Here is a 55,761-nt window from a genome sequence, read left to right as displayed (position 1 = left end):
GGCCCGAGATGATGATGATCGTCGCGCCCTGTTCCAGCGCCAGCCGGTGCACCACCGACAGCCCGTCGCGGTCCGGCAGGCCAAGGTCCACAAGGCAGACATCCGGCGTGGTCCGGCGCAGCGCGGCCTCGAACTCTGTCGCCCGGGCGAAGGCCTGGCAGCGAAAGCCCGCCTCGGTCAGCGTTTCTGACAGAAGCGCGCGAATGGCGGGCTCGTCGTCGAGGATGGTCACAAGGGCTGTCATGGGTACTGGATACTGCGGGCAGGGCGGCGTGGGAACCGGCTTCGGGGCAGGGGGCGCCGCGATGGGGCGGAACGCGGCGTCAAGGCCCGGCAGGACCGGGGGCGGGGACCTGCGGCGCGCGGGCCGCTGCGCCAGGTTCGGAGGTCTTCGCCCGTGGCGCTGCGGGCGGGATCGCGGGGCGCGGTGCGGCGGGAAAGAGGGGGTGCCCCGTCAAGGAACCGCCTTGCAGGGCGGGCGGAGCCGTCGGCGGCTGCGACAGGGCGGCCGGTCCGGGGCGTTCCGCGACGGCCGGGGCCGGACCGGGAGGGCCGCCGGGTCATGGCAGCGCCATCCGGGGGGCGGCGGCCTGCAGCGCGTGGGACAGGGCCGCCGGTCCGAAGGGTTTCGCCAGCACCGGGGCCGGGGCGGCGGCGCGGCGGTGCAGCGGGTGCCCGGCGGGCAGCGAGGTCATCAGCACCACCGGCAACCCGGGCAGCAGCCCGACAAGATCGGTGCCGGGCTGCTCGCCCTCCAGATCGACGTCCGACAGCACCAGCGCCACATCCGGCAGGCCCTCGGCCAACGCCCGCGCCTCGGCGACAGAGGCCGCCTCGACCACCGCATGGCCCATGGCGGTCAGCATCTCGCGCACCGGTTCGCGCAGGTCGGGGCTGTCCTCGACCAGCAGCACGAGGCCGGAGGCGGGCAGGGCGCCACCCCGCCGCAAGGGCAGGCGCAGGGTGACGCGGGCCCCGGTGCCGGGGTTTTCCAGCCGCACCGACCCGCCCGCGAGTTTCGTCATGTCGTAGACCATGGCCAGCCCCAGCCCGGTGCCCGCATCGCCCTTGGTGGTGAAGAAGGGCGCCAGCCCCTCGGTCAGGGCGCGGGGCGAAAAGCCCGGCCCGGTGTCCGAGACGGTCAGTTCCAGCCATGTCTCCTGTACCTCGCGGGCGGCGATGCGGATGGTCCCGGCGGGGGACACGGCGTCGCGCGCGTTCAGGACGAGGTTCAGCAGCGCGTCCTGCATCTGCCCGGGGTCGAGCATGAGCAGGCCGGTGGTGTGGTCCTCGATCTCCAGCGCGATGCCGGTGGGCAGCACCGGGGCGGCCAGCGTGTGCAGGTCGTCCAGCAGGCCGCTCAGCCGCAGCGGGCGCGGCTGCCAGCGGCGCTGGTCGGTGATATCGGCGATCCGGCCCAGCAGGTCGCCGCCCCGGCGCGCGGCCTGAAGCGTGGCGGCGATCAGGCGCTGCGCCTCGGGGTCGTCGGTCAGCCGCGCCAGCTTGGACTGCATCCCGAGGATGATCGTCAGCAGGTTGGAAAAGTCATGCGCCATGCCGGAGGTCAGCTGCGCCGCCATCTCGCGCCGCCGCGTCTGTTGCAGGGCGGCGCGGGTCTGGGTTTCCTCGGTGACGTCCTGGCTGAGGATATAGGCCCCCGGTTCCAGCGGATCGGGGGTAAAGCTGGCGCGGATGCGCCGGGACGAGGTCTCGTCGGTGAACTCGAAGGTGCTGGCGCGGCTCGTCCAGCGCCGCCTCCAGATGCGGGCGCACCCGGTCGTAGGCCTGCGCGCCCAGCGTATCGGCGATGTGCATCCCGAGGACCGAGGACGGCCGCCCCGGCATGACGTCGGGCAGGCGGTTGTTCGAGAAGGTATAGCGCCGGTCGGCCCCGACGCGGGCGATATGGGCGGGCACCATTTCTGCGGTGGTGCGCGTGCGGGCCTCGATCTCGACCAGTTCGCGGCGCGCCTCTTCAAGCGCGGCATTGGCCGAGGCGAGACGGCGGTTGGTGGCGGCCAGTTCCTCGGAGCGGGTCAGAACCTCTTCGGAGAGCAGCTCTGACCGGGTGCGCAAGAGCTGTTCCTGCGCGCGGACATCGGTGATGTCGGTATAGACCGTGACCCAGCCGCCCTGCGCCAGCGGCGCGCCCTCGACGCTGATCGTCCGGCCATTGGCGCGGGTGCGCTCCATGTAATGCGGCTCGAAGGCGCGGGCGGTGGTGACGCGGTCGCGGATGGCGGCCTCTATGTCGCTGATCGGGCCGTATTCGCCACGGGTGACGAGATGGCGGATGGTCTCTTCGAAGGTGGCGCCGGGGCGGGTGAGATGCTCGGGCAGGTCGAACAACTCGGCAAAGCGGGCGTTGCAGACGGCGAGTTTCAGGTCGCTGTCGTAGATCGTCAGCGCCTGCTGGATCAGGTTCAGCCCGGCCTGCGTGAGGGATGCGCGCGATGACATGGGGGCAGGCTATCGTCGGCAGCGGTGCCGCGCCAGAGGCTTGCCGGGGCGGGCAGCGCTTTGCGGTTCCGGGTCCGGGCGGGCGGTCCGGGGGGCGGCAGGCCATGACCGTGCCGGGGCCGTCTTGCGACATCCGCATGGGGCGCGGCGGGTGCAGGCCCGGCCCGGGGCCGGCTCTGCGCCGATGACAGCGGTGACATGGCGCAATTTCGGTTCACCGGTGACGGTTGCGCCGAAGTGTATTAATCTCGGCAAACCTGCTTGTCCCGGGCGGTCGCGCCGAGGGTCCCGTCGGGCCCGGTGGCCCGCGCCGGACGGTGGGTTGGCTTATCGCGAATCCCGATCAATGCATGCGCACTCTTCGCTTCCAATTTCATGCGATGCTGGCAAGTGTCCGCCAGTTCAGCGGCGCCGCATCGGGCGCCGCCTATCCAGATGAGGAGAGGACCCGACGTGGACGTTCATGAAACGAAGCTGACACATGCCGATCGGCAGGGGCGGCGGGTGCGGCTGGGCTTGCTGTCACCGGCCTCCGATATCCTGATCGAGCGCGACTTCTGGCGGCTGGGATTGGCCGCGAATGTCGATATCTACACCACCCGGATCGCGCTGGAGATGCCGCTGACGCCGGTGACGCTGGCCCGGCTGGCCGATGGCATCGGCGATGCCACGGAACTGCTGTTGCCCGAGGCGGAAATCGACGCGCTGGTCTTCGGCTGCACCTCGGGGTCGGCGGTCATCGGTCCCGACAATGTCGCGGCGCGGGTGCATGCGGTCAAACCCGGTCTTGCGGTCACCAACCCGGCAACGGCGGCGGTCGCGGCACTGGACCATCTGGGCTGCAAGCGTATCGCCTTCATCGCGCCCTATACGCCGGACGTGGCAGAGATCACCGCCGATGTCTTCCGCAACGGCGGCATCGCCATCAGCAGCGCGCGCTGCCTTGGCCTGCTGACGGACGAAGAGATCGCGCTGCCCGGACCGGATCACTATCTGAAGGTGCTTGAGGCGATGGACCTGACGGATGCCGAGGCGATCTTCATTTCCTGCACGACCTCGCGCGGGCTGGACGCGATTGCGCCGGTCGAAGCAGCGACGGGCCTGCCGGTTGTCACCAGCAATCAGGCGTCCTTCTGGCACGCGCTTCAGCTGATCGACCGGCCCGCCCGGATCGAGGGCTTTGGCCGCCTTCTGCAATAGCGAAGGCCATGTCGGCCCTGCCTTGCAGGGTCAGCGCGCGCCACCCTTCGCGGATGGCGCGCACAAGGGTCAGCCCAACAGGGCGGTCAGCGTCGAGATCAGGCTTTTCCCGCCAAGGAAGAGCGTCACGATGGCCGCGAGAGCCCCGAGGGTCAGCGAGAGTTTCGAGTTCACGTACTCACGCATGAAGCGGGCCTGACTGGTGATCACGACAAGGAAGATCACCGCGACGGGCAGGATGATCCCGTTGAGAACCTGGGCCGAGATGATCACGGCGATGGGGTTCAGGCCGGTCGCGGAGATCAGGATGCCGAAGATCAGGATCGCCATGTTGGTGGCAAAGAAGCGGCGGTCCGATTTGTCGTAGCGCCACCCGAAGATGCCCGCCAGAACATAGGAGGCCCCAAGCGGGGTCACGATGGCCGAGGACAGGCCCGCCGCGATCAGGCCGATGCTGAGGAAGTAGTTGGAGAAATCCCCCATGATCGGGCGCAGCGCCTCGGACATGACGGCGACGCTCTCGACGGGCACCCCGCGAATGACGGCCCCGGCGGTGATCAGGACCGCGGCGGTGATCACGCCGCCGACGGTGATCGCGACGAAGATGTCCAGCTTGGTCAGCGCCAGCTCGTCGGTGCTGGCAAAGGACTTGCGTGCGTTCACTGCGTGAATGAACAGGTTGTAGGGAACGATGGTGGTGCCGATCAGGCCCAGAACGAGGAACAGGCCGCCGGGCGGAATGCTGGGGATCAGGCCCGTCGCGACCTCGGACCAGTCGGGTCCGACGGCGAACATCGCGAAGACGAAGACGACCGCCATGATCGCGACCAGCACCATCAGGATCTTCTCGACCAGCTCGTAGGGGCCGTAGTTGATCAGGATCAGGATGGCGATCCCGATCAGCGGCCCGAGGATCTGCGTGGAGACGCCGGTGATGCTGGACAGGCCGGCGGCAGAGCCGGTCAGGTCGCCGCCCATGTAGGCGACGCAGCCCAGCGGAATGGCAAGCCCGACAAGCCCGAGGCTGAGATACTTCAGGATGCGGTTCTGGAAGGTCTTGCCGATGGCTTCCGCCAGTCCTTCACGGGTGACAACGCCAAGGCGGGCGGCCATTTCCTGCAGGACGATGGTGGCGATGATGGCGAAAGCGACGGTCCAGAGCAGGCTGTAGCCGTAGTCCGCGCCGGTGCGGGTTGCCGTCGTGATCGTGCCGGGACCGATGAAAGAACCGGTGATGACGACGGCGGGCCCTATGGCCCGAAGCTTGTCGCGAAACGAATGCTGCGGCGGTGCCGCGGTTTCAGTCTTGTCGTTCATTCTCTTCTCCCTTTGAGTGTCTGGTGGCCAGGGCTCTGCCTGGCGCCGGTGTGTCGGTTAAATTCCGTGGTCGCGCATGACCTCCTGCAGTCTCGCGGTACGAGCCGAGGCACAGAGTCCAGCCCAGTGTGCCGTGGCCGTAGTTCAGGAACACGCCCCTGGATTTGCCCGGGGCGATGATCGGGCGCGAGGAGGGCGTGCAGGGCCGGGCGTCGGACCAGGATTGCGCATCCTGTTCCTCGGCAGAGGCAAAGCCCCGGGCAAAGGCGGCCTGCGCGCCTTCCTTGAGCGCGGCAAAGCGATCCTGCTCGAAGGCAAAGCGGCGGCGGCCGATATCGGCCATGCCCGCGATCCGGACCTGATCGCCCAGCCGGGCGAAGACCATCTTGCGCTTGAGATCGGTGATGGAGGTCTGCATCGCCCCTTCCGTGGCGGGCAGCGTCACGGAATAGCCCTGCACCGGCCAGACGCTGCTGAAGGCAGGGCTGAAGGGCGCCGAGAGCTTGGTGCCATAGCCGGTGGCGATGACCACGGCGTCGCAGTCCAGCGTCTCGTAGTTGCGGAACATCACGCCATGGACCCGGCCCTTGCGGGTCAGAAGCCGCTCGGCCTCGCACTGATACCGCGTCCGCAGCCCGTAGGAGGCCGTCAGGTGCCCGATCAGCTGCGCACAGAACTCGCTTGGTCGCCCGGCGGCGTCGTCGGGGCTGTAGACGACACCCGCGATCTCGTCCCGGTAATGGGCGAGGGCGGGCTCGATGGCCGTCGCCTCGTCGCGGCTCAGCATCTGCTGCCGGATGCCCATCGAGGTCTTGAGCGCGTAGCCGCTTTGCGCCGCCGCAAAGGAGGCGGCGGTCGGGAAGAGGATCATCTTGCCCGAAACCGTGTAATCGAAGTCCATCTGGAACTCGTCCAGGACCTCTTGCAGAAGACTGCGTGTGCCAGCGGCCATCTGCAGAAGATAGCGGGTATTGGACAGATAGCGCGCGCTGCTTGTGTTCGCCAGAAAGCGCAGGCCCCAGATCAGGAACTCGGGATCGGCGTGAAGACGGACCCGATAGGCCGGGTCGCGCCCCAGCAGGATGCCCGGCAAGTGCTTCAGCAGCGAGGGCGATGCCAGCGCGTCGCCATAGGCATAGCTCAACTGGGCACCGTTGCGGACGCTTGCGCCCGCGCAGGGGCCGGCATTGCGGTCGACCAGAGTGACCTGATGCCCGGCCTTGCACAGCATGTAGGCCGAGGCGACGCCAACGACGCCCGCCCCGATCACGGCGACGCGCGCCATGTCAGCCGTTGTCCCGGAGGATGACGGTCAGTTCGATCTCGACCGGCACACCGCGGGGCAGGGAGGCCATGCCCATCGCCACGCGGGCATGGGCGGCCCGGTCGCCGAAGATGTCGCGCAGCAGCTCGGACGCGCCGTCGATCACCTTGCCGTGCTGGGTGAAATCGGGCGTTGCCGCCACGTATCCGCCAAGCCGGACGAAGCCTTCGACAAGGTCCAGCGACCCGCAGATCGCCTCGACCTGCGCAAGCGCGTTCAGCAGGGCGCAGCGGGCGCAGTCGCGGCCCTGTTCGATCGTCACATCGGCGCCCGAGGCTGCCGACCATCATCACCTTGCCGTCCTGCAGGGGCACCTGCCCGGAGACGGTGACGGTATTGCCATGGCGCACCGCGCCGCGAAACGCGCCCGGTGGGGTCGAGGCAGCCGGAAGCACGAGGCCAAGCGCGGCCAGTTTCTCAGAAACGTTCATGTCGGATCCAATCCGTTGAGGGTGTCGGCTAGTCGTCGGCGCCGCAGCAGGCGCGCACGAAATCGTTGACGATGGCGCGGTCGAGCCGCGACAGTCGGTACTCGGGATGCCATTGCAGGCCGACGCAATAGCTTTCGGTCAGCCCCTCGATGGCCTCGGCCACGCCGTCGGGCGCAACCGCGGAAACAACGAAGCTGCCGCTGCCGCCGATGCCCTGCCGGTGCAGGCTGTTCACCTCTGCGGTTGCGGCCTGCGCCAGCCCGGCAAGCCCGGTGCCGGGCGCGATGGCGATCCGGTGTCCGAAACGGTCGGGCACCGCGAAGGGCAGGTGCTCTGCCGCGGCTTCGATCTCGTCCGGAATGCTGTCGATCAGCGTGCCGCCAAGGGTCAGGCCGATCATCTGCATGCCGTTGCAGATCCCCAGCAGCGGGCGGCCCGCATCCAGCGCGGCGCCGATCAGCGCCATCTCGAAATCGGTCCGAAGGGGTTTGACCGTGACGTTCGGGGTGCCGCCGGTGATCAGGAAGCCGCTGAAGCATTCCAGATAGCGCGGGATCTCCGCGATATCGTAGGAGAGGATCACCGGGATGCCGCCCGCCTCGCGGATGGCCTCGGCATAGTTCCGGCGCACGATGTACTGCGTTTCCGTCGAGCCGTCCCGCCCCGTCGTCGCAATCGGGCGTGATGGCGATCAGCGGCGCCCGCGCGGTCACGACAGCCACCGCGTGGCGATATCGACGTAGATGTCGACCACCTGGCGAGATCCGCTCTACGCTGGCGGTTTCGTTCGCCTGGCCGCTCATGCCCAGATCGCCGGGGCCGACGATGGCGAAGGGCACATCCAGACCTTCCAGAAGGATCGCACCGTCGCTGTAATAGGACACGCCCTTGATCTGCGGCGCATGGCCCGTTCGGCTGGCGATGGCCGCGGTGCAGGCGGCCACGAAATCGCTGTCCGAGGGTTCTTCCACCGCATGTTTGAAATCGGTGATTTCTAGCGAGACGCCCGCGGGCAGCACCGCTTCCAGCTGCGCCATCACCGTTTCGACCGCGATGCCGGGGCCGAACCGGACGTCGATCTCGGCAGAGCACCGGTCGGGCGTCACATTGACCGCGCTGCCGCCTTCGATCCTGCCCACGTTCACCGAGGGCGGCGTCAGCAGGGGATGCTCGGGCAGGTCCAGCGTCAGGCCGCGAAGGTCCGTCAGGAAATCGACCATCAGGTCGATGGCATTGATGCCCGCCGCGCCAGAGACATGCCCCAGCTCACCCTTGGCCGTGGCCTGCAGCCACAGGATCGCCTTTTCTACGACGATGATATCCAGCGTGCTGGGCTCGCCGCAGAGGAAGGCGCCGATTTCCGACTGGAAGCCGGATTTCACCAGATGGTGCGCGCCAAGGCAGTTGGCGCTTTCCCCAGCCGTGAAGGCCAGGATCACGTCGCCCGCAAGCGGCTCGGCGCGCCGGTTGATCCGGTCGGCGGCGGCGATGAAGGTCGCGACCGCCGATTTCATGTCCGAGGCGCCGCGCCCGCGCAGGCGATCATCGACAACATCGCCGGCGAAGGGCGGGAACTGCCAGTCCTGCTCGCCCACGGGGGTGGTGTCGAGATGGGCGGACAGCACCAGGGGCGGCTTGGCCCCGGTTCCGCGCACCCGACCGATCACATTGGCACGGCCCGGCAGGAACTCGTCAAGCTCGTGCTCGATCCCGAGGGCCGCAAGCTGGCGTGCCACCGCCTGCGCCACCGCAAGCTCGCCACCCGGCGGGTCGCAGCTGGGGATGCGGACCAGCTCTGCGGTGAAAGCGACGGCGTCGAACAAATCGGAATGAACCATGTCTCCCCTTTCCTCTCCACTTCGGGCTTCGGGGTAGCTACGGCATCCGTTCCGCAAACATAATCGGTAAAGCTTGCTTCATTTATCGGAATATGTGATAAATGGCGATGGACACCACCGCGCTGAAAAGTTTCCTGGCCGTTGCCGAGATGGGCAGCTTCACCGTGGCTGCGGCGCATCTGAACCTCAGCCAGTCGACGGTCAGCGGGCATATCCGGAAGCTGGAAGAAAGGCTTCAGGCGCAGCTTTTCAACCGCACGACACGGCGCTGTGAGCTGACCACGGCAGGCGAGGCCCTGTGCGTCCGCGCGCAGGAGGTGGTCGGCGCCGCCGACCGCCTGATCGAGGCTTTTGTGCCCAGCTACCTGGGCGGTGCGATCCGGCTGGGCATCCCCGAGGATTACCACCTGTTCCCGGCCATCATGGCCGCTATTCAGGAGTTTCTGGCCTCCGTGCCGAAGGTCTCCGTCAGCATCGACGCCAGCCTGTCCGAGCGCCACCGCAAGGGGCTGCGCGACGGCTATCTGGACCTTGCGGTGATGCGGCGCCCGGTCGGCCCGGATACCGACCCGACGCTTGCGCGCAGCCCGCTGGTCTGGATCGCGGATCCGGGCCTTGATCTGGACGGCGATGCGGCGATCCCTCTGGCCCATGTCAGCGGCCCCTGCCAGTACTTCCGCGCGGCCAGCGCGGTGATCGAGGCGGCGGGGGACCAGTGGCGGTCGGCCTGTTCCTGCAGCACGCTGGAAGGCGTGCGGGCCGGGGTCAGGTCCGGCCTTGGTGTCGGCGCGATGCCGATCGAGGATTGCACCGATCCATCGCTGATCCGGTCCCATCCGCGCCTGCCTCCGCTGCCGCAATTCAGCCTGATCGTCGAGGTTTCAAGCGTCGATCCCCCGGTGATCGTGCGCGCCCTTGCCGACAGGCTGCGGCGATTCGTCGGGCAGGTTGCCTGACGCGCCAGGCCGCCGTCCGGATGCCTCTCGCGGCCCGGGGCAGGGCCGGATGCCCGGTCTTGCTGCGGCGCGGCCCGGGCCCATTCCGGGCCGGGGAAAAGGACGGGCCGCCATTCACCGCCGACCCGGGCGGCCCCTGTTACAATTCGTAAGAATTGGGAAAACATCAGGAAAAAGTTGACCGCAAGCCTGAGCGGGTCCCACACTGGGTACAGAATCGTCCGCCATGGAGAAGGGCCCGGCCAACGGGTTCGGCGGAGGCCGGAAAGACCGGCGCAGGGAGGAAACGGATTGGCTCACATGGTTGAGGGCGCGGCTGGTCTGCGCTCCATTCCCGACTTGCTCAAGCGCAATGTCGCCGAGTTCGGCGGTGCCCCGGCGTACCGCGAGAAGGAATACGGGATCTGGCAAAGCTGGACCTGGTCCGAGACCGCGGAAGAGATCGAGGCGCTGGCGCTGGGTCTGCTGAACCTCGGCGTGAACGAGGGCGACTTCATCGCCATCATCGGGCGCAACCGGCCCACGCTCTACTGGTCCATGGTCGCCGCGCAGATGGTCGGGGCGGTGCCGGTGCCGCTCTATCAGGATGCCGTCGCCGAAGAGATGGAATATGTCCTGGGTCATTGCGGCGCGCGTTTCGTCATCGCCGCCGATCAGGAGCAGGTCGACAAGGTCATCGAGATCCAGGACGACCTGCACCAGTTCGAACACATGATCTACGTCGACCCGCGCGGTCTGCGGAAATACGACCACAGCGCCCTGCACCAGTTCGACCATGTGCAGACGCAGGGCCGCGCCGCGCGCGACGAATTCCTGCCGGAACTGGACCGGCGGCGGACGGGCCTTGGCTACGACGACACCTGCGTGATGCTTTACACCTCGGGCACCACCGGCAAGCCCAAGGGCGTGGTGCTGTCCAACCGCAATATCGTCGAGGCGGCCAAGTCCTCTGCCGAGTTCGACCACCTGAAACGCAGCGACGAGGTGCTGGCCTATCTGCCCATGGCCTGGGTCGGGGATTTCATCTTTTCCATCGGGCAGGCCTACTGGAAGGGCTTCTGCGTCAACTGCCCCGAAAGCGCCGACACGCTGATGACCGACCTGCGCGAGATCGCGCCCAGCTATTACTTTGCCCCGCCCCGGATCTTCGAGACGCAGTTGACGCAGATCATGATTAGGATGGAGGATGCCTCGCCGCTGAAGCAGCGGATGTTCAAGCACTTCATGGCCCATGCCCGCAAGGTCGGGCCGCGCATCCTGGACGGCAAGCCGGTGGGGGCGCTGGACCGGATGAAGTACCGGCTGGGCGAGTTCCTCGTCTACGGGCCGCTGAAGAATGCCATGGGCTTCAGCCGGGTGCGCGTGGGCTATACGGCGGGCGAGGCCATCGGGCCGGAGATCTTCGATTTCTACCGCTCGCTGGGGATCAACCTGAAGCAGCTTTACGGGCAGACCGAGGCCAGCGTCTTCATCACCGTGCAGCCGGACGGCGAGGTGCGCTCGGACACCGTGGGCGTGCCCGCGCCGGGGGTCGAGATCCGCATCGGCGACAGCGGAGAGGTCTACTACCGTTCACCCGGGACCTTCGTGGAATACTACAAGAACCCCGAGTCGACGGCGGACACCAAGGACCCGGAGGGCTGGGTGGCCACGGGGGACGCGGGCTTCATCGAGGAAGACAGCGGCCACCTGCGGATCATCGACCGCGCCAAGGACGTGGGCAAGATGGCGGACGGGGCGCTGTTTGCGCCGAAATACGTCGAGAACAAGCTGAAATTCTACCCCAACATCCTCGAGGCCGTGGTCTTCGGCGCCGGGCGCGACCGCTGCTGCGCCTTTTTGAACATCGACCTTTCGGCGGTGGGCAACTGGGCCGAGCGCAACAATATCGCTTATGCGTCCTACCAGGAGCTGGCGCAGCACCCGCAGGTGCTGGAGACGCTTCAGGCCCACGTCGAAGAGGTCAACGAAAGCATCGCGCAGGACGAGATGCTGTCCGGCTGCCAGGTGCACCGCTTCCTCGTGCTGCACAAGGAGTTGGACGCCGACGACGGAGAGCTGACGCGCACCCGCAAGGTCCGCCGCAAGGTGATCGGCGAGAAGTTCGAGGACCTGGTGACGGCTTTGTACGACGGATCGGAGTCCGTCTACACCGAGACCGAAGTGACCTACGAGGACGACCGCAAGGGCAAGATCAAGGCGACGCTGGCGGTGCGGGACGCAAAGACCTGGCCCGTCGCGCAGGCGAAGGTGGCGGCGGAATGACGAGCCGGACGCTCCCGTTGCGCGGATCGCAGGGCTTCGCCCGTTCGCGCCTCACACCGTCCCCCGGACGGTGTGTCGCCTGCGGCGAACCGGGGCTTACCCCACCATCCCGCAGGAGGTGGGGTCCGGGGGGCGCTACTGCCCGCGAGCCCACCGCCGGTTGCAGCTGTGGAGAGGGGTATTTGGGCCAAGAAGAAGCAGGGAGCCTGCGCATGAAGGACACCGAGGGCTACGTCACCGCCGACGGGCGGCAGATCGGCGGCACGCTGATGGAGATGCGCAATATCACGCTGAAGTTCGGCGGGCTGGTGGCGATCCAGTGATATCTCTTTCGACATCCGCGAGGGCGAGATCCGGGCGATCATCGGGCCGAACGGGGCGGGCAAGTCCTCGATGCTGAACATCATCAGCGGCTTCTACACGCCGACCGAGGGCGAGGTCTGGTACAAGGGCGAAAAGCGCCCGCCGATGAAGCCCTACGAGGTGGCCCGCATGGGTGTCGCGCGGACCTTCCAGAACATCGCGCTGTTCGAGGGGATGACGGTTCTGGACAACGTCATGACCGGGCGGCTCACGCATATGAAGGCGGGGATCGCGGCGCAGGCGCTGTGGTGGGGCAAGGCCCGCGACGAGGAAATGGAGAACCGCGCGCATGTCGAGCGGGTCATCGACTTTCTGGAAATCCAGCGCATCCGCAAGACCCCGGTGGGGCGGCTGCCCTACGGGTTGAAGAAGCGGGTGGAACTGGCGCGCGCGCTGGCCGCCGAGCCCTCGATCCTGCTGCTGGACGAGCCCATGGCGGGGATGAACGTCGAGGAGAAGGAGGACATGAGCCGCTTCATCCTGGACGTGAACGACGAGTTCGGCACCACCATCGCGCTGATCGAGCACGACATGGGCGTGGTCATGGACCTGTCCGACCGGGTGGTGGTCATGGATTACGGCAAGAAGATCGGCGACGGCACGCCCGACGAGGTGCGCGGCAACCAGGACGTCATCGACGCCTACCTGGGGGTGCCGCATGATTAAGGCGCGTCTTTTCGAACGCCATGCGGGCGGCTGCGTCGTTAGGGGCTCTGCCCCTCGGCCTCGATCCGTCCCCCGGACGGCTCGCCGCTGCGCGGACCGGCCTTCACCCCCGGGATATTTTTGGACAGAAGAATATGAAGGCCGGACGCCTTCGGGGAGAGGATCATGCTGAGAGACATCTTCATCACGCCCTTCGCGGACATGATCGAGGCACCGGATTTCTTCCTTCAGGTGCTATGGGAGGGGCTGGTCTCGGGCGTGCTTTACGCGCTGATCGCGCTGGGCTTCGTGCTGATCTTCCGGTCGAGCCGGATCTTCAACTTCGCGCAGGGCATCATGGTGGTCTTTGCCGCCCTGACGCTGGTGGGGCTGCATGCCTATGGCATCCCGGCCTGGATCGCCGTGGCGCTGACGCTGGGGGTGATGTTCGTGCTTGCGGTCAGCATCGAGCGGATCGTGCTCAGGCCGCTGGTCGGGCAGCCGGACATCATTCTCTTCATGGCGACCATCGGCATCACCCTGTTCCTGATCGGCGGCGGCGAGATCATCTTCGGCGGCGAGAACAAGGTGATGATCACCGGGGAACTGGGCATTCCCACCGGCGACACGGTGCTGGAGCCGCAGGGCGGGCTGCTGATCCTGCAGCACCTCGATATCACCGTGGTCGTGGTGGCGGTTCTGCTGGTGGCGGCGCTGCTGGCCTTCCTGAACTACACCCAGATGGGGCGCGCAATCCGGGCCCTGGGCGACGACCATCAGGCGGCGCTGTCGGTGGGCATCTCGTTGCAGACGGTCTGGGTGCTGGTCTGGTTCATCGCGGGCATCATCGCGCTGGTCACTGGCATCGCCTGGGGCGCGCGGGCCGGGGTGTCCTTCGCGCTGGAGGTGATCGCCTTCAAGGCGCTGCCGGTGCTGATGCTGGGCGGGCTCGAGTCGATCACCGGTGCGATCATCGGCGGGCTGATGATCGGCGTGCTGGAAAAGCTGTTCGAGATCTACTGGGGGCAGCCGCTGCTGGGCGGCAATACCGAGACATGGTTTGCCTTCGTGCTGGCGCTGATCGTGCTGCTGTTCCGCCCGCAGGGGCTGTTCGGCGAGCGGATCATCGAGCGTGTCTAGGATGGCTGTCCGACCGATCTTCGGACTGGAGGCGGTGAAGCCCGCCCGAGGGAGTGACAAGACGTGGCAAAGCTGATCGCAATCCTCAACGTGGTGGCCTGGGCAGGGTTCTGGGCCTTTGGATACCTCGCCTTGACGACGCCGCCGGAAGAGGGCTCGCGGATGGTTGCCGCGCTGCTTCTGGCCTCGGTGGGCGCGGCCGCGGGACTGTGGGCCTATTTCTGGATTGTGCGGCATTCGGAGCGGTCGGGCTATGCCCGGCCCTCGGGCAGCCGGGCGCGGTTCGAGGTCGATGCCGGGCTGGAGCAGGCGCAATGACCAGGGCGATGCGCGAGAGCCGGGCGCGACCGAGGCGGCAGACCGACCCGGGCGTGGCGGATATCGCGCGGGGCGCCAACGGGCTGGGCGAGGATGGCGCTAGCGCGGTGCATCCCGTGGCGGGGCTGGTCTCGGCCAGTGTCAACGGCGCCATGGCGGTCGGGCTGACCGGGGCGGCGCTGACGCTGGGCATGATGGCGCGGGTCATGAGCCTTGGCGCCATGGTGCGGCGCGGCCCCCGGGACGGGGGTGTGGAATGACGGCGGCGCCCGCTGCCTTGCGGGTCCGGGCCTGACCGCCGCGAAACCGGCGCGCCGCGCGCATCTGGGCGGGCAGCGGGCCGCAAACCGGGCCGGAGGATGACGGCGGGGCCGGGCAGAGGCCCGGCCTGCGGAAGAACAGGCTGGCCGGGAGGGCCGGCAAAGGGAGGAAGACGCGATGCTCTATCGCACGGCGGGACAGTTCAAGACGACGTATCAGGCGGACCAGGCGCTGTTCCCGGTGCGGCAGGATGCCTTTCTGCTGGGGGTGATCCTGCTCTTTGCCTGGGTGATCTTTCCGCTGACGGCCAGCGAGTTCGCCTTTCAGACGCTGCTGATCCCGATCCTGATCTACTCGCTGGCCGCGCTGGGGCTGAACGTGCTGACGGGCTATGCCGGGCAGCTGTCGCTGGGCACGGCGGCCTTCATGGGGGTCGGCGCCTATGCCTGCTACAAGCTGATCACCATCATGCCGTGGATGAACCCGATCGTGGCGATCCTGCTGTCGGGTGTCTTCTCGGCGGGGATCGGGGTGGCCTTCGGCATCCCCAGCCTGCGCATCAAGGGGTTCTATCTGGCCATCGCCACGCTGGCGGCGCAGTTCTTCCTTGTCTGGCTGTTCGAGAAATGGGCCTGGCTTTACAACTACAACGCCTCGGGGGCGATCCAGGTGCCGAACCTCGATATCTTCGGGCTCTATGTCTCGGGGCCGCAGGCCAGTTCCATCGTGCAGTATTACGTGGTGCTCTTCATCGTCTGCCTGCTGACCATGCTCTGCATCAACCTGACGCGGGGCACGCTGGGCCGGACGTGGAAGGCGACGCGGGACATGGACATCGCCGCCGAGCTGATCGGCATCAACCTGATGAAGTCCAAGCTGACCGCCTTTGCCGTGTCCTCCTACATCGTCGGAGTTGCCGGGGCGCTCTTCGTCTTCATGTGGCGCGGCGCGGCAGAGCCGAACCTCTTCGACATCCCGCTGTCCTTCCGCATCCTCTTCATCGCGATCATCGGGGGGCTTGGGTCGATCATGGGCAACTACCTTGGCGCCATCCTGATCGTCGGCCTGCCGGTGGTGCTGAACCCGGTGCCGAACGCGCTGGGGATCCCCATCGACAGCGCCACGGTGGAGCATCTGAACATCATGATCGTGGGAAGCCTGATCGTCTTCTTCCTGATCGTGGAACCGCACGGGCTGGCACAGCTGTGGCGGCTGATCCGGGAGAAGCTGATCATCTGGCCCTTCCCGCATTGATGGCGGGCCTGTCCGGCCGGGACCGGGACCGCCAGGGGACCGCCCGGGGCCGGAGGCGCCGCAGGCCATGGCGGGTTGCAAACCCACCCGACGGTGCGCCGCAGCCGGCGCGCCCAAGACCAAAGACGATACGCAAGCATTCTCAGGGAGGAGAAAGACTATGACACGTTTCACGAAACTGGCCGTCGCCGCCGTGGTGGCGGGACTGACGGCGGGGTCCGCCCTTGCGGAAGAGCTTTACCTGCCGAACCTCGCCTACCGGACCGGCCCCTTTGCCGCCACCGGCATTCCGCTGATGAACGGGCAGGCGGACTACATGGCGATGCTGAACGCCCGCGACGGCGGCATCGGCGGCGTCATGGTCAATGCCGAGGAATGCGAGACCGGCTATTCCACCGAGAAGGGCGTGGAATGCTACGAGAAGACCAAGGGGCAGGCCATCGTGACCCAGCCCTGGTCCACCGGCATCACGCTGCAGGTGCTGCCGAAGTCCAATGTCGACGAGATCCCGATCCTTGCCTCGGGCTACGGCTTCAGCCCGATGATGCAGGGCGAGACCTTCCAGTGGGCCTTCAACACGCCGGGCGGCTACTGGGATGCCGCCGACATGATCATCCAGTACCTCGAGGGGCAGGGCTCGCTGGAGGGCAAGAAGATCGTGCACCTGCATCTCGACCACCCCTTCGGGAAAGAGCCGCTGCCGGTGCTGGAGCAGCTGGCCGAGGAGAAGGGCTTCGAGCTGGTGCCGATCCCGGTCGGCCTGAAGGAGATGCAGAACCAGTCGGCGCAGTGGTTGCAGATCCGCCGCGAGCGGCCCGACTACGTGGTCATGTGGGGCTGGGGCGCGATGAACGCCGGAGCCGTGACCGAGGCGGTGAAGACCAAGTTCCCCATGGAGAACTTCATCGGCGTCTGGTGGGCCGGGCATGACGCCGACCTGCGGCTCGTCGGAGAAGAGGGCAAGGGCTACAAGTCGATCTCGTGGTCGATCCCGAACCTGGATGCACCGGTCTATGCGGATGTGCAGAAGCATGTCATCGACGCGGGCCTGTCGAAGACCGACGCGGAAGAGATGAAGGGCGTGTTCTACGGACGCGGCATGCTGATCTCGGCGATCCTCGCCGAGGGTGTGATCTCGGCGCAGAAGCACTTCGAGACCGATGTGATCGATGCCAAGCAGCTGCGCTGGGGCACTGGAGAACATCGACATGACCGAGGCCCGGATCGAGGAGCTGGGGCTGACCGGCATGATCGCGCCCTTCAAGACCTCCTGCAACAACCACACCGGGCATTCGGGTGGCTGGATCATGGAGTGGGACGGCGAGAAGTTCGTGCAGGCCTCTGACCACCTGACGCCGGATATCGAGAGCTACCGCGCCCTGGCGGTGGAGAAGGCCGCCGAATACGCCGAGGCCAACGCGCCCTGGCCGGTGAACGACGACTGCGCGGCAGCGAACTGACACGGGCGGCCCGGCGGCGGGAGACCTCGCCGCCGGGTGCCAAAGGGCCTTGGGAAGGCCCTTCGGCCCCGTCGCGCCCTGCTTCGGCGCTGCGTTTTGCGGCGCTCGGGCGCAGGGGTATTTGGACCAAGAAGAAGCACGAAGGTCGCGTTCCCGCGGCGAGGAGGGGTGCCATGCCGGACAGCACGAAGTCAGACGAGGTCCTGCTGGACGTCAACAATATCGAGGTGATCTACAATCACGTCATCCTCGTGCTGAAGGGTGTGTCGCTGTCGGTGAAGACCGGCGGGATCACCGCGCTGCTGGGCGGCAACGGGGCGGGCAAGACGACCACGCTGAAGGCGATTTCGAACCTGCTGCATTCCGAGCGGGGCGAGGTGACCAAGGGCTCCATCCTCTACAAGGGCGAGCGGGTGCAGGATCTGGACCCGGCGGCGCTGGTCAAGCGCGGGGTGATCCAGGTGATGGAGGGGCGGCATTGCTTCGGCCATCTGACGGTGGAGGAGAACCTTCTGACCGGCGCCTATACGCGGCGCGACGGCAGGGGCGCGGTCGAGGCCGACCTGCAGATGGTCTACGATTACTTTCCCCGGCTGAAGGAGCGGCGGAAGTCCCAGGCCGGCTATACCTCGGGCGGGGAACAGCAGATGTGCGCCATCGGGCGGGCCCTGATGTCGCGGCCCCAGATGGTGCTGCTGGACGAGCCGTCCATGGGGTTGGCGCCGCAGCTGGTGGAGCAGATCTTCGAGATCGTGAAATCGGTGAACGAGAACGAGGGCGTGTCCTTCCTGCTGGCCGAACAGAACACCAATGTGGCGCTGAAATACGCGCATTCGGGCTATATCCTGGAGAACGGGCGCGTGGTGATGGAGGGGCCTGCCAAGGAGCTGCGCGAGAACCCGGATGTGAAGGAATTCTACCTCGGCATGTCGGACGAGGGGCGCAAGTCCTTCCGCGACGTGCGATCCTATCGCCGCCGCAAGCGTTGGCTTGCCTGAAGCGAAAGGAGCAGGTGGCATGGCATTGACGCGGGCGGCGCGGGGCGTCGAGGGATTGATCGAACGGGCGTTCCGGCGCGAGGGGCGGCCCATGCTGAAGGCCTATCGCGGCTATGCCGAGCCGGGCGGGCTGGTCCTGCAGGGCCGTGTGGTCAGCGCCGTCCGGCGGGCGGCGCCCGAGGCGGACCAGACGCGCTGGACGAATTTCAGGCAGATGCTGTCGCTGTTCCTGACCTCGGAGGTGCGCGACGTGCGCGTGCGCGCCGAGGGGGTCGAGGCGCTCTCCGATGCCGAGGGCTACGTGCGCCTGCACGTGCCGCGCGCGCCCGACCACGCGGGCTGGGTGCATGTGGCGGCGGAGCTGGCGGAGGGCGGCGACGACCCGGTGCCGATGCCGGTTCTGGTGCCGCAGGCCGAGGCGCGCTTCGGCGTGATTTCCGACATCGACGACACGGTCCTGCGCACCGGGGCACATTCGCTGCTGCGCAATCTGTGGACCACCTTCACCGGCAATGCCCTGACGCGAGAGGTCTTTGACGATGCCATCGCTCTGATGCGCCGGTTGCACGAGGGTGGGCGCAATCCGGTCTACTACGTCAGTTCGTCGCCCTGGAACCTGTTTGCCTTCCTCGAGAAGATCTTCGACCGCGCCGGGCTGGTGCCGGGGCCGATGTTCCTGCGCGATCTGGGGGTGTCGGACCGGGGGCTGATCGGGGCCGGGCATGGCGATCACAAGGGCGCCTCGATCGACGCGATCCTCGGCGCCACGCCGGGGCTGCGGTTCTGGCTGATCGGCGACACCGGGCAGAAGGATGCCCTTGTCTACCGCGACGCGGTGGCGCGGCACCCGGGGCGGATCGGCGGGGTGATCCTGCGGCAGGCGTCGGGGCGGGTCTCTGCCCGGACCCGCGCCGCGATGGACGAGATCGGCGCGGGCGGAGTGCCCGTGGCCGTTGTGGCTTCATTCGACGACCTCGGCGCGGCGGTGCTGCCGGGGGATCAGGAAGGGGAAGGCGATATGAGCAGCTATTTCGACGCTCTGGAGACGCGCAGCCGGGACCAGCGCGCGGCGGCGCAGCTGGAGGCGCTGAATGCGCAGCTGGCGCGGAACGGTCAGCAGGCGGTCGCGGATCTTGCAGAGCTGGCGGCCCTGCCGGTGCTGCGCAAGTCGGATCTTGTGGCGCGGCAGGCCGGGCAGCCGCCCTTCGGGGGGCTGCCGGTGTCGAACCTCGCCCATGTCTTCCAGTCGCCGGGGCCGATCTACGAACCGGGCGGCACCAGCCACGACTGGTGGCGCATGGGCCGCTTCCTGCACGCCTGCGGGATCGGCGCGGGGGACATCGTGCAGAACTGTTTCGGCTACCACCTGACGCCCGCCGGGATGATCTTCGAGAACGGCGCGCGGGCGGTCGGCGCCGCCGTGCTGCCCGCCGGCACCGGCCAGACCGAGTTGCAGGCCCGCGCCGCGCGCGACGTCGGCGTGACGGCCTATGCGGGCACGCCGGATTACCTGAAGGTGATCCTGGAAAAGGCCGACGCACTGGGCTACGCGCTGGGGATCACCCGGGCGGCGGTGGGGGGCGGTGCGCTGTTCCCCTCGCTTCGGCAGTGGTACGCGGATCGCGGCATCGCCTGCCTGCAGTGCTACGCGACCGCCGATCTTGGCAATGTCGCCTATGAGAGCGCGGCGATGGAGGGGATGATCCTCGACGAGGGGGTGATCGTCGAGATCGTGACCCCCGGCACCGGCGACCCGGTGCCCGAGGGCGAGGTGGGCGAGGTCGTGGTGACCACGCTGAACCCCGACTACCCGCTGATCCGCTTCGCCACCGGCGACCTGAGCGCCGTGATGCCCGGCGAGTCGCCCTGCGGACGGACCAACACCCGCATCAAGGGCTGGATGGGTCGCGCCGACCAGACCACCAAGATCAAGGGCATGTTCGTGCGGCCCGAGCAGGTGGCGGAGCTGGTCGCGCGCCATGCCGAGGTGGCGCGGGCGCGGGTCGTGGCCTCTCGGGATGGCGAGACGGACGTGATGACGGTGCGAATCGAGACCGAGGCGGCCGATGCGGCGGCCTATGAAAAGAGCATCGCCGAGATCCTGAAGCTGCGGGGCGCGGTAGAGCTTGTGCCGCTCGGCGGATTGCCGCGCGACGGTCTGGTGATCGAGGACGCGCGCAGCTACGACTGAGGGGCCTGTCAAGCCTCTGCCCGCGCTGTGAAATTTCCCGTTGACGCGGTGGGTGGTCGCGGAATGGCGGGGCAGGGGGCGGCCCCTGGGCTCGCTTGCGGCGCTTGTCCTGCGGGACATGCCGGGTAGGCTATCGGAAACGCCCCGATTCATGAGGTATTTGTCATGCGTATTCCGACACTTGCGGCCATGGCCCTGATTGCGGCCTCGCCCGCGCTCGCCGAGGGCGACGCGCTGGTGATCGGCAACAGCCGTTACAGCGCCATGCAGACCCTGTTCGGCGCGGCGCGGGTGGCGGCCTCGGCGCAGGCCATGCGCGACAAGGGCTTCGACGTGGCCGAGGTGCAGGACGCCGACGCCCCGGCCATGCGCGAGGCCTTCGGGGCCTTCGCCGAGATGCTGGCAGAGGACGCGGGCGGGCCGGTGGTGATCGTGCTGGCCGGTGCCTTCCTGCATGGGACCGGCGGCGCCTACCTGCTGCCGGTCGAGGACGACGGCGCGATCGATGAGGCCCGCGTGCTGACAGAGGCCTTCCCGCTGGACGCGGCGCTGAGCGTTCTGGAGCAGTACCCCGGGCGCGCTTTCCTGATCCTTGGCGAATCGGCGGCAGAGCCCGAGGTCGGCCCCTGGCTGCGTCTGGGTGCCGGGGATCTGGACATTCCGCAGGGCGTCACCGTCCTGCGCGGTCCGGCGGCGGATGTGGCGCGCTACGCGGCGCGCGACCTTGCGCGGGCCGGGCGTCTTCTGTCGCGCGCCGCGGCGGACTATGCGCTGACGCTGGAAGGCTATGCGCCACAGGATCTTGTGATCGTGCAGCCCGAAGAGGCAGGCGCCCCGCAGGGCGCGACCGAACCGCCGCTGCCCGACCCCGAGGCGCCGGAAGCCGAAGCGCCCGAACCCGCTCCGGAACCGGAGGCCCCCGCCGTCGACCCCGAGGACGAGCTTGCCCGGAACCTTGCCCAGGGCGCCGATACGGCAGAGGGCTACGACGCCTATCTTTCGCGCTTCCCCGAGGGCGCCTTTGCCGGTGCCGCGCGGCAGCGGCTGAAGGCCATCGAAGACGAACCCTTCTACCAGCAGCGCCGGGCGGAAGAGCAGCTGGAACTGGACCGCGAGGCGCGGCGCGCGGTGCAGCGCGACCTGACCATGCTGGGCTTCGACACGCGCGGCATCGACGGCATCTTCGGCTCTGGCACGCGCGGTGCCATCAAGGCGTGGCAAAAGGATGAGGGGGTCGAGACCTCGGGCTACCTGACCGCCGGGCAGATCGCCACCATCGACACCCGGGCCGCGGCCCGCGCCGCCGAACTGGAACGCGAGGCGGAACAGCGGCAGGCCGAACTGGAGCGGCAGGACCGGCTGTTCTGGGGCGACATGCAGGGCCGGGGTGACGAGGCCTCTATCCGCGCCTATCTCGAACGCTTCCCGGACGGCGCCTTTGTCGAGGACGCCCGCGCGCTCTTGCGGGAGATCGAGCGGCAGCGCGAAGAGCGCGCCGCCGCCTCTGACCGCCGGGCACGGGAGCGCGCCGAGGCGGGCGGCACGGTCGAGGCCTACCGCGATTACCTGGAAACCTTCCCGGGCGGTGCCTTCGCCGCCGAGGCGGAAAGCCGTGTCCGGCGGCTGGAGCAGGAAAGCGGGCGCGTGCAGGACGTGGCCGTGGCGCGTCAGGAAGAGGCAGAGCTGAACCTCAACGCCGTGGCGAAGCGGCTGGCCGAGGCCCGGCTGTCGCAGCTTGGCCTGCCGGTGGGCGAGGTCGACGGTCGCTTCGACGAAGACACCCGCCGCGCCCTGCGCCGCTATCAGGAAACGCGGGGCCTGCGGGTGTCAGGGTATTTTGACGAACAGACCGTGGTCCGGCTGCTGGCGGATGGGGTTCTGGGCAACGACTGAGGGCAAAGGCGTCGGGTCGCGATTCGCCTGCGGCCCGCCCGGGACCGGGTGCGGCGGGTCACTGGCCCACCCCGCCGCTTGCCGCCCGGGGCCCCGGGGCCATCGGGCGCCGGGGCGATCGGGCCGGAGCGTTCGGGTATGGCATACAGGCAAAACAAAACCCGCTTGCCGGAGGCAGGCGGGTTCTGGAGATGTTCGCTCTGGGCGGTCGTTCAGCCCTGACGGGCCTTGAACTTACGCTGCGTCTTGTTGATCACGTAGACGCGGCCCTTGCGGCGCACAACGCGGCAGTCGCGATGGCGGTTCTTGAGCGAGCGGAGCGAGTTGGCGACTTTCATGTCGTCTCTCCCGATATCGCGGCGCGCGAGCGCCTGGTTAAGGCCCGTGCCCCGCCCCGTGCGCCTGACAGGCGCGCCCCGGGCGGGGCGGTGAATTCCATGGTGGGCGATACTGGGATCGAACCAGTGACCCCTTCGATGTCAACGAAGTGCTCTACCGCTGAGCTAATCGCCCTATGGCCGGTGTGGTCTGCGCGCCCCTGAAAGACAGAGGCGCGGAGTTTTCCGCGCCGGTGCAGCGCTCTATAAATAGGTTCCGGGGTGGGATCAAGGGCTTTTGGCAAACAAAGAAATCAGTCTATGATCGCCCATCACAAGGAGCCGGGATGCCACAGACCGCTTACCATCTGCATCTGCCCGAAGCCCACACGTCGCGCGTGGTTTTCGCCTCTCCGCACTCGGGCCGCGACTATCCCTGGACCTTCCTGCGCACTACCGTTCTGGACGAACACAGCATCCGCACCTCTGAAGATGCCTATGTGGACAGGCTGTTCGACTGTGCCCCGCACTTCGGGGCGCCCTTGCTGCGGGCCGGCGCGCCGCGTGCCTACGTCGACCTGAACCGCGCCGCGGACGAGCTGGACCCGGCGCTGATCGACGGGCTGAAGCGTGGCGGTCACAACCCCCGGGTCGCCAGCGGGCTGGGCGTGGTGCCGCGCGTCGTGGCGAACGGGCGGGCGATTTATCGCGGCAAGCTGTCCCGGGTCGAGGCGGACAAGCGAGATCGCCCGGATTTGGGCGCCTTACCACGAGCGGCTGCACTTGCTGCTGCGACAGGCGCACGAGCGATTCGGCGAGGCGGTGCTGATCGACTGTCACTCGATGCCGCATGAGGCGCTGGACGGCGCCACCCGGGGCGGCGGTGCCCGGCCCGAGATCGTGATCGGCGACCGCTTCGGGGCCTCGGCCTCGCCCGGGATCGTCGCACGGGTCGAGGCGGCCTTTGTCGAGGCGGGTTTCGTGGTGGCGCGCAACGTGCCCTTCGCGGGCGCCTATACGACCCAGCACTACGGGCGCCCCTCGCGCGGGCAGCATGCGGTGCAGGTGGAAATCGACCGTTCGCTTTACATGGACGAACAGCGCATCCGGTAGAACAAGGATTTCCACACCATCCGGCGCGTGTTGCGCGGTGTCGTCTCGGACATCGCGGCGCTTGGCGCCGGAGAGCAGCGGATGGCGGCAGAGTAACCGCCTCCACGACGGCGGTACGGACCGCCGGGGCCTTGGCCTTTCCCGGGTACAGGCAGACAGGCGGTTGTCGGTTTGGGCTGCTGTGGGCCGTGACAGGGCGTAGTGCGATCAGCCCCGGCGCGCGCCCGGTGGCAAAGCGAGGCGCCAGCACCGTCCCGGGGCCAAAGCAGACCAGCGGGCCCGGAAATTCCGCTTGCTGTCTTACGGCGCGCTGGGGAACAGCCGGTCCAGAGCGGCATCGAGCGGCGCGGCGTCGTGCAGGCTCAGCCGGACCGGCAGGGCCAGCACCTTGCCCCGGAACTCTGGCGGCAGGCGGACCGCGTCCTTCTCGGTGGTGACAAGCTGCGCGCCCATGCGGGCGGCGTCGTGCTCCAGCCGGGCCAGAAGCGCGGGCGCCAGCCGCTGGTGGTCGTCCAGCGAAACCGTCTGGCGCAGCTCGGCGCCCAGCCCGCGCAGGGTGGCGAAGAACTTCTCGGGGTGGCCGATCCCGGCGAAGGCCAGCGTCGGCAGGCCCTCCCAGTCCATGCCGGTCTGAAGCGGCTCAAGGCGGCCTGTCAGATGCGGCACCGGGATGCGCGCCCCCCATGTGGCGGCAAAGCGGTCCTGTGCGGCGGGAGCGCCGATGGACAGCAGCAGGTCGGCGCGCCTCAGGCCCCGGTCCACCGGCTCGCGCAGCGGCCCGGCGGGCAGGCAGCGCCCGTTGCCGAACCCCGCCGCCGCATCGACCGTGACCACCGTCAGGTCGCGGGGCAGGGCGGGGTTCTGCAGGCCGTCGTCCAGCAGGATGCAGTCGGCGCCCGCCGCCTCGGCCTCTGCCGCGCCTTTCGCGCGGTCCTTGGCCACCCATGTCGGCGTGAAGGCGGCCAGCAGCAGCGGCTCGTCCCCGGTCTCGTCGGCGCTGTGATCGGCCACGCGGACCGGGCCTTCCAGCCGACCGCCGTAGCCGCGCGAGACGACGTGCGCCGTCACCCCGCGCGCCGCCAGCCGCTGCGCGAGGGCGATCACCGTGGGCGTCTTGCCGGTGCCGCCCGCATTGACGTTGCCGACGCAGATCACCGGCACGCCGGGGCGGTGGCTGGGCAGCCGCGCCACCCGCCGCGCAGTGGCGGCGGCGGTCAGGGCCCCTAGCGGGGCCAGCAGGCGGGCCTGCCGGGCGGGGTGCTCGGGGTCGGTGTTCCAGAAGGCGGGCGGGCGCATGTCAGGCAGACCTCCGGGCGTCCAGCGCCTCTCCGACCAGGGCCAGCACCTCGTCCACCAGCGCCGCCCGAGACGAGATCACGTCCCAGCCCGCGTGGGCCATGCTGGCCGCCTGATCCGGTGCCACGAGATGCGAGACCGCCGTACCCAGAGAGTCGGCGTCGCGCACGATGCGCGCCGCGCCCGCCTCGACCAGCAGCGAATAGGCATCGAGATATTTGCCCACGTTGGGGCCGTAGAGAATCGCGGCGCCCAGCGAGGCGGCCTCGAAGGGTCCTGACCACCGGCCCTCGGCACCAGAGAGCCGCCAAGGAAGGCCAGAGGCGCCAACCGGTACCAGAGCCCAAGCTCGTCCGGCGAGGCGGCCAGAAGGATCTGCGTGTACTCGTCGGGCATGTCGCCGTTTTCCCAGTCGCAGACCCGCATCTGCGAGGCCCGCACGGCGCGGGAAATCAGCGCCTCGTCCCGCGGGCTGGCGGGTACGGCGATCAGCAGCAGCCGGTGCGCAAGGCGCACGGCGTGGCGGTGGGCAGCGAGAACGTCGCCGATCTCTTCGGCGCGCAGATGCGCGGCCAGCCAGACCGGGCGCCCGGTCAGGGTTGCGGCCAGTTCCGCGTGCAGGCGGTCCGGGCAGTCCAGCGGCGGCGGGGTGTCCAGCAGCGGCGCGGCGTCGTGCAGGATGGGGCCGGTGACCCCCATGCGGCGCAGCCGCCGCGAGGCCGCGTTGCCCTGCGTGAAGACATGCGAAAACAGCGACAGCGCGCCGCTTGCCGGATCGGGCAGCCAGCGCGGGGCCGCGGTGGGCCAGGCCGCGTCGGCAGCGTCCAGCCCGATGATCGTGCAGCCCTGCGTCGCGGTGGCGTGCAGCAGGGCGGGCCGCAGCGACTGGCTGGCCCAGAGCAGCACGTCGGGCTTCAGCTGCGACACGAAGGCCTCGCAATCGGTCAGCTGTTCGCGGGGCAGCGCGACCTGTGTCGCCTCGGGCTGCGGGGGGATCTCGCCGCTCTGGACGACGGTGACCTCGGGCCGCTGCAGGCGCAGGCGGGCGCAGAGGCTGGCAAGGGCGCGGCCCCGGCGGGCGCTGTCCGCATGGGCCCAGACCAGCGGGCCGGGCGGGCGGCGCAGCGGTTCGGGAGAGGCGGCGCTTGCGGCGCCGCCCCGGGCATAGGTCAGGTAGGCCGTCAGGCTGAGCGCGCGGCGCGAGGGAGAGGCGGCAGGGGGCTTCAACGCGGGTCCTTGTCTGCCCGAAGGGTTCGGTCGGGCACAATGCCATGCCCGCGCGCCGGTGAAAAGGCCCGCCCCGGGGCGGGCGCGGCGCCTGTGCGGGGCTAGGGTCCGGCCTGCTGGACCGGCGGGCAGGCTGGGCCCAAGCCCCGTGCAGGGCGGCCTGTCAGCCCAGCTCCTCGGTCGAGGAGGTCTCTTGCTCTTCTTCCCGCAGGCGGTGCAGGTGGGCGATGAAATAACGCATGTGGGCATTGTCCACGGTGCGCTGCGCCTCTGCCTTCCAGGCGTTGTAGGCGCTGTCGTAATCCGGGAAGATGCCGACGATATGGATGTCGTCCACGTCGCGAAAGACCGATTTGGTCGGGTCGACGAGTTCGCCGCCAAAGACGAGGTGAAGACGTTGCATGGCAGACCGGCCCCCTTGCGCGTTGCTGCTGAGGGCGACCCTAGCCTTCCCGGCCCGCCGGTCAAGGCTGGCGTCCTGCCAGGCCTGACAAGGCCTTTCCGGGTGCCGCGATATCGGGCAGGCGCCTCAGATCAGCCGGTCGAGAAGGTCGCCGTGCAGCGTCGCGTTCGCGGCCAGCACCCCGTCGGTCTGCGGGTGCGCATTGTTGAACCGCAGCGGCGCGCCGCGCCGGTCGGTGACCTGCGCCCCGGCCTCTGACAGGATCAGCGCCCCGGCGGCGATGTCCCACTCCCGGGTCGGGCGCAGGGTCAGCATGGCGTCATAGCGTCCCTCGGCCACGAGGCTGAGCCGATAGGCCAGCGAGGGCCGGTGCGCGCGGGTCATGCCGGGCACCCCGCCGGGCCAGTTCCCGGTCTCGAAGGTGGGTTTCTTGGCAAGGATCGTGCCGCCCTCGGCGCTGGCACGGCGGGTGACCGCGATGGGCGCGCCGTTCAGCCGGGCACCCGCGCCTTCGGCGGCGGCGTAAAGCCGGTCGAGCAGCGGCAGGTAGACCACGGCGGCGCGGATTCGGCCCTGCTCGGCCACGGCGATGGAATGCGCCCATGTCTTCTCGCCGTCGATGAAGCTGCGGGTGCCGTCGATGGGATCGACGATGAAGACCCGCTTGGCGCCCAGCCGGGCGGCTGTGTCGGGGCTTTCCTCGCTGAGCCAGCCATAGTCGGGCCGGGCACTGCCCAGAACCCGGTGCAGCAGGGTGTTCACCGCCAGGTCGGCGCGGGTGACGGGGCCTGCGCCCGCGTCCTTGTAGCGGACGTCCAGCGGTTCCGACAGGTAGGCGCGGGCGGTGTCCCCGGCCCGCCGCGCGGCATCGATCAGGAGGCTGAGATCACTCTCCGGCAAGCGTCAGCCCCTCGACGAGCAGCGAGGGCACGACACGGGTCAGCCAGGGCCGGGCGTCATTGGCGGGCACGATCGAGGCCAGCATCTGCCGCAGGTTGCCCGCGATGGTCACGCCGGACACCGGGTAGGCGGGCTGGCCGTTCTCGATCCAGACCCCCGCCGCCCCGCGCGAATAGTCGCCGGTGTTGGGGTTGATGGTCGAGCCGATCATCGAGGTCACCAGCAAGCCGGTGCCCATCTGCGCCATCAGCGCCTCGCGGCTTTGCTCGCCCTGGGTCAGCGACAGGTTCCGGGTCGAGGGCGAGACCCCGCCCGCCACCGAGCGCACCGCGTTGGCGGTGCTGTCCAGCCCCAGCTTGCGGGCATTGGCAAGGTCGAGGGTCCAGCCCGTCAGCACGCCGTTCTCGACCAGCGCGCGGGGCCGCGTCGCCAGCCCCTCGGCGTCGAAATGGCGCGAGGCGCTGCTGCGCGGCTTCCACGGATCCTCGTGCAGGCTGAGGCCCGCGGGCAGAACCGGCTGCCCCAGCGCGTCGCGCAGCCAGGACGCGCCCCGGGCGATCTGCGCGCCGTTGATGGCGGCGACAAGGTGGCCGATCAGCGAGGAAGAGATGCGCTCGTCGAAAAGCACCGGGTAGGCGCCGGTCTTCGGCTTGCGCGGGCTCAGGCGTTCGACCGCGCGGCTGGCGGCGGTGGTGCCGATCTCTTCGGGGCTGCGCAGATCGGACTGGAAGACCCGTGCGTCGCCGTCATAGTCGCGCTCCATCCCCGTGCCCTCACCGGCGATGGCCACGCAGGAGGTATAGCGCGAGGACCGCCGGTAGTGCCCGGCAAAGCCGTTGGTGGCGGCCAGCGCGATCTCTTGCGCGCTGTAGCCGGCGGTGGCGGATTGCACCTGCGTCACGCCCGCGTTGGCCAGCGCGGCGGCCTCGGCCCGGCGGGCGTCGTCCTGAAGCGCGGCGGGATCGGGTTCGGGGGCCGGGTCGTGCAGCTCCAGCCCGCTTGCGTCGCGGGTCCGGGCCAGCTGCGCCGGATCGGCGAGGCCCAGATAGGGGTCTTCGGGCGCCTCGCGGGCCATGGCGACGGCGCGTTCGGCCATGGCGGCCAGCGTCTCGGGGCGCGCGTCAGAAGACGAGACCACGGCGGCACGCTTGCCCAGAAGCACGCGCAGGCCGATGTCGGTGCCCTCGGCGCGCTCTGCCTGCTCCAGCCTGCCGCCGCGCACGTCGATGGACAGCGCGGTGCCCGACAGCGCGATGGCATCGGCAGCGTCTGCCCCGGCCCGGCGGGCGGCGTCGATCAGCTGTTCGGCAAGCGAAAGGGGCGTCTGCGGCATGGGGAACCTCGGGCTTGGGACTGCTTCCGAGGTAGGCCGGTCGCGACCGGGACGCAAGGGCAGCGGCGGGGAGACGGTTTCTTGCAAAGAAACCGGCCCGAATTCTTTGCAAGAATTCGGCTGCCTCAGTCGGCGGGGGTGGTGACGGCGACGATCGGGCCCATGCGGCGCCCGATGTCGGAGCGGTTCAGCTGCGGCGCGTGCAGCCGCGAGACATTGCCGTCCAGAAACAGCGCGTTCGGCAGCTTCAACCCGTCGCGGAACAGCCGGGCGAATTCGTGGAAGGTGACGGTGTTGCGCGAGATGGCGAAGACCACGCGGCGCCCGTCGTACCGAGGTCCCGACGCCGTTGCGGATATAGCGCGAGGTGCTGTCGGGCAGGAAGCGCGGGTGCAATTCGTTGTCGATCACCAGCATCGGGCCGGATTGCGTGGCGTGGCGGCAGCGCGGGCGGCTGGCGAGGAAATCCCGTGTCTCGATCACGTCGGTGCGGGTGTCGCGGATGCACAGGATGCCGTTCGGCAAGAGGCCGAAGTTGCCCGGCCCGGGGTCCGGCACAACGCGCATCGCCTCTGCGCCGTCCTCGACGTAATGGCCCACCGGCGCGCGGTCGTCGTGGTACATGCCCGCGTTCATCGCGAAGACGAGGTCTCGGCCCTCGGCCTCCAGCGCCGCCTCGAGGCGGTTGAACTGGCCCTGGGCGCGCCCTCGGGGTCGTCGAGGAAGAGCCTCAGGCGCTCCTGTGCCGCGTCGACCTCGCAAACCGTGTAGCGGCTGTCCTCGAAGGCCACGTTCCGGCAGTCCACGGCTTCGGCCCGGACGGGCAGAAGCGCCCACACAAGCGAGGCGAGCAGGGCGCCCGTTCGAACGGCGGCGGCGGCCATGCGCTCAGTTCTCCGAGGTCCCGCCGCACGGCGTCATCGGAGAAGATGCGGCGGGTGTCGTCGAGCCGGTCGAAGGTCTCGTCGAGACGGAAGCGCAGCTCTGGCGCGTGCTTCAGGTCGAGCCCCTTGGCAAGAAGGCGCCGAAGCTCTCCGCGGTTGCGGTGCAGCAGGTCGAACATCGCCTGCTGCCCCTCGCCGCCCAGCGGCACCACGTAGGCGGTGGCGATTCGCAGGTCCGGCGAGACGCGCACCTCGCCGACGGTGATCGTCATGCGATTCAGGTCGGGGTCGTGCACATCGCCGCGCGAAAGCACTTCGGACAGGCGGCGGCGGATCACCTCGCCGACACGAAGCTGTCGTTGGCTGGGGCCGGAGCCCTCGGAGGAACGGTTGCGTGACATGGGGCAAGACTTAGCCCTCGATCCGGGTTTTGCCAAGCGGGCTGCGGCGGGTTATTGAGGCCCCCGGACGCGGCACCGGGGTGCCGTCGGGAAAACTGGAGAGAAGCGGATGGCCGAAAGCGTGGGCGTGGTTGTGACCGGAGTGTCGGGCCGGATGGGGCAGATGCTCGTGCGGGAGATCGCGGCGCATGACCGGCTGCATCTTGCCGGGGCGCTGGAGCGCGCGGGCCATGACTGGATCGGGCGCGATCTCGGCGAGGCCATGGGCGGTGCGGCGCTTGGCGTGGCGGTCTCGGACGACCCGCTGGAGGCCTTTTCCCGGGCGCAGGCGGTGATCGACTTCACCGCGCCCGCCGCCACAGTGGCCTTTGCCGAACTGGCGGCACAGGCGCGGGCGGTGCATGTGATCGGCACCACCGGGCTGGCCCCGGAGGATCTGGAGAAGATCAGGGCGGCGGCGCGCCACGCGGTCGTCGTGCGGGCGGGCAACATGAGCCTTGGCGTGAACCTCCTGACCAAGGTGACCGAGCAGGTGGCGAAGGCGCTGGATCTGGACTGGGACATCGAGATCGTCGAGGCCCATCACAACCGCAAGGTCGACGCGCCCTCGGGCACCGCCCTGATGCTGGGCGAGGCGGCGGCGGCGGGCCGTGGCGTTGCGCTTGACGCGGTGTCGGACCGGGGCCGCGACGGGATCACCGGCGCGCGCGAGCCCGGCGCCATCGGGTTCCACGCGATCCGGGGCGGCGATATCGTCGGCGAGCACGAGGTGATCTTTGCCACCGCCGGCGAGCGCATCACGCTGAAGCATATCGCCAGCGACCGGTCGCTCTTTGCGCGGGGTGCCCTGAAGGCGGCGCTGTGGGGGCAGGACAAGGCGCCGGGGGAATACGACATGCTGGATGTCCTTGGCCTGAGCTGAGGCCCGCGCCGATATCCGGGCCTGCGGCTGGGACTGTTGCCTTCGGCAAGGCGCCCACCCGCCGACCCGGATTGGGTCTGACCCATAACCCGGCGCGGATGGCCAGGGCGCTCAAGCTCTGGCTCACCAGGGCAAAAGCCCCGGAGCCCCCATCGCCGAGCCCTTGCCTGACAGACCGCTGCCGGGGGGCAAGGAAAATGGCCGTATCCCCAAGGGGCCCCTCGGCAATTTTTCGTGACCCCCCGGCAGCGGCCCGTCCGGATGCGGGCAGGCGACGGCGGCTCCGGGGCAAATGCCGGGGACCGGTTTCGCCCTCTGTCGGAGCGGTAAGCGCGAGGGGCGGGCGCCTGTGGTTGCAGGTTGGCGCGGGCAGCCAGCCCGGCGGTCCGTCCGGGGCGGAGGCCGGGCTGTGCCCGGGTGCGGACAGGGGACGCCGGTGAGGAATGGCCCCGGCGGGGCCCGCGGGTCGGCGCCGGGGGCCGCGCCGCTGTGTGCAGCCGCGGTCAGAAGTCGATGGCGATGCCCTTTTTCTCCCAGTCGCCGTAGCGGGCGGGATCGAGGCCGTCGCGGCCTCCGAGTTCGGTGGGGGCCGGGTTGGCGCGGGCCTCCGCCTCGGCCTTGGCGCGGCGCTCTGCGGCTTCCGCCGTGGCGCGCCGGGCGGCGGGGGGCAGATCCCGGGGCTGTTCGGGGGTATCGGACATCGGGCTTTCCTCGCTTCGTGCCTTTTGATATACGCCCCGCCTGTCGCGGGGCAAGGTGTCCCGCCGCCCGGAGATGCCATGTCCACCAACCCCAGCCCCGCCCGTCTTGCCGCCGTCGACCTGCTGGATCAGGTGCTTGCGCAGGGGCGACCGCTGTCCGAAATGGCGCGGCTGGAGGCGCTGGCGCCCGCCGACCGCGCCGCCGCCCAGCGTCTGGCCATCGAGGTACTGCGCGGGCTGGAGCGGGCCGACAAGCTGCTGAAGCCGCATCTGCGCAAGGCGCCCGCGGTGCGGGTGATGAACATCCTGCGGCTGGGCACGGTAGAGCTTTGCGCGGGCGGCGCGGCCCATGGCGTGGTCAGCGATTGCGTCGAGATCGCCGCAAAGGGCAAGCGCACGCAGGGCGCCAAGGGGCTGGTGAATGCCGTCCTGCGCAAGGTCGCGGAGACCGGGCCGGAGGGCTGGGCACGGCTGCGCGTGCCGCGCCTGCCGAAGTGGCTGCGCGGGCCCTCGGTGGCGGCCTGGGGCCAGAGGCGGTGGCGGCGATGGAGCGGGCGCATTTCGCCGGTGCGCCGCTGGATCTGTCGATGAAGGGGGCCGTGCCGGAGGGGCTGGGCGGAGAGGCCCTGCCCACCGGGTCCCTGCGCCTGCAGGACGCGGGGCAGGTGACGGCCCTGCCGGGGTTCGGGACCGGCGATTGGTGGGTGCAGGATGCCGCCGCCGCCCTGCCGGTGAAGCTGTTGGGGGATCTGCGCGGCCTGAAGGTGCTGGACATGTGCGCGGCACCCGGCGGCAAGACCCTGCAACTGGCGGCGGCGGGCGCGCAGGTGACGGCGCTCGACCTGTCCGAGGCGCGGCTGGAGCGGGTGCGCGAGAACCTTGCCCGCACGGGGCTGGCGGCCCGACTGATCGCGGGCGATGCGCTGGAGCATGACGAGACCTATGACGCTGTGCTGCTGGACGCGCCCTGTTCGGCGACCGGCACGATCCGGCGTCACCCGGACCTGCCGCATGTCCACAAGGGCGAGCGCATCAGCGAGTTGATCGGCCTGCAGGAGGCCCTGTTCGACCACGCGCTGCGGCTGGTGAAGCCCGGCGGGCGGCTGGTCTACGCGACCTGTTCGCTGATCCCCGACGAGGGCGAGTGCCAGGTGGACGAGGCCCTGCAACGCCATCCGGGGCTGAGCGTCCTGCGGCCGGACGCGCCCTGGATCGAGGAGGCCTGGCGCTCCAGCGAGGGCGGGTTGCGCCTGCGGCCCGATTTCTGGGCCGGGCGCGGCGGCATGGACGGGTTCTACATGGCGGTCCTGCAGCGCGGCGAAAGCGTTGATGACTTCGCGGCCCCGGCGGGGTAGGATCTCTGCAACAGCCCCCGAAGGGGCGGCAAGAGGCAGTGCAGAGACCCATGGCGACGCGTCGGAACTGGCGGACCGCGCAGGCGCGGGCATTGGACCGCGTCCATGCCCGTCTGGCGGCGCGCGCCCGGCCCGCGCGCGGCTTCGTCTCGCAGCCCGAACCTCGCACCATCGGCTTCTTTGCCAAGGGCCGCCAGTTGATGGCGGGAAACCTGATGTTCGCCGGTCATCTGGTCGAGGCGAAGGGTGTGCTTCCCCGGGATCTGGATGCCCCCGACGAGGCCTTTTCCGAGGAAATACAGGGCTTTGCCTGGCTTGACGATCTTGCCGCCGTGGGAGACCCGCGCGCCCGCAAGCTGGCGCAGGACTGGGTCTGGGGCTGGATCGACCGCTATGGCCGGGGCACCGGCATCGGCTGGGCGCCGGGGCTGACCGGGCGGCGGGTGATCCGCTGGATCCACCACGCGCTGTTCCTGTTGCGCGGGCGCCCGGCAGAGGAGGCGGCGGCCTTCTATCGCGCGCTGGCCGCGCAGGCGCGCTTTCTGGCGCGGCGCGGGCAGGGGGCAGAGCCGGGGCTGCCGCGCTTCGAGGCGATGACGGGGCTGCTGTATGCCGGGCTGTCGCTGGAGGGGATGGAAGAGCATGTCGGCCCCGCGCTGGCGACGCTGAGCGCCGAATGCCGCAGGCAGATCGACGCAGAGGGCGGTATCCCGACCCGCAACCCCGAGGACCTGCTGGAGGTCTTCACCCTGCTGACATGGGTGCAATCGGCGCTGGCCGAGGCCCACCGCGAGACCGACAGCGCGATCACCGAGGCGATCGAGCCGGATCGCCCCCACCCTGCGCACCCTGCGCCACGCCGATGGCGGGCTGGCCCGGTTTCACGGCGGCGGGCGCGGGCTGGAGGGGCGGCTGGATCAGGCGCTGGCCGCCTCGGGCAGCAAGCGGCGGCAGGCGGACGGGCTGGCCATGGGCTTCGCGCGGCTTTCGGCGGGGCGGACCAGCATCATCGTGGATGCGGCGCCGCCACCCGCCGGGCCCGCCTCGGCGCAGGCCCATGCCTCGACACTGGCCTTCGAGCTGACCTCCGGGCGCAGGCCGGTGGTGGTCAGCTGCGGATCGGGCGAGGGCTTTGGCGCGGAATGGCGCCGCGCCGGGCGGGCCACGCCCTCGCATTCGGTGCTCTGTCTTCAGGGCTATTCCTCGGCGCGGCTGTCGCCCGAGCGATGGGTCGGCCCGGCGCGCCGCGAATTGCTGGAGGACGCGCCGCGCCATGTGCCGATCCAGATGACCCGGCTGGCCGACTCGCTGCGGTTCGAGGGCGGGCACGATGGGTATCTGGGCGGGCAGGGGCTGACCCATGCGCGCAGCCTGATCCTTGAACACGACGGCCGCACCCTGAGGGGCGAGGACTACCTCGTGGCGCTGGATGCCGCCGCCCGCAAACGCTTTGACCGCGCGATGGACGGGGTCCGGCTGGCCGGGCTGCCCTTCGAGATCCGCTTTCACCTGCACCCCGAGGCCGATGTGACGCTGGATATGGGCGGGCTGGCCGCCTCGATCGCGCTGCGGTCGGGCGAAATCTGGGTGTTTCGCTTCGAAGGCAAGGTCGAAATGGCGCTGCAACCCTCGGTCTACCTTGAAAAAGGGCGTCTGAGGCCCCGTGCGACCAAGCAGGTCGTTTTATCCGGGCGCGCAATGCAGTATGCGACGCGCGTCCGCTGGACGCTGGCCAAGGCGCAGGACACGGCGCTTGCCGTGCGCGACCTCGCCCGCGACGAGGCGGACGGAACCGTTTGACCTGAACACTGGGGAACCCCGCATGTCCGACCTTCAGCCCGTGCGCCGCGCGCTTCTTTCCGTTTCCGACAAGACCGGTCTGATCGACCTGGCGAAGGCGCTGGAGGCTGCGGGGGTCGAGATCCTGTCCACCGGCGGCTCTGCCGTGGCGATCCGCGAGGCGGGCGTCGCGGTGCGCGACGTGGCCGATGTCACCGGCTTCCCCGAGATGATGGACGACCGCGTCAAGACGCTGCACCCGGCGGTGCACGGCGGGCTTCTGGCGCTGCGCGACAATGCCGAGCACACCGGCGCGATGGAGGAACACGGCATCGGCGGGATCGACCTGCTTGTGGTCAACCTCTACCCCTTCGAGGCGGCGCTGGCGCGCGGCGCGGATTACGACGAGATGATCGAGAACATCGACATCGGCGGCCCGGCGATGATCCGCGCGGCGGCCAAGAACCACGCCTTCGTCACCACCATCGTCGATGTCGAGGATTACGACGCCCTGCTGGCCGAGCTGCAGGCGAACGGGGGCCAGACCTCTTACGCCTTCCGCCAGCGCCATGCGCAGATCGCCTATGCCCGCACCGGCGCCTATGATGCCGCTGTCAGCACCTGGATGGCGGGCGCCATCGGCGAGACGACGCCGCGCCGCCGGGTCTTTGCCGGGACGCTGAAGCAGGGGCTGCGCTACGGCGAGAACCCGCACCAGCAGGCGGCCTTCTACGTGGATGGCAGCGACCGGGCGGGGATCGCCACTGCGACCCAGCTTCAGGGCAAGGAACTGTCCTACAACAACATCAACGACACCGACGCGGCCTTTGAACTGGTGAGCGAATTCGCCGGCGGCGCGCCCGCCTGCGCGATCATCAAGCACGCCAACCCCTGCGGCGTGGCGCAGGGCGCAACGATTCTGGATGCTTACAAGGCGGCCTTCGACTGCGACCGGACCTCTGCCTTTGGCGGGATCGTGGCGCTGAACCGCCCGCTGGACGCGGAAACCGCCGAGTCGATCTCGGAAATCTTCACCGAAGTGGTCATCGCGCCCGGTGCGGACGAGGCCGCGAAAGAGATCTTCGCGAAGAAGAAGAACCTGCGCCTGCTGCTGACCGAGGGTCTGGCCGATGCCGCCACCGCCGGTCTGACTTATCGACAGGTGGCTGGGGGCATGCTGGTTCAGGACAAGGATGTGGGCCAGCGGACGCTTGAAGACCTGAAGGTGGTCACAAAAGTGCAACCGACAGAGGCGCAGATGCAGGACCTGCTGTTTGCCTGGAAGGTCGCCAAGCACGTCAAGTCCAACGCCATCGTCTACGTCAAGGACGGCGCAACCGTGGGTGTGGGCGCGGGCCAGATGAGCCGCGTCGACTCGGCCCTGATCGCCGCCAAGAAGGCCGAGCGCATGGCCGAGGCCCTGGGCCTGCCGGAACCGCTGACCAAGGGCTCTGCCGTGGCTTCGGACGCCTTCTTCCCCTTCCCGGACGGGCTGATGGAGGCCGCCGCCGCAGGCGCGACCTGCGTGATCCAGCCGGGCGGGTCGATGCGCGACGACGAGGTGATCGCCGCCGCCGACGAAGCCGGTCTGGCGATGGTCTTCACCGGCATGCGCCACTTCCGTCACTGAGGGCTGGGCGGGCCTCCGCGCGTCGGGGGCCTGCCGCAATGGGCCGGGCTTGAGGCCCGCGCCCCCGGCGACTATCAGGCGCGGACGAACAGGACAGGGCAGGGCAATGGCAGCGACGAAACCGGTGACGAAACCGATGCGGCTTGTGGCGCTGAGCGCGCTGGTCGTGTTTGCGCTCGACCAGATGTCGAAGCTTTGGGTGCTGAGCGCCCTGAACCTTGACCAGCGCGGCACCATCGAGGTCTTTCCGCCCTTCCTGACCTTCCGCATGGCGTGGAACCGGGGGGTGAACTTCGGCCTGATGGCAGGCGACGACGACCTGACGCGCTGGGTGCTGATCGCCGTGGCGCTGGTGATCGTCGCCGTCGTGGTGGTCTGGATCCGCCGCGACCCGCCGGGCCTTCTGGGCCTGATCGGCGCGGGCCTGCTGATCGGCGGCGCGCTTGGCAACGTGATCGACCGCGTCCTTTACGGCGCGGTGGCGGACTTCCTGAACATGTCCTGCTGCGGGATCGACAACCCCTTTTCGTTCAACGTGGCCGATATCGCGATCTTCGCGGGCGCCATCGGGCTGGTCCTCTTCACACCGTCGAAACCGCCGAAGAAAAAGGCCCCGTGACGGGGCCGGGAAGATCGGTTAAAGCTGTGCGCAATGTGGGAAACGGAGGGTAGCCAATGCGGCTGTCGCTTCTTGTGGCGATTGTGGGACTGGGGGTTTGCGCCTCCTGCGGGCTTGTGCGCAGCGACAAGCCCCTGCACGACCTGAGGACCAACCAGCGCGAGCCCGAGGAATTCGGGATCGTTCCGAACCGTCCCCTGCTGGACCCGGAGAGCTACGGGCAACTGCCGCCTCCGACGCCCGGTTACGCCAACCGCGCCGACCAGAACCCCAAGGCCGATGCCGTGGTGGCGCTGGGGGGCAACCCCGCGCGGCTGGATCCGAACGCGGGCGTTCCGGGCAGCGATGCGGCGCTGGTCAACCGGGCCACGCGCTACGGGCGCGATCCGAACGTGCGCGCCGAACTGGCGACCGCGGACGCGGAATTCCGCAAGCGCAAGAACATCTTCAACTGGTCGCTGGTGCCGGACAACCGCTACAACCGCGCCTATTCCGGGCAGTCGCTTGACCCGAACGAATGGCTGCGCCGCTACCGCGCCGCCGGTGCGCGGACGCCCACGGCCCCGCCCGCAAACTGACCAGCGCGCCGTCTGGGCCGGGGTGGACCCCGGTCCGGCGCAGGCCGTCGCGTCCTTCACGGTTCTCACGTCCCTGTCACCGCATCGTGGGCTCGCTTGATCTTGCGCGAGCACTGCGTACTTATGACCCAACCCGTGGTGACAAAGGATGACGCGATGCGCCTGACCTCCCTGATCCTGTCCCTTGCGATGGCCACCGGCCTGCCCGCATTGGCCCAGACCGAGGCCCCCCCGGCAGAGGAGGCGCTGACCGATCCGGTGACCACCTTCGCGCTGGAAAACGGCATGCAGGTCGTCGTGGTCGAGGATCACCGCGCGCCCGTGGTCGTGCACATGGTCTGGTACAAGGCGGGCTCCGCCGACGAGATCCCCGGCACATCCGGCGTCGCGCATTTCCTCGAACACCTGCTGTTCAAGGGCACCGAGACGCTGGAACCGGGCGAGTTCAGCGCCACCGTGGCCCTGAATGGCGGGTCCGACAACGCCTTCACCAGTTTCGACGAGACCGCCTATCACCAGCGCATCGCCGCCGACCGCCTTGGCCTGATGATGCAGATGGAAGCGGACCGCATGGTCAACCTGCAACTCGACGAAGAGGATATCCTGACAGAGCGCGAGGTCATCATCGAAGAGCGCAACATGCGGGTCGAGAACGACCCCGGCTCGCTCTTCCGGGAACAGACGATGGCGGCGCAGTATCTCAACCATCCCTACGGGCGCCCGATCATCGGCTGGCGCCACGAGATGACGCAACTGGATCTGGGCGACGCGCTGGAGTTCTACAACCGCAACTACGCGCCCAACAACGCGATCCTCGTGGTCGCGGGCGACGTGACCCCGGACGAGGTGCGCACGCTGGCCGAAGAACACTACGGCCCGATCCCGCCCAACCCCGAGCTGGGCGAACGGGTGCGCCCGCAAGAGCCGCCGCAGACCGCCGCGCGGCGCATGGTCTTCGAGGATCCGCGCGTCGCGACCCCCTATGTGACGCGCAGCTACCTTGCGCCCGAACGCGATCCCGGCGCGCAGGAAGAGGCCGCCGCGCTGACCATCCTCGCCGAGGTTCTGGGCGGCGGGCAGACCTCTGTCCTGACGCAGACCTTGCAGTTCCAGCAGCAGAAGGCGGTCTATACCACGGCCTATTACGCCGGCACCTCCTACGACGACACGGCCTTCGGGCTGGTGATCGTGCCCGCCCCGGGCGTGACGCTGCCAGAGGCCGAAGAGGCGCTGGACGCGGCCCTCGTGCAATTCATGCAGGACGGCGTCGACGCCGAGCAGCTGGAGCGGATCAAGTTCCAGATCCGCGCCGCCGAGATCTACAACCGCGACGACCCGGCCCGCACCGCGCGCCGCTACGGGCAGGCGCTGACCGCCGGCCTGACCGTCGAGGACGTGCAGGCCTGGCCGCAGGTGCTGGAGGCGGTGAGCGCCGAGGACGTGATGGCCGCCGCCGAGAAGGTCTTCGACCCCAAGGCATCGGTCACCGGCTACCTGACCACCCCGCCCGACGCCGGACAGGCCCCGAAGGAGATCACCCAATGAAGCGCCTCTTCCTTGCCCTGACCGTCACCGCCTGTTCCTTTGCCGCCACCGCATGGGCCGCCGTGGACATCCAGCAGGTCGAAAGCCCGGGCGGCTTCAAGGCCTGGCTGGTCGAGGAACCCTCGATCCCCTTCGTCGCCCCGGAACTGCGCTTCAGGGGAGGAACCTCGCTGGACGAGCCCGGCAAGCGGGGCGCGACCTCGCTGATGGTGTCCACGCTGGAAGAGGGCGCCGCCGAGATGGACGCCAGCGCCTTCGCCGCCGCCAAGGAAGGCATCGCCGCGAAGATCCGCTACGATGTGGGCGACGACGCGGTCAGCATCTCGATGAGCTTCCTGTCGGAAACCCGCGACGAGGCCGTCGCGCTTCTGCGCGCCTCGCTGGTCGAGCCGCGCTTTGACGAGCAGGCGGTCGAACGGGTGCGCGCGCAGCTTCTGTCGAACCTGCAATCGGACCTGAAGGACCCCGACACCATCGCCAGCCGCGCTTTCGACGCGATGATCTTCGGTGATCACCCCTATGGCACGCCCCCGACGGCACGCCCGAAACCGTGGCGGCGCTGACCCGCGACGACCTTGTGACGGCGCTGAAGAACGGGCTGACGCAGGATCGCGTCTACGTCGCGGCGGCGGGTGACATCACCGCCGACGAACTGGGGGCGCTGATGGACCGCCTGCTGTCCGACCTGCCCGAAACCGGCGCGCCGCTGCCCGCCGACGTCGAGGTGCAGACAGAGGCCGGGGTGACCGTAATCCCCTTCGACACGCCGCAGTCCGTCGCGGTCTTCGGCCACAAGGGCATGAAGCGCGACGATCCCGACTTCTTCGCCGCCTACCTGCTGAACACGATCTTCGGCGGCGGCGGCTTCGAGGCGCGGCTGATGAACGAGGTGCGCGAGAAGCGCGGCTTGACCTACGGCATCTACAGCTATCTCGCCCCGAAGGACCACGCAGAGCTTTTCGTGGGCCGCGTCGCCAGCGCCAATGACCGCATCGCAGAGGCCATCGACGTGATCCGCGACGAATGGCGCAAGGTGGCCGAAGAGGGCGTGACGCCCGAGGAACTGGAGCGCGCGAAGACCTATCAGACCGGCGCCTATCCGCTGCGCTTCGACGGCAACGGGCCGATCGCGCAGATCCTCGTGGGCATGCAGATGGATGACCTGACGCCCGAATACATCGAGACCCGCAACGCCAAGATCGAGGCGGTGACGCTGGAGGACATCCAGCGCGTCGCGCAGGAGCTGATGAAGCCGGAGGCGTTGCATTTCACCGTCGTCGAGCCGCCCCGAGGGGCTGGACGAGGCGCCGATGCAGTAAGCGCACGCCGCGCCACGGCCACGAACCGCAGCAGGGACCGAAGCCGGGCAAGGGCTTTGGTCCCTTTGTTTTGCGCGGCCCGCCTGTGCTTGCGTGGAACGCTTTGCCCGGGGTGCCGTTGACCTTTCCAGAACCGAGGGAAAGGACAGGGCCATGGCAGCCAGCGACAGCGCGAAAGACAGCGGGACCGAGGAAGGCCCGGAAGAAGAAGAAAACCGCCTCGCCCGTCGAATCGCTGCAAAGCCGGGTCGGGGACTATGCCCGGCTTGCCGACCGCTTTGCCGCAGAGCCGGTGGTCATGCGCCCGCAGAACCTGACGGGGCAGGCGCGCCGCCTGCATGTGCGCAAGACGATCATCGAGGATCACGCCGTGCGCATCGACCAGAAGGCGCAGGGCGCCGACGAAAAGTTCGACACGCTGGCCAGCAACCTGTTTTCCTTCTTTCGCGGCACCTCCCTGCTGTTTCACCGCGACATGGTGGGCGAGGACGACCGCATGCCGACCGTCCTGGTGCTGGGTGACGTGCACCCGGCCAACTTCGGCGTGATGCCCAATGCCGACAACGTGCCGATCTTCGGCGTGAACGATTTCGACGACGTGATCTACGGTCCCTTCAGCTGGGATCTCAAGCGCGGCGCCACCGGCTTCATGCTGGCGGCGCAGCAAGAGGGCGGCCAGGGCACGAAGATGCAGCGCAAGATCGTCGCGAAGTTCGTGAAGGGCTACCACGAGGGCATGACCTTCTATGCGAAGCACGGCGACGGCACGATCCGCCATATGCGCCCCGACAACAGCCCCAAGGTCATCCGCAAGCTTTTCGACAAATCCGGGAAAAGCCGCAGGGACTGGCTGCGCGACCGCTACCTGAACGAGAACGGGCTGGGCTTTCGCGCCAACTCCGAGCTGACGCCGATTTCCACCCGCACCGAAGAGTTTCAGGGCTACATCAACCGGCTGGTCGCGGCGAACGGCCTCGACAGCAAGGGCCGCGCGGGCACGCTGACGGTCAAGGACGTCTGCATGCGCCACGGGCAGGGCACCGCCTCGCTGGGGCTGCCGCGCTACTATTGCCTGCTGGAGGGGCCAAGCCGGGATGCCTCGGACGACCTGATCATCGAGTTCAAGCGCGCGCGGGCCTCGGCTCTGGAAGGGCTGGTGCCCGCGAATGACTTCGACGCGGGCGATCAGGGCGACCGGATCGCGCATGGGCAATCGGTGCATCTGGCCTCTGGCGACGTGTTCTACGGCGCGGTGGAGATCGACGGCGAAAGCTTCATGTCCCGCGAGCGCGCGCCGTTCCGCAACGACATCGACCTCGACGACCTGTCCGGGAAAAGCTGGAAGAAATACGCCCGCGCCTGCGGGCTGGCGCTGGCACAGGCGCACGCCCGGTCCGACGACGCGGGGCAGCTGGATTACGAGATCGAACCGCGCATCCTGGAGGCGATGGAGCCGCTGCCGCTGTTCATCGACGACATGATCTGTTTCGCGGAAGAGGCGCTGGATCGGTTGGAACAGGACCACGCTTATTACCGGCGGGACCTGAAGCAGGGTGCCTTCGACGTGACGCTGAAACGCTACCGCTGATCGCCGGTGTCCAGATACCAGCGGATGAAGGCGTTCCCGGTCTTGGGCTGAGGGAGGGTGCGGCGCAGGATCGCCGGATGGATGATCCTGAACAACCAGACATGCAGGGCGACAAGCAGCGCCAGCAGGCCCATGGCCGTCAGCGGGCGCAGCCCCGGGCCGGGGTCGATCACCGAGGCCAGTCCGAAAAGCGCCAGCGACAGAGCCAGCGCGCCGATGGCGATGCGCCAGCGCCTGTGCAGGGGATGCGGGCCGAGAAGCATCTTCACGGCCCGCCCCGCCCTCAGTTCAGCAGGCCGGCGTGCCGCAGCCCGTTGTCGACCTTGGCCATGGTGTCCGGCGTCAGCGCGACCAGCGGCAGGCGCACCTCGTCGCTGCACAGGTCCAGCCGCGACATGGCGTATTTCACGCCGCAGAGGCCCGGTTCGGTGAAGATCGCCTGATGCAGCGGCATCAGGCGGTCCTGAATGGTCAGCGCAGTGCCGTAGTCGCCCGACAGGCAGGCTTCCTGCAGCTCCGAGCACAGCTTGGGCGCCACGTTCGCGGTGACCGAGATGCAGCCCACGCCGCCCTGCGCGTTGAAACCGTGCGCGGTGGCGTCCTCACCCGAGATCTGAAGGAAGTCCGGCCCGCAGGTGATGCGCTGGCGGCAGACCCGCGCCAGATCGGCGGTGGCGTCCTTGACGCCGACGATGCGCGGCAGTTTCGCCAGCTCGCCCAGCGTTTCCGGCGACATGTCCACGGCGGACCGGCCCGGGATGTTGTAGATGATGATCGGGATATCCGCGCAGTCATGCACGGCGGTGAAATGCGCGATCAGCCCGGCCTGCGTCTACCGGTTGTAATAGGGCGTCACCACCAGCGCGCCATCTGCGCCGACGCGGTGGGCGAACTGGGTGAAGCGCACCGCCTCGTCGGTGTTGTTCGACCCGGCGCCCGCGATCACCGGGATGCGCCCCGCAGCCGCCTCGACGACCGCCTCGATCACCGCCTCATGCTCGGCATGGGTCAGGGTCGGGCTTTCGCCCGTCGTGCCGACCGGCACCAGCCCGTGCGAGCCCTGATCTACATGCCAGTCGACAAGACGTTTGAGCGTATCGAAGTCCACTGCGCCGTTCTTGAACGGCGTAACCAGTGCAGGCATAGATCCCTTGAACATGATACGCTCCTTTTCGTGCTACTGTGCAAGCGGGGGAATCCCGCCGACCCATCGGGAATGTGAGTTGAAGACCCGCATGGCGGCGATATCCTCCCGAAATGGCTCTATTCCTTTTAAAAGCGGAAATTGCAAGCTGATGTCGCGATTCCTTGCTGTTCTGATGTTCCTCTGTACCGGCCTCGCGGCCCATGCCCAGACCCAGCCGCAGGAGGCCGGAGAGGCGCTGGCCCGCGCCATGCAATCCCTGCGCGAAGGCAACTGGGCGGCGGCCCAGATCCGAGGCGCGCGGTGACGGCCAGACCGCCGTCGACGTGATCCTCTGGCACGCGCTGCGCGCCGGGCGCGGCGACGCGACCGAGGTGATGGATTTCCTCGACCGCAACCCGAACTGGCCGGGCGAGCCCTACCTGCGCGAGAAGTCCGAGATCGCCATGAACGAGGGTGCCACGCCCGAACAGGTCCGCGCCTTCTTTGCCGATGGCCTGCCGCAGACCGGCGCCGGGGCACTGGCGCTGGCGCGCGCCCATATGGCGGCGGACGACGAGGGCGCGGCGCAGGCCGATATCGTGCTGGCCTGGCGCACCCTGTCCATGTCCGACGACGAACGCCGCGCCATGCAGGCGGCCTGGGGCGAAATCCTGAAACCGCACCACGAAGCGCGGATGGACATGACGCTGTGGCAGGGCTGGACCCGGAACGCGGAATCGATGCTGCCGCTGGTCGACGAGGGCTGGAAGGCGCTGGCGCAGGCGCGGCTGGGCCTGCGTGGCTCTGCCGCCGGGGTCGACGGGCTGATCGCGAAGGTGCCCGAGGCGTTGATCGACCATCCGGGCCTGGCTTTCGAGCGGTTCCTCTGGCGGGTGCGCAAGGGCCGCGACGCCGATGCCATCGCGCTGCTGCTGGAACGCTCCACCAGCGTTGCATCGCTGGGCGAACCCCGGGCCTGGGCGTCGGAGCGGCACGACCTCGCCCGCGAACGGATGCTGCAGGGTGCCTATGTCGAGGCCTACAATATCGCCTCCACGCATTTCCTCGTGGAGGGCAGCGACTATGCCGCGCTGGAATGGCTTTCGGGCTATCTGGCGCTGCGCTTCCTGAAGGATCCCGAACGCGCAATCACCCATTTCGAGAACTTTCAGGACGCCGTCTGGACACCGATTTCCGCCGGGCGCGCTGGCTATTGGCTGGGCCGCGCGCATGAAGAGGCGGGCCATGCCGAAGAGGCGCAGAAGGCCTATGCCATGGGGGCGGACTTCCAGACCTCTTTCTACGGCCTGCTGGCGGCAGAGCGCGGCGGCGTCGCGCCGGATGCGCGGCTGGCCGGGACCGAGGCCTTCCCAGACTGGCGCGAGGCCGCCTTCACCCGAAGCTCGGTCTACAAGGCGGCGCTGCTGCTGCTCTCGGCCAAGGAACTCGGCCTTGGCGAACGCTTCCTGACCCATCTGGCCGAGGGGCTGGACCGCGAGGGCATGGGGCAGATGGGCGACATGCTGGCCGAGATGGAGCGCCCCCACGTGCAGGTGATGCTGGGCAAGCGCGCGGCGCAATACGGGATCGAGCTGGCCGGGCCTTACTACGCGCTGCACCCGGACATCGTGAAGACCGAGTTCCCGGTGCCCAAGGAGCTGGTCCTGTCCATCGCGCGGCGCGAATCCGAGTTCGACCCCGGCGTGATATCCGGGGCGGGCGCGCGCGGCTTCATGCAGCTGATGCCGGGCACGGCGCAGGACGTCTCGCGGCAGCTTGGCCTGGACTACAGCGCCGACCGGCTGCTGACCGATCCCTCCTACAACGCGCGGCTGGGCTCGACCTACCTGGCGGGGCTGGCAGAGCGGTTCAACGGCAACGTGGTGATGATGTCGGCGGGCTACAACGCCGGGCCGGGCCGCCCGCTGCGCTGGATGCAAGAGCTGGGCGACCCCCGGACCGGCGAGGTGGATGTGGTCGACTGGATCGAATTCGTGCCCTTCGCCGAGACCCGCAACTACATCATGCGGGTGGCGGAATCGCTGCCGGTCTACCGCGCGCGACTGGGCAAGCCCCCGCACCCGGTGCCCTTCAGCGAAGAGCTGGTCGGATCGACGCTGAGGGCCGAGGCGGTCAGCCAGTAGCCCGCCGCGCATGACTGCGGCCTGTCCCGTCGGTGGATCGCCGGGCGGCATTGGCCGCGGTTGCGCGGGGGCGGTTTCTTTGAAAGAAACCGGCCCGAATTCCGGCGCGGAATTCGGCTCAGCCGCGGAGCTTGCGCGCCCGGAACAGGGTGAAGAGCCCGGCGGCCACCACAATCGCACCGCCAAGGACGACGTTGGTGCGCAGGGTCTCGTCGAAGACCACCAGCCCGATGGTGCTGGCGAAGACCAGTTGCAGATAGGCGAAGGGCTGCACCGCGCTGGCCTCTGCGACCTCGTAGCAGCGGATCAGCGTGTAATGCCCGGCCACGCCGGTCAGGCACAGCAGCCCCATCCAGCCCCAGTCCGGGGCCACCATCGGCTCCCAGAACCACAGGCCGATGGCGGTTGCGGCGACCACGCCCACGGTGCCGGTGTAGAAGAACGAGGTCGCGGCGCTGTCGGTCCGTGCCACGTAGCGCGTCAGCAGCCCGTAAAGCGCGAACATCGTGGCCGCCAGCAGGGGGATCGCGGCAAGGGGCGAAAAGACCCCGCCCGAGGGTTGCAGGATGATCACCACGCCGACAAAGCCCACGCCGATCGCCGTCCAGCGGCGCCAGCCCACGTGTTCGCCCAGCACCGGGCCGGACAGCGCTGCCACCAGCAGCGGATAGCAGGCAAAGACCGCGTGGCTTTCCACGAGGCCCAGCAGCACCATGGCCACGACCATCACGTTGATCTCGACCACCAGAAGCGTCCCGCGCAGCGCCTGCACCTGGGGCATGCCGCTTTTCGCGGCGGCCCGCAGCCCGCCCGCCTGCCGCGCGGCCAGCGTCAGCACGAAGGCGGCGAAGAACCAGTAGCGGATCATCACCACCATCATGGCGTTGTATTCCCCGGCAAGATGGCGCGACAGCGCGTCCTGCAGGGCGAAGATCAGCGTGGTCGCGACCATCAGCCAGATCCCGAGGCGGGTATCCTGTTCTGCCATGCTCAGGGCCTTTCCGCGATGGTCATGTGTCGTTTGCGCCCGTAGCCCGGGACGCGGGCGACGGCCAGCCCTGCCGTCTGAAGCGCGCGGCGCACGTGGCCTGCCGCCGTATAGGTGGCCGCCGTGCCGCCCGGCGCCATGTGCCCCGCGACCTCGGCCAGCAGTGCCGCGCCCCACAGCTCGGGGTTGCGGGCCGGGGAAAAGCCGTCGAGGAACCAGGCATCCGCCGCGCCCTGCCAGTGTGGCAGGGTCTCGCGCGCGTCGCCCACGATCATCTCGAAGCGCAGGTCGGGCAGGTCGAAGCTTTGCGCGCCCTGCTGCCAGAACGGCGCCAGCTCCTGGCTCAGCGCCTCCAGTTCCGGAAAGGCGGCCTGCGCGCGCAGCATCTCGGGCGCCTCCAGCGGGAAGGCCTCGAAGGTGGTGAAGCGCAGCCGCCCGCTCTGCCCGGTGTCGCGCCAGGCCTTGAGGGTCGTCAGCAGGTTCAGCCCGGTGCCGAAGCCCAGTTCGGCGACGTGAAAGCCGTCGCGGAAGCGCCCGGGCAACCCGTTGCCGGCCAGAAAGACGTGGCGTGTCTCGCTCAGCCCGTCCTCGAGCGAGAAATAGGGGTCGTCGAAACGGGTGGAGACGGGGATCTCTCCCCGCCATTCCAGCGTGGCTGGCGGCATGGTCTGGCCCTTCTGCCCGGGGCTGCGATAAGGAAGGCCCCGGGCCGGAACGGCGGCCCCGGGACAGGGCGCAAACTTGCAGGAGGCGCAGGGAATGACAAGCCAGGATGTGACGATCTCGCGGTGCCGGGATCTTCGGCCTTTCGGTGGCCTCGGGCCTGTCTGCGGCGCGGGGCCCGGGTGCGGGTCATCGACCCCGCGGGCCCGGGGGCCGGGTCTTCGGGCGGCGTGGTCGGGGCGCTGGCGCCGCATGTGCCGGAGAACTGGAACGAGAAGAAGGCCTTCCAGCTGGACAGCCTGCTGATGGCCGAAGGCTTCTGGCGCGCGGTCGAAGAGGCCGGGGGCCTGTCGGCGGGCTACGGGCGCAGCGGGCGGCTTCAGCCGATTGCCGACGAGGCGGGGCTGGCGCTGGCGCAGGCGCGGGCCGGGGGCGCGGCGCAGCTGTGGCAAGGGCAGGCAGAGTGGCAGGTGATCCCGGTGGCAGAGGCGGGGGCCTTCGTGCCGCCTTCTGCCTCGGGCCTTGTCATCCGCGACACGCTGACGGCGCGGATGTTTCCCCGCCGTGCCTGCGCCGCGCTGCAGGCGGCCCTGACGGCGCGCGGCGCCGAGATCGTCACGCAGGGCGAGGATCGCGGGGCGGTGGTCTGGGCGACCGGCTGGCGCGGGTTGCTGGACCTTTCCGAGGCCATGGGCCGCAAGGTCGGCGACGGCGTGAAGGGGCAGGCGGCCCTGCTGGGGTTCGACGCCCGCGAGGCGCCGCAGGTCTTTGTCGACGGAATGCACATCATCCCCCATGCCGACGGAACCCTGGCCATCGGCTCGACCTCCGAGCGCGACTTCGAGGCGCCCGACGCGGTGGACGACCAGTGCGAGGCGCTGATCGCCCGCGCCCGCCTGCTGATGCCGCAGCTGGCCGGGGCGCCGGTGCTGCAACGCTGGGCCGGGGTGCGCCCGCGCGCGCGCAGCCGCGCGCCGCTGCTGGGCGCATGGCCCGGCAGGCCCGGGCATTTCGTGGCCAACGGCGGTTTCAAGATCGGTTTCGGCATGGCGCCGAAGGTCGCCGAGGTCATGGCCGACCTGATTCTCGACGGCCATGACGCCATTCCGGACGGGTTCCGCCTGTAGCCGGGACGCGGGGCCCGTGGCGGTCCGGAGGCGGTCACAGGGGCCGGGCGCCCGACCGGGTCACTCCGCCGGGTGTCAGCGGGTCCAGCCGCTGCCCGGGTCCCAGCGCAGGCCTGCGCGCGCCTTGCCCATCGTCAGGCCTTCGGTCCAGCCGACCTGCGCCTCTTGCGGTCGGCAGTCCAGACGGGCGAGGTCGGTCCCGCCGTTGCGCAGGGTCACGCCGCCCTCGGGCCAGGCGCTTTCGTCCATCCGGTCCATGCTGATCGTGACCGTGTAGCTGTAGCTGCCGTTGTAGAAGGTCACCGTTTCCCAGACCGACCGGCCCACCCCGGGCCATGGCGCGTATTCGAGCGGGCCGTATTGCGCGACCAGTTCCAGTTCCGGGTGCCCGGAGGGACCGTAGCGGTAGACCGCCGCCTGATCCTCGGCGCAGACCTCCAGCCATTTGCCGCTGCCTTCAACCGGGCAGGAGAGAAAGCTCGCCTGGGCAGAGGAACAGGCGGCAAAGGCGGCGCCCGTCGAGAGGGCGACCGCAAGGGCGGAGAACCGGATGATCATGTGCAAAATCCCTGAAACGAAAGCAGCCGTGGCGGGGGCCACGGCCTGATCCTGATCGATCCGGTCTTCAACGGGGATTTCCGCAGTGCCGCTGCCCCGAACGCGCGGCAGGCGATGCAAGACCGTCCGCCGGGTGCTGAAGCGGTGCCCGCCGTCAGTCGAACTTGCGCGAGGGGGCGAGGACCTTGGCCTCTCCGATGACCACCTTCTTGCCGTCGACCGAGCAGTGGGTTTCCAGCGTGACGCGGCGCTTGGCGATGTCGATATCGGTCACCTTGACCTCGGCATAGACCATGTCGCCGGGGCGGACCGGGGCGAGGAACTTCAGCGACTGGCCCAGATAGACGGTGCCGTGGCCGGGAAGCTGTTCGCCGATCACCGCAGAGATCAGCCCGGCGGTCAGCATGCCATGGGCGATTCGGCCCTCGAAGATGGTGTCCTGGGCGTAGTCGTCGTCCAGATGCACCGGGTTCCGGTCGGTCGAGACCTCGGCGAACATTTCGATGTCCTGATCCGTCACCTGTTTGCGCAGGTGGCGTGTCATGCCCATCTCGATGTCCTCGATGCAGATCGTGCCGCGTGGCATATTGTCCAACATCTCGCCCTCCATGGCTGCGCCCTTGGGTAATTTTGAACCGCGGAATTATCCGCTAAGGAAACTTAATTACTTTGCGCGCGCAGAAAATCAAGAAGAAATGCGCAGGATGCACCTTTCGTCGCAGTCACGACCGGGGTGACTCTGGCGCCGGGGCGCCCGCTTCGGCCTCGCGCCAGAGCGCCCGCAGCGTTTCGGCCTGCTCGGGAAAGCGGGCGTCGAGCGGCTCTGCCTCCCACATGCGGTCGGTGCGAAAGTGGCGCAGCGCGCCGCGCAGCTCGCACCAGGCCGCCAGCATGACGCAGTCGAGGTGATAGATCATGGCCAGCGGTCGGACGATGCGCCGGGTCTCGGCGCGATAGACCAGCCGCAGCTTGCGGCAGTCGCTGATTGCCTGACGCAGCGCCGCCTTGGACACGCAGCCCTTGGCCGGATCGTCCAGCGGCCCGCCCCATGGCGCCACGTCCAGCCAGTCGGCGCCGTCGCGCAGGGCGTCGACCTTGGTGCAGATGCGGGTCGCCGCCGCCTGCAGGGCGCCGTCGCCGGTGCGGGCCAGCATCGACAGGCCGACGCGCAGGGCGACGATCTCTTCGGGATCGAAGTTCAGCGGCGGCAGGTCGTAGCTGCGCCGCAGGATGTAGCCTAGGCCCGCCTCGCCCTCGATGGGCGTGCGCATGGCCTGAAGCGCGGCAATATCGCGGTAGATGGTGCGGGCGCTGACCTCCAGCCGCAGGGCGAGGGCGGCGGCGGTCATCGACCGGGTTTCCCCCCGCAGGATCTGGATGATCTCGAACAGGCGGTTGGTGCGCTGCATGGGCTGTCTCCGGCTGCGGTGCTGACAGGCTAGCATGGACTGCTGACAACGGGGTGTCAGTGGCCTTGGCGCAGGGTGCCGGAAACGCAGGAGAAAGGGCCGCAGCCATGAGCTACTACGATCACCACGTCCTGATGATGCTGCAACTGGGCCGCTGGGCGCCGGAGGGCGCGCGGGCGCGGCGGCGCCCGGCCCCGAAGGGCACCGAACGCCGTTACCTGTGGGTCGAGTGACCCGCGCTCAGCGCAGGTAGCCGATCGAGAAGGTCGGCGCGATCTGCTGGCTGGCGATATAGTCGGTCAGCGCCCCGGGTTCGGGCTGGATCTCGGTGCGGGTCTCTTCCCGCGCCAGCCCGCCGGTGATGAAGAGCGAATCGAGATCCTCGCCCATGGCGCCCCGGACGTCGGTGGCCGGGCCGTCGCCGATGGCAAGGATGCCCGCGTCGGCCACGCCCTTGCGGTGCTGTTCCAGTCGCCGCCGGGCAAGATCGTAGATCGGCGGATGGGGCTTGCCGAAATAGAGGCTCTCGCCGCCCATCTCGGTGTAAAGCGCGGCCAGCGCACCGGCGCAGTATTCGCGCCGCCCGCCTCGATCCACCACGATATCGGGGTTGGCGCACAACAGCTTCAGCCCGCGCTGCTTGGCCAGCAGGAACTGCGGGCGGTAGACGTCGGGGTCCGCATGCGGGTCCAGCGGGCCGCAGCAGACGATGCCCTCGGCCTCTTCCAGCGGGACGACCTCGACGGGGGCGGGGTTCTCGATCAACTGAAGTGGCTCGAAGAAGCTGCGGTCGAACTCCTGCCCGATGAACCAGACCTTGTTGCCCACGGCGCCCTGAAACATCGCCGCGCGCCCGCTGTCGCCGGAGGTGGCGATGTCGTCATAGGCGTCGGTCGGCACGCCGAAGCGGACCAGCTGCTTGGCCACCTCGTGGCGCGAGCGCGGGGCATTGGTGACAAGGATCACCGCGCCGCCCTTGGCACGGTAGGCCTGCAGGGCGGCCACCGCCTCGGGGAAGGCCGTCACGCCGTCGTGGACGCAGCCCCAGAGATCGACGAAGAGCGCGTCGTAGCGGTCGGAGACCTCGGAAAGGGCGGTGATCAGCTGGGTCATGGGGCGGGCTCCGTCCGGACAGGGTTTGCCGGGGTCATCCCATATCGCGGGCCGGGGGGAAGGGCGGATCTCTGGCGCGGGCAGAGGGTTACCCAGCCTGCGCAAGGGGGCGCGGCGGGGTATCGGGATGGTGCGTGCGACACGGCGCTGTGCGGGGCTGAAACCCGGCTGGGGTCGGAGCTGCGCAGAACCCGCAGGGGCTTGCCGGATGGCCTCAGGCGCCGTTCATGCGTTCGACGTAGGTCCGCATTTCCTCGGCTTCGGTCCGGGCTTCGCGCAGGCCGTCCATCGCCGCCCGCAGTTCCGCTTCGGTCTGGACCAGCTGGTTGGTCAGCTCGGCCTCGCGCTGCTGCAGGTAGGTGATCGCCTGATCGCGGGTTTCCTCGGCCTCGTGCAGTTCCTGGCTCATGCGTTCCAGCTGATCGACGTCGGCCTGACTGACGCGGCGAAAGCGGTGAACCAGCCAATGGGCGAACCATCCCAGGCAGAAGGCCACGAACAGGATGATCGCCGTGACGACTATGAATTCACCTCTGTTCATCCGCGGGCCCTTCCGCGGGGACATCTGCCTCTCCGGTCTCTGCCGGCTCGTCCGATTCCGGATCCGGCGAGTCCCCATCCGCCGGTTCGTCTCCCTCTTGCCCCTCTTCGGAGGCGATTTTCAAGAGCTTGAATTCGATCCGACGGTTTTCCTCGCGTCCCGCTTCGGTGCCGTTGTCCGCGATGGGGGTCTCTTCGCCGTAGCCGCGCACGGTGTAGCTCTTGACCGGGACGAGGCGCATGCGCAGCGCGTCCAGAACCGCCTGCGCGCGGTCGCGCGACAGTTCCTGGTTCATGCTTTCGCGGCCCTGGCTGTCGGTGTGGCCGCCGATTTCCAGCGGGATGTCGCCGCAGCGCTTCAGCAGTTCCGCCAGTTCGTCCATGATCTCCTCGGCAGAGGCATCCAGCGTCGCGGCGCCGGGTTCGAAGCTGATCTTGCGCGCGCCGATGGTCTGGACGATCTGCGTCTCGCATTCCTCGGGCGAGGGCAGGCCCAGCAGCGGGTCCAACCGTTCGACGTATTCCACCGAGATATCCATCGCGGCGCCTTCGCCCATCTTGGTGGCCAGCAGCGCGGCGATCTCGGCATTGGCATCGGCATTGCCGGTCTTGCCGCGCACGGTGACGCCGTCGGGGGTGACGGTGACCGACCCGTTGGCCAGCGTCGCCAGCGCTTCCAGCCCGGCCAGCGTGCGCACCGGCCAGTCCTGCGGCATGTTCTCGGCGACGCGAGCGGCGGTATAGACGTTTTCAGAGCCGAAACGCGCCTTGGCAAAGCTGTCCATGGTCGTGCGGGCGCTGTCGGACGACAGGCGTCCGCGCATCTGCACGCGGCCTTCGGGCGACAGGGTGGCGATGAATTCCACCGGGCCGTCGTCCTGCGCCTCGGGCGGCTTGGTCAGGGTGGCGTGCAGGGCAAAGACCTCGGGCAGGGCGGCCTGCAATTCGCCCACCACGCGGTCGAAGCTGGCCTCGTCGGTGCCCTCGGCGGCGATCAGGGCGACGTCGGTGTTGGAGAAGGTGACCGAGCCCTGTCCCAGTTCGGCCAGCTTGGAAATCGCCAGTTCGGTCGCATCGGCCCAGCGGCGCGAGGGTGCGCCAAGGCCCAGCGTGCAGGTGGCCTTGTCCTCCAGCCCCGCGCCCGTGGCGGCGCGAAGGATGCGGTCGCGCGTGGCCTCGGTATCGGCAGAGCAGGCGTCGAAGCGCGCCCCGTTCCCGTCGATCGTGAAGCGCAGCGCGAAGGGCGAGATCACCGAGCGCGGCGCCGAGAGGTCCAGCGCCAGCCGCAGATCCTCGGGCTTGCGGCGGGTCAGGGCGGTCTCGATGCGGGACCGGGCCTCGGCGCTGTCGGTCATGGCGGTGATCTCGACCCGCTCGGCATCGACAGAGATCTTCGACCGCGGCAGGTCGCGCAGGGCCGCGGTGGCAAAGTGCAGCGCATCGTCCCAGCCCTCGGGCGCCGGGAAATCGGCGGATTCGAGCAGGTCGGATACCTCGACCCCCTTGGCCGCCGCATGGAAACTGTCCATCAGCGCCTCGCGGTCGGTCGAGGTGGGCACGAGGCCGATCACCGAGATGCCGGCGTCGTTGCGCAGGATCTCCAGCGAGAAATACGGCGGGGCGAGGTCTTCGGGGTCTTCCACCAGCATCTGGTCGATCACGCGGCTGGCGTCGACGACCCGTCCGGCGGTGGACAGGGCCTGAAAGCGGGCGGCCTCGTCGGGCGCGGTGCCGATCAGGAAGACCTGCAACCCGTTGGTGTCGACCTCGGCCCAGGTCAGGCCCTCGGAGTCCAGCTCGTTCAGGACGCTGGTGATAGAGGCGTTTTCCACCATCTGGGCCGAGAAATAGGCGGCAACAAGGCTGAGTGCCCCTAGCCGCCGTGAAGGTTCCGCCGATGGTGAAGAGCGTCGAAAGCCGCATGAGAGTCGGTTATCCCCAGTTTCGTCCGGACTTATCTATGCCTGCCCCTCCGGCTGCGCAATCAAGCCAGCAGGGCACCGGCGAAAAATAGCACGGGCAGAAGGCCCGCGTCGCGGTTCGACCGGAACAGGTCCAGCAGGCGGTCGTTGTCGTCCAGCTTCAGCCGCCGCATCTGCCAGACCATGTGCCAGCCCATGGCCCAGGGGCCGAAGATCATCACCAACAGCGCCATGATGTTTCCCCCGGGCGCCGCAAGCACGATGGCGGCGCCCATCAGGAAGACGCAGATCACCATGAAGCGCGACAGCCACTTCGGCGTGTCGTCTCCGAACAGCCGTGCGGTGGATTTGACCCCGATCAGCGCGTCGTCCTCCTTGTCCTGATGGGCGTAGATGGTGTCGTAGAACAGCGTCCAGGCCATGCCCGCGAGGTACAAAAGCACGGCGGGCAGGCCCAGCGTGCCCGAATGCGCCGTCCAGGCCAGCAGGGCGCCCCAGTTGAAGGCGATGCCAAGGAAGACCTGCGGCCACCATGTGAACCGCTTGGCGAAGGGGTAGATGGCGACGGGCAGCAGCGCCAGCACCCCCAGCGCGATGGCCATGGGCGGGAAGGTGATCAGGATGCAGAAGGCCACCAGGCATTGCGCCACGGCCCATGCCAGAGCCTGCTTCGCCGTGACCTGCCCCGAGGGGATCGGCCGCGAGGCCGTGCGTGCCACCGATCCGTCGATATGCCGGTCGGTGATGTCGTTCCAGGTGCAGCCCGCGCCGCGCATCAGCACCGCGCCGATGCCGCAGCCGACGAAGATCCACAGGTCGAACCAGCGCGCCTGCCCGTCGGACACCATCGACAAGAGCAGCCCCCACCAGCAGGGCAGCAGCAAGAGCCAGGTCCCGATGGGCCGGTCGGCGCGCGACAGTCGCAGGTAGGGCCGCGCCCCCGAAGGCGCCCAGCGGTCCACCCAGTTGCCGCGCACCGCGTCGCGAACCTGTCCCTGTACCTCTGGCGTCTGTTCCGTGCCGGTCATATGTTCCGCCTCATGAAACCGAAGATCCGCCTTTGTGTAGAGCACCCCTTGGGCGAGGGGCAACAGGTCGCGCTGACGCGGGAGCAGGCGCATTACCTCTTTGGCGTGATGCGGCTGGGTCCGGGCGATGTCGTGGGCCTGTTCAACGGCTGCGACGGCGAATGGCGCGCCACGGTCGAGGATGCGGGCAAGCGCGGCGGCCTGCTGGCCTGTCAGGCGCAAAGCGGGCCTCAGGTCATGCCGCCCGACCTCTGGCTGATGTTCGCGCCGGTGAAGAAGGCGCAGACCCAGTTCATCGTCGAAAAGGCCGTCGAGATGGGCGCGCGCCGCATCCTGCCGGTTCTGACCGCATTCACCAATTCGGAACGCCTGCGCGTCGACAAGCAGCAGGCCCATGCGCTGGAGGCCGCCGAGCAATGCGGCGCGACCCATGTGCCCGAGGTGGCGGAACCGCAGCGCCTCGACCGCCTGCTGGCGGATTGGCAGGGGCGGCGCATCCTCTTCGCCGATGAAAGCGCCGTCGGCGGCGCGGTCTCGCTGTCGGGGCTGGAACCGGGGCCCTGGGCCGTGCTGATCGGCCCCGAGGGCGGCTTCTCCGAGGCCGAGCGCAGCCGCCTGCGCGGCATGGACTGCACCACCGCCATCAGCCTCGGCCCGCGCATCCTGCGGGCGGAAACGGCGGCGGTCGCGGCCCTGACGCTCTGGCAGCAGGCCGTGGGGGACTGGCGATGATGCGGCGCGCGACCGAAGCGGATGTGCCCGCGCTCCGCGCCTTTCTGGAGCCGCGCATCGAGACCTCGATGTTTCTTCTGGGCAATCTCGAAGCCCATGGAACCGGCAACGGGGACCACCCGCATGGCACCGCCTTTTACCTTCGCGAAGAGGACGGGGTCATCACCGGCGTGCTGGGGCGGGCCAA

47 protein-coding genes, 1 tRNA gene and 11 pseudogenes (2 of these 59 cut by a window edge) are annotated in these 55,761 nt (G+C 68.9%); 31 read left to right on the top strand and 28 right to left on the bottom strand.

The genetic code is table 11. The features are described 5' to 3' along the window. Positions 1–244 carry the beginning of a response regulator transcription factor gene (locus ABFB10_RS06105; protein ID WP_347165823.1) on the bottom strand. It extends 452 nt beyond the left edge of the window, so the window shows 244 of its 696 coding nt (coding positions 1–244); its start codon is at positions 242–244; its stop codon lies off the left edge, out of view. A 316-nt stretch (positions 245–560) separates the two neighbouring features. Continuing rightward, positions 561–2,460, bottom strand: a pseudogene (locus tag ABFB10_RS06100) (hybrid sensor histidine kinase/response regulator). A gap of 453 nt (positions 2,461–2,913) precedes the next feature. Here ABFB10_RS06100 and ABFB10_RS06095 point away from each other — a divergent pair. After that, the gene (locus ABFB10_RS06095) at positions 2,914–3,660 is read left to right on the top strand and encodes a maleate cis-trans isomerase family protein (RefSeq protein ID WP_347165822.1); all 747 of its coding nucleotides are present in this window, start codon (positions 2,914–2,916) and stop codon (positions 3,658–3,660) included. A gap of 69 nt (positions 3,661–3,729) precedes the next feature. Here ABFB10_RS06095 and ABFB10_RS06090 read toward each other — a convergent pair whose 3' ends face one another. The 5 genes and pseudogenes from ABFB10_RS06090 to ABFB10_RS24005 form a co-directional block, all read right to left on the bottom strand. Continuing rightward, complete coding sequence (locus ABFB10_RS06090) at positions 3,730–4,977, bottom strand: Nramp family divalent metal transporter (protein ID WP_347165821.1); 1,248 nt, start codon at positions 4,975–4,977, stop codon at positions 3,730–3,732. Then, positions 4,961–6,262, bottom strand: coding sequence for an FAD-dependent oxidoreductase (locus ABFB10_RS06085; protein ID WP_347165820.1), 1,302 nt, complete (start codon positions 6,260–6,262; stop codon positions 4,961–4,963). The genes ABFB10_RS06090 and ABFB10_RS06085 overlap by 17 nt, the downstream gene beginning before the upstream one ends. Before the next feature lies 1 nt (position 6,263). Continuing rightward, a complete protein-coding gene (locus ABFB10_RS06080; RefSeq protein ID WP_347165819.1) occupies positions 6,264–6,563 on the bottom strand; it encodes a RidA family protein in 300 nt (99 codons plus the stop codon). Positions 6,564–6,760: 197 nt separating this feature from the next. Further along, on the bottom strand, positions 6,761–7,408 hold the full coding sequence (locus ABFB10_RS06075; RefSeq protein ID WP_347167946.1) for a gamma-glutamyl-gamma-aminobutyrate hydrolase family protein: 648 nt from the start codon (positions 7,406–7,408) through the stop codon (positions 6,761–6,763). A 118-nt stretch (positions 7,409–7,526) separates the two neighbouring features. Then, positions 7,527–8,570, bottom strand: a pseudogene (locus ABFB10_RS24005) (M20 family metallopeptidase); the annotation flags it as partial. A 101-nt stretch (positions 8,571–8,671) separates the two neighbouring features. Here ABFB10_RS24005 and ABFB10_RS06060 point away from each other — a divergent pair. The 13 genes and pseudogenes from ABFB10_RS06060 to ABFB10_RS06000 all read left to right on the top strand — a co-directional run bounded on the left by ABFB10_RS06060 (position 8,672) and on the right by ABFB10_RS06000 (position 22,314). Continuing rightward, entirely contained in the window at positions 8,672–9,526 is an 855-nt protein-coding gene (locus ABFB10_RS06060; protein ID WP_347165816.1) for a LysR family transcriptional regulator, read from the top strand. A gap of 300 nt (positions 9,527–9,826) precedes the next feature. Beyond that, the gene (locus tag ABFB10_RS06055) at positions 9,827–11,791 is read left to right on the top strand and encodes an AMP-binding protein (protein ID WP_347167945.1); all 1,965 of its coding nucleotides are present in this window, start codon (positions 9,827–9,829) and stop codon (positions 11,789–11,791) included. A gap of 212 nt (positions 11,792–12,003) precedes the next feature. After that, a pseudogene (locus tag ABFB10_RS06050) lies at positions 12,004–12,820 on the top strand (ABC transporter ATP-binding protein). Positions 12,821–12,985: 165 nt separating this feature from the next. Next, on the top strand, positions 12,986–13,939 hold the full coding sequence (locus ABFB10_RS06045; RefSeq protein ID WP_347165815.1) for a branched-chain amino acid ABC transporter permease: 954 nt from the start codon (positions 12,986–12,988) through the stop codon (positions 13,937–13,939). Positions 13,940–14,002: 63 nt separating this feature from the next. Next, entirely contained in the window at positions 14,003–14,257 is a 255-nt protein-coding gene (locus tag ABFB10_RS06040) for a hypothetical protein (protein ID WP_347165814.1), read from the top strand. Further along, on the top strand, positions 14,254–14,517 hold the full coding sequence (locus ABFB10_RS06035) for a hypothetical protein (RefSeq protein ID WP_347165813.1): 264 nt from the start codon (positions 14,254–14,256) through the stop codon (positions 14,515–14,517). The genes ABFB10_RS06040 and ABFB10_RS06035 overlap by 4 nt, the downstream gene beginning before the upstream one ends. 178 nt (positions 14,518–14,695) lie before the next feature. Next, a complete protein-coding gene (locus ABFB10_RS06030) occupies positions 14,696–15,772 on the top strand; it encodes a branched-chain amino acid ABC transporter permease (RefSeq protein WP_347165812.1) in 1,077 nt (358 codons plus the stop codon). 160 nt (positions 15,773–15,932) lie between these two features. After that, positions 15,933–17,117 carry an ABC transporter substrate-binding protein gene (locus ABFB10_RS06025; protein WP_347165811.1) on the top strand — a complete coding sequence of 395 codons (1,185 nt, stop codon included), beginning with the start codon at positions 15,933–15,935 and terminating at the stop codon, positions 17,115–17,117. Next, positions 17,080–17,232, top strand: coding sequence for a hypothetical protein (locus ABFB10_RS06020; protein ID WP_347165810.1), 153 nt, complete (start codon positions 17,080–17,082; stop codon positions 17,230–17,232). The genes ABFB10_RS06025 and ABFB10_RS06020 overlap by 38 nt, the downstream gene beginning before the upstream one ends. 173 nt (positions 17,233–17,405) lie before the next feature. After that, on the top strand, positions 17,406–18,230 hold the full coding sequence (locus tag ABFB10_RS06015; protein ID WP_347165809.1) for an ABC transporter ATP-binding protein: 825 nt from the start codon (positions 17,406–17,408) through the stop codon (positions 18,228–18,230). A gap of 19 nt (positions 18,231–18,249) precedes the next feature. Then, positions 18,250–19,098 (top strand): annotated as a pseudogene (locus tag ABFB10_RS06010) (phosphatase domain-containing protein); the annotation flags it as partial. Positions 19,099–19,248: 150 nt separating this feature from the next. Further along, positions 19,249–20,421: a phenylacetate--CoA ligase family protein gene (locus tag ABFB10_RS06005; protein WP_347167944.1), complete on the top strand. Its 1,173-nt coding sequence runs from the start codon at positions 19,249–19,251 to the stop codon at positions 20,419–20,421. A 165-nt stretch (positions 20,422–20,586) separates the two neighbouring features. Further along, on the top strand, positions 20,587–22,314 hold the full coding sequence (locus ABFB10_RS06000; RefSeq protein WP_347165808.1) for a peptidoglycan-binding protein: 1,728 nt from the start codon (positions 20,587–20,589) through the stop codon (positions 22,312–22,314). 212 nt (positions 22,315–22,526) lie between these two features. Here ABFB10_RS06000 and ykgO read toward each other — a convergent pair whose 3' ends face one another. Both ykgO and ABFB10_RS05990 read right to left on the bottom strand, forming a co-directional pair. Then, positions 22,527–22,652 (bottom strand): type B 50S ribosomal protein L36, encoded by a 126-nt coding sequence (gene ykgO / locus ABFB10_RS05995; RefSeq protein WP_005859170.1) that lies wholly within the window; start codon positions 22,650–22,652, stop codon positions 22,527–22,529. Between the two features lie 100 nt (positions 22,653–22,752). Then, positions 22,753–22,827: transfer RNA gene (locus ABFB10_RS05990), tRNA-Val, on the bottom strand. 151 nt (positions 22,828–22,978) lie between these two features. Here ABFB10_RS05990 and ABFB10_RS05985 point away from each other — a divergent pair. Then, positions 22,979–23,840, top strand: a pseudogene (locus tag ABFB10_RS05985) (N-formylglutamate amidohydrolase). A gap of 204 nt (positions 23,841–24,044) precedes the next feature. Here the strand turns inward: ABFB10_RS05985 and lpxK are convergent. From lpxK to rbfA, 7 genes and pseudogenes are all read right to left on the bottom strand, one after another. Then, positions 24,045–25,040, bottom strand: a complete 996-nt coding sequence (gene lpxK, locus ABFB10_RS05980; RefSeq protein WP_347165807.1) for a tetraacyldisaccharide 4'-kinase — start codon at positions 25,038–25,040, stop codon at positions 24,045–24,047. A gap of 78 nt (positions 25,041–25,118) precedes the next feature. Further along, entirely contained in the window at positions 25,119–26,267 is a 1,149-nt protein-coding gene (locus ABFB10_RS05975; protein WP_347165806.1) for a glycosyltransferase N-terminal domain-containing protein, read from the bottom strand. Between the two features lie 163 nt (positions 26,268–26,430). After that, positions 26,431–26,670 (bottom strand): DUF4170 domain-containing protein, encoded by a 240-nt coding sequence (locus tag ABFB10_RS05970; RefSeq protein WP_206564106.1) that lies wholly within the window; start codon positions 26,668–26,670, stop codon positions 26,431–26,433. A gap of 126 nt (positions 26,671–26,796) precedes the next feature. After that, entirely contained in the window at positions 26,797–27,570 is a 774-nt protein-coding gene (locus ABFB10_RS05965) for a 3'(2'),5'-bisphosphate nucleotidase CysQ (protein WP_347165805.1), read from the bottom strand. Further along, on the bottom strand, positions 27,557–28,903 hold the full coding sequence (locus ABFB10_RS05960; protein ID WP_347165804.1) for a TldD/PmbA family protein: 1,347 nt from the start codon (positions 28,901–28,903) through the stop codon (positions 27,557–27,559). Before ABFB10_RS05960 ends, ABFB10_RS05965 begins: the two co-directional genes overlap by 14 nt. 125 nt (positions 28,904–29,028) lie before the next feature. Continuing rightward, a pseudogene (locus ABFB10_RS05955) lies at positions 29,029–29,787 on the bottom strand (phosphodiester glycosidase family protein). A gap of 8 nt (positions 29,788–29,795) precedes the next feature. After that, positions 29,796–30,188, bottom strand: a pseudogene (rbfA, locus tag ABFB10_RS05950) (30S ribosome-binding factor RbfA); the annotation flags it as partial. A 109-nt stretch (positions 30,189–30,297) separates the two neighbouring features. On the opposite strand from rbfA, the gene dapB reads away from it, so the two are divergent. Further along, positions 30,298–31,110 carry a 4-hydroxy-tetrahydrodipicolinate reductase gene (dapB, locus tag ABFB10_RS05945; protein WP_347165803.1) on the top strand — a complete coding sequence of 271 codons (813 nt, stop codon included), beginning with the start codon at positions 30,298–30,300 and terminating at the stop codon, positions 31,108–31,110. A 503-nt stretch (positions 31,111–31,613) separates the two neighbouring features. Here the strand turns inward: dapB and ABFB10_RS05940 are convergent. Then, positions 31,614–31,811 (bottom strand): DUF1674 domain-containing protein, encoded by a 198-nt coding sequence (locus ABFB10_RS05940; protein WP_347165802.1) that lies wholly within the window; start codon positions 31,809–31,811, stop codon positions 31,614–31,616. A gap of 78 nt (positions 31,812–31,889) precedes the next feature. On the opposite strand from ABFB10_RS05940, the pseudogene ABFB10_RS05935 reads away from it, so the two are divergent. From ABFB10_RS05935 to ABFB10_RS05900, 9 genes and pseudogenes are all read left to right on the top strand, one after another. Continuing rightward, positions 31,890–33,166: pseudogene (locus tag ABFB10_RS05935) on the top strand (RsmB/NOP family class I SAM-dependent RNA methyltransferase). A 50-nt stretch (positions 33,167–33,216) separates the two neighbouring features. Next, a pseudogene (locus ABFB10_RS05930) lies at positions 33,217–34,966 on the top strand (heparinase II/III family protein). 22 nt (positions 34,967–34,988) lie between these two features. Then, on the top strand, positions 34,989–36,575 hold the full coding sequence (gene purH, locus ABFB10_RS05925) for a bifunctional phosphoribosylaminoimidazolecarboxamide formyltransferase/IMP cyclohydrolase (RefSeq protein WP_347165801.1): 1,587 nt from the start codon (positions 34,989–34,991) through the stop codon (positions 36,573–36,575). A gap of 136 nt (positions 36,576–36,711) precedes the next feature. Next, positions 36,712–37,194: a signal peptidase II gene (lspA, locus tag ABFB10_RS05920; RefSeq protein ID WP_347167943.1), complete on the top strand. Its 483-nt coding sequence runs from the start codon at positions 36,712–36,714 to the stop codon at positions 37,192–37,194. A 56-nt stretch (positions 37,195–37,250) separates the two neighbouring features. Next, a complete protein-coding gene (locus ABFB10_RS05915; RefSeq protein ID WP_206564096.1) occupies positions 37,251–37,772 on the top strand; it encodes a DUF3035 domain-containing protein in 522 nt (173 codons plus the stop codon). A 156-nt stretch (positions 37,773–37,928) separates the two neighbouring features. Then, a complete protein-coding gene (locus ABFB10_RS05910) occupies positions 37,929–39,317 on the top strand; it encodes a M16 family metallopeptidase (RefSeq protein ID WP_347165800.1) in 1,389 nt (462 codons plus the stop codon). Beyond that, on the top strand, positions 39,314–39,880 hold the full coding sequence (locus ABFB10_RS24000; protein WP_430522994.1) for a M16 family metallopeptidase: 567 nt from the start codon (positions 39,314–39,316) through the stop codon (positions 39,878–39,880). Before ABFB10_RS05910 ends, ABFB10_RS24000 begins: the two co-directional genes overlap by 4 nt. After that, the gene (locus ABFB10_RS23995) at positions 39,868–40,758 is read left to right on the top strand and encodes a M16 family metallopeptidase (protein ID WP_430522993.1); all 891 of its coding nucleotides are present in this window, start codon (positions 39,868–39,870) and stop codon (positions 40,756–40,758) included. Before ABFB10_RS24000 ends, ABFB10_RS23995 begins: the two co-directional genes overlap by 13 nt. Before the next feature lie 176 nt (positions 40,759–40,934). Next, positions 40,935–42,224 (top strand): DUF2252 domain-containing protein, encoded by a 1,290-nt coding sequence (locus tag ABFB10_RS05900; protein ID WP_347165799.1) that lies wholly within the window; start codon positions 40,935–40,937, stop codon positions 42,222–42,224. Here the strand turns inward: ABFB10_RS05900 and ABFB10_RS05895 are convergent. Together ABFB10_RS05895 and dapA are read right to left on the bottom strand one after the other, a co-directional pair. After that, positions 42,215–42,493, bottom strand: coding sequence for a hypothetical protein (locus ABFB10_RS05895; RefSeq protein ID WP_347165798.1), 279 nt, complete (start codon positions 42,491–42,493; stop codon positions 42,215–42,217). The genes ABFB10_RS05900 and ABFB10_RS05895 overlap by 10 nt on opposite strands. A 14-nt stretch (positions 42,494–42,507) precedes the next feature. Beyond that, a pseudogene (gene dapA, locus ABFB10_RS05890) lies at positions 42,508–43,383 on the bottom strand (4-hydroxy-tetrahydrodipicolinate synthase). Between the two features lie 136 nt (positions 43,384–43,519). Between dapA and ABFB10_RS05885 the strand changes: the two are divergent. Continuing rightward, the gene (locus ABFB10_RS05885; RefSeq protein ID WP_347165797.1) at positions 43,520–43,675 is read left to right on the top strand and encodes a hypothetical protein; all 156 of its coding nucleotides are present in this window, start codon (positions 43,520–43,522) and stop codon (positions 43,673–43,675) included. 19 nt (positions 43,676–43,694) lie between these two features. Further along, a complete protein-coding gene (locus tag ABFB10_RS05880) occupies positions 43,695–45,494 on the top strand; it encodes a lytic transglycosylase domain-containing protein (protein WP_347165796.1) in 1,800 nt (599 codons plus the stop codon). 118 nt (positions 45,495–45,612) lie between these two features. On the opposite strand, the gene ABFB10_RS05875 is transcribed toward ABFB10_RS05880, so the two are convergent. Together ABFB10_RS05875 and mnmC2 are read right to left on the bottom strand one after the other, a co-directional pair. Next, a complete protein-coding gene (locus ABFB10_RS05875) occupies positions 45,613–46,482 on the bottom strand; it encodes a DMT family transporter (RefSeq protein WP_347165795.1) in 870 nt (289 codons plus the stop codon). 2 nt (positions 46,483–46,484) lie between these two features. Beyond that, complete coding sequence (mnmC2, locus tag ABFB10_RS05870; RefSeq protein ID WP_347165794.1) at positions 46,485–47,147, bottom strand: tRNA (5-methylaminomethyl-2-thiouridine)(34)-methyltransferase MnmC2; 663 nt, start codon at positions 47,145–47,147, stop codon at positions 46,485–46,487. Positions 47,148–47,241: 94 nt separating this feature from the next. Here mnmC2 and ABFB10_RS05865 point away from each other — a divergent pair. Next, a pseudogene (locus ABFB10_RS05865) lies at positions 47,242–48,272 on the top strand (NAD(P)/FAD-dependent oxidoreductase). Between the two features lie 75 nt (positions 48,273–48,347). Here the strand turns inward: ABFB10_RS05865 and ABFB10_RS05860 are convergent. The 3 genes from ABFB10_RS05860 to ABFB10_RS05850 form a co-directional block, all read right to left on the bottom strand. Continuing rightward, positions 48,348–48,830 (bottom strand): hypothetical protein, encoded by a 483-nt coding sequence (locus tag ABFB10_RS05860; protein WP_347165793.1) that lies wholly within the window; start codon positions 48,828–48,830, stop codon positions 48,348–48,350. A gap of 154 nt (positions 48,831–48,984) precedes the next feature. Next, complete coding sequence (locus ABFB10_RS05855; protein WP_206564085.1) at positions 48,985–49,428, bottom strand: MaoC family dehydratase; 444 nt, start codon at positions 49,426–49,428, stop codon at positions 48,985–48,987. Between the two features lie 124 nt (positions 49,429–49,552). Continuing rightward, entirely contained in the window at positions 49,553–50,239 is a 687-nt protein-coding gene (locus ABFB10_RS05850) for a helix-turn-helix transcriptional regulator (protein ID WP_347165792.1), read from the bottom strand. Between the two features lie 107 nt (positions 50,240–50,346). Here ABFB10_RS05850 and ABFB10_RS05845 point away from each other — a divergent pair, with 107 nt between their 5' ends. Next, on the top strand, positions 50,347–50,472 hold the full coding sequence (locus tag ABFB10_RS05845; RefSeq protein WP_347165791.1) for a hypothetical protein: 126 nt from the start codon (positions 50,347–50,349) through the stop codon (positions 50,470–50,472). A gap of 7 nt (positions 50,473–50,479) precedes the next feature. Here the strand turns inward: ABFB10_RS05845 and ABFB10_RS05840 are convergent, their stop codons facing one another. From ABFB10_RS05840 to ubiA, 4 genes are all read right to left on the bottom strand, one after another. Next, the gene (locus ABFB10_RS05840) at positions 50,480–51,352 is read right to left on the bottom strand and encodes a TIGR01459 family HAD-type hydrolase (RefSeq protein WP_347165790.1); all 873 of its coding nucleotides are present in this window, start codon (positions 51,350–51,352) and stop codon (positions 50,480–50,482) included. A 214-nt stretch (positions 51,353–51,566) separates the two neighbouring features. Continuing rightward, the gene (locus ABFB10_RS05835; RefSeq protein WP_206564082.1) at positions 51,567–51,893 is read right to left on the bottom strand and encodes a hypothetical protein; all 327 of its coding nucleotides are present in this window, start codon (positions 51,891–51,893) and stop codon (positions 51,567–51,569) included. Next, positions 51,880–53,727: an OmpA family protein gene (locus ABFB10_RS05830; protein WP_347165789.1), complete on the bottom strand. Its 1,848-nt coding sequence runs from the start codon at positions 53,725–53,727 to the stop codon at positions 51,880–51,882. The genes ABFB10_RS05835 and ABFB10_RS05830 overlap by 14 nt, the downstream gene beginning before the upstream one ends. Before the next feature lie 149 nt (positions 53,728–53,876). Then, complete coding sequence (ubiA, locus tag ABFB10_RS05825; RefSeq protein WP_347165788.1) at positions 53,877–54,842, bottom strand: 4-hydroxybenzoate octaprenyltransferase; 966 nt, start codon at positions 54,840–54,842, stop codon at positions 53,877–53,879. Positions 54,843–54,854: 12 nt separating this feature from the next. Between ubiA and ABFB10_RS05820 the strand changes: the two genes are divergently transcribed. Both ABFB10_RS05820 and ABFB10_RS05815 read left to right on the top strand, forming a co-directional pair. After that, positions 54,855–55,574 (top strand): 16S rRNA (uracil(1498)-N(3))-methyltransferase, encoded by a 720-nt coding sequence (locus ABFB10_RS05820; protein ID WP_347165787.1) that lies wholly within the window; start codon positions 54,855–54,857, stop codon positions 55,572–55,574. Continuing rightward, positions 55,571–55,761, top strand: the start of a protein-coding gene (locus tag ABFB10_RS05815) for a GNAT family N-acetyltransferase (RefSeq protein WP_347165786.1). The gene runs 616 nt beyond the window's last position; the window shows 191 of its 807 coding nt (coding positions 1–191); its start codon is at positions 55,571–55,573; its stop codon lies off the right edge, out of view. Before ABFB10_RS05820 ends, ABFB10_RS05815 begins: the two co-directional genes overlap by 4 nt.

Origin of the sequence: Ponticoccus litoralis (genome assembly GCF_039769985.1) — a bacterium.
Classification (GTDB): domain Bacteria; phylum Pseudomonadota; class Alphaproteobacteria; order Rhodobacterales; family Rhodobacteraceae; genus Ponticoccus; species Ponticoccus litoralis.
The sequence above is the reverse complement of the archived record's forward strand: the minus strand, read 5'-3'. Positions and strand labels throughout refer to the sequence as shown.

What these genes read in the sequence shown, in the direction of transcription:
- ABFB10_RS06055 (WP_347167945.1), top strand. Translation starts at nt 9,827, where the DNA reads ATGGTTGAGGGCGCGGCTGGTCTGCGCTCCATTCCCGACTTGCTCAAG.
- purH (WP_347165801.1), top strand. Translation starts at nt 34,989, where the DNA reads ATGTCCGACCTTCAGCCCGTGCGCCGCGCGCTTCTTTCCGTTTCCGAC.
- ABFB10_RS24000 (WP_430522994.1), top strand. Translation starts at nt 39,314, where the DNA reads ATGAAGCGCCTCTTCCTTGCCCTGACCGTCACCGCCTGTTCCTTTGCC.
- ABFB10_RS06090 (WP_347165821.1), bottom strand. Translation starts at nt 4,977, where the DNA reads ATGAACGACAAGACTGAAACCGCGGCACCGCCGCAGCATTCGTTTCGC.
- ABFB10_RS05960 (WP_347165804.1), bottom strand. Translation starts at nt 28,903, where the DNA reads ATGCCGCAGACGCCCCTTTCGCTTGCCGAACAGCTGATCGACGCCGCC.
- ABFB10_RS05835 (WP_206564082.1), bottom strand. Translation starts at nt 51,893, where the DNA reads ATGAACAGAGGTGAATTCATAGTCGTCACGGCGATCATCCTGTTCGTG.
- ABFB10_RS05860 (WP_347165793.1), bottom strand. Translation starts at nt 48,830, where the DNA reads ATGATCATCCGGTTCTCCGCCCTTGCGGTCGCCCTCTCGACGGGCGCC.
- lspA (WP_347167943.1), top strand. Translation starts at nt 36,712, where the DNA reads ATGCGGCTTGTGGCGCTGAGCGCGCTGGTCGTGTTTGCGCTCGACCAG.
- ABFB10_RS05830 (WP_347165789.1), bottom strand. Translation starts at nt 53,727, where the DNA reads ATGGTGGAAAACGCCTCTATCACCAGCGTCCTGAACGAGCTGGACTCC.
- ubiA (WP_347165788.1), bottom strand. Translation starts at nt 54,842, where the DNA reads ATGACCGGCACGGAACAGACGCCAGAGGTACAGGGACAGGTTCGCGAC.
- ABFB10_RS05970 (WP_206564106.1), bottom strand. Translation starts at nt 26,670, where the DNA reads ATGCAACGTCTTCACCTCGTCTTTGGCGGCGAACTCGTCGACCCGACC.
- ABFB10_RS05855 (WP_206564085.1), bottom strand. Translation starts at nt 49,428, where the DNA reads ATGTTGGACAATATGCCACGCGGCACGATCTGCATCGAGGACATCGAG.
- ABFB10_RS05840 (WP_347165790.1), bottom strand. Translation starts at nt 51,352, where the DNA reads ATGACCCAGCTGATCACCGCCCTTTCCGAGGTCTCCGACCGCTACGAC.
- ABFB10_RS05820 (WP_347165787.1), top strand. Translation starts at nt 54,855, where the DNA reads ATGAAACCGAAGATCCGCCTTTGTGTAGAGCACCCCTTGGGCGAGGGG.
- ABFB10_RS06000 (WP_347165808.1), top strand. Translation starts at nt 20,587, where the DNA reads ATGCGTATTCCGACACTTGCGGCCATGGCCCTGATTGCGGCCTCGCCC.
- ABFB10_RS05900 (WP_347165799.1), top strand. Translation starts at nt 40,935, where the DNA reads ATGCGCCCGCAGAACCTGACGGGGCAGGCGCGCCGCCTGCATGTGCGC.
- ABFB10_RS06045 (WP_347165815.1), top strand. Translation starts at nt 12,986, where the DNA reads ATGCTGAGAGACATCTTCATCACGCCCTTCGCGGACATGATCGAGGCA.
- ABFB10_RS05940 (WP_347165802.1), bottom strand. Translation starts at nt 31,811, where the DNA reads ATGTCCGATACCCCCGAACAGCCCCGGGATCTGCCCCCCGCCGCCCGG.
- ABFB10_RS06015 (WP_347165809.1), top strand. Translation starts at nt 17,406, where the DNA reads ATGCCGGACAGCACGAAGTCAGACGAGGTCCTGCTGGACGTCAACAAT.
- ABFB10_RS05915 (WP_206564096.1), top strand. Translation starts at nt 37,251, where the DNA reads ATGCGGCTGTCGCTTCTTGTGGCGATTGTGGGACTGGGGGTTTGCGCC.
- ABFB10_RS06085 (WP_347165820.1), bottom strand. Translation starts at nt 6,262, where the DNA reads ATGGCGCGCGTCGCCGTGATCGGGGCGGGCGTCGTTGGCGTCGCCTCG.
- ABFB10_RS06035 (WP_347165813.1), top strand. Translation starts at nt 14,254, where the DNA reads ATGACCAGGGCGATGCGCGAGAGCCGGGCGCGACCGAGGCGGCAGACC.
- ABFB10_RS05885 (WP_347165797.1), top strand. Translation starts at nt 43,520, where the DNA reads ATGTCGCGATTCCTTGCTGTTCTGATGTTCCTCTGTACCGGCCTCGCG.
- ABFB10_RS06020 (WP_347165810.1), top strand. Translation starts at nt 17,080, where the DNA reads ATGGAGTGGGACGGCGAGAAGTTCGTGCAGGCCTCTGACCACCTGACG.
- ABFB10_RS06030 (WP_347165812.1), top strand. Translation starts at nt 14,696, where the DNA reads ATGCTCTATCGCACGGCGGGACAGTTCAAGACGACGTATCAGGCGGAC.
- ABFB10_RS06005 (WP_347167944.1), top strand. Translation starts at nt 19,249, where the DNA reads ATGAGCAGCTATTTCGACGCTCTGGAGACGCGCAGCCGGGACCAGCGC.
- ABFB10_RS05910 (WP_347165800.1), top strand. Translation starts at nt 37,929, where the DNA reads ATGCGCCTGACCTCCCTGATCCTGTCCCTTGCGATGGCCACCGGCCTG.
- ABFB10_RS05850 (WP_347165792.1), bottom strand. Translation starts at nt 50,239, where the DNA reads ATGCAGCGCACCAACCGCCTGTTCGAGATCATCCAGATCCTGCGGGGG.
- ABFB10_RS05845 (WP_347165791.1), top strand. Translation starts at nt 50,347, where the DNA reads ATGAGCTACTACGATCACCACGTCCTGATGATGCTGCAACTGGGCCGC.
- mnmC2 (WP_347165794.1), bottom strand. Translation starts at nt 47,147, where the DNA reads ATGCCGCCAGCCACGCTGGAATGGCGGGGAGAGATCCCCGTCTCCACC.
- dapB (WP_347165803.1), top strand. Translation starts at nt 30,298, where the DNA reads ATGGCCGAAAGCGTGGGCGTGGTTGTGACCGGAGTGTCGGGCCGGATG.
- lpxK (WP_347165807.1), bottom strand. Translation starts at nt 25,040, where the DNA reads ATGCGCCCGCCCGCCTTCTGGAACACCGACCCCGAGCACCCCGCCCGG.
- ABFB10_RS06025 (WP_347165811.1), top strand. Translation starts at nt 15,933, where the DNA reads ATGACACGTTTCACGAAACTGGCCGTCGCCGCCGTGGTGGCGGGACTG.
- ABFB10_RS05875 (WP_347165795.1), bottom strand. Translation starts at nt 46,482, where the DNA reads ATGGCAGAACAGGATACCCGCCTCGGGATCTGGCTGATGGTCGCGACC.
- ABFB10_RS06060 (WP_347165816.1), top strand. Translation starts at nt 8,672, where the DNA reads ATGGCGATGGACACCACCGCGCTGAAAAGTTTCCTGGCCGTTGCCGAG.
- ykgO (WP_005859170.1), bottom strand. Translation starts at nt 22,652, where the DNA reads ATGAAAGTCGCCAACTCGCTCCGCTCGCTCAAGAACCGCCATCGCGAC.